General features: G+C 57.9%; 57 protein-coding genes (2 of these 57 running past the window's edge). 29 read left to right on the forward strand and 28 right to left on the reverse strand.

What is annotated here, in order from left to right:
* On the reverse strand, positions 1-483 hold the start of the coding sequence (locus tag AC2FID_RS01600; RefSeq protein WP_496835093.1) for an alpha/beta fold hydrolase. Its footprint begins 495 nt before the window's first position; 483 of the gene's 978 nt are visible here — the first part of the coding sequence; it begins with the start codon at positions 481-483; its stop codon lies beyond the left edge, outside the window.
* Positions 483-773, reverse strand: a complete 291-nt coding sequence (locus AC2FID_RS01605) for an SCP2 sterol-binding domain-containing protein (RefSeq protein ID WP_058273875.1) — start codon at positions 771-773, stop codon at positions 483-485. Before AC2FID_RS01605 ends, AC2FID_RS01600 begins: the two co-directional genes overlap by 1 nt.
* A gap of 69 nt (positions 774-842) precedes the next feature.
* Between AC2FID_RS01605 and AC2FID_RS01610 the strand changes: the two genes are divergently transcribed.
* From AC2FID_RS01610 to AC2FID_RS01635, 6 genes are all read left to right on the forward strand, one after another.
* On the forward strand, positions 843-1,412 hold the full coding sequence (locus AC2FID_RS01610) for a tetratricopeptide repeat protein (RefSeq protein WP_282168524.1): 570 nt from the start codon (positions 843-845) through the stop codon (positions 1,410-1,412).
* 22 nt (positions 1,413-1,434) lie between these two features.
* The gene (locus AC2FID_RS01615) at positions 1,435-4,254 is read left to right on the forward strand and encodes a helicase-related protein (protein WP_496835095.1); all 2,820 of its coding nucleotides are present in this window, start codon (positions 1,435-1,437) and stop codon (positions 4,252-4,254) included.
* A 6-nt stretch (positions 4,255-4,260) separates the two neighbouring features.
* A complete protein-coding gene (locus tag AC2FID_RS01620; RefSeq protein WP_496738733.1) occupies positions 4,261-4,626 on the forward strand; it encodes an RNA-binding S4 domain-containing protein in 366 nt (121 codons plus the stop codon).
* Between the two features lie 66 nt (positions 4,627-4,692).
* Positions 4,693-5,031 carry a ferredoxin FdxA gene (gene fdxA / locus AC2FID_RS01625; RefSeq protein ID WP_058273871.1) on the forward strand — a complete coding sequence of 113 codons (339 nt, stop codon included), beginning with the start codon at positions 4,693-4,695 and terminating at the stop codon, positions 5,029-5,031.
* 285 nt (positions 5,032-5,316) lie between these two features.
* On the forward strand, positions 5,317-5,835 hold the full coding sequence (locus AC2FID_RS01630) for a CarD family transcriptional regulator (protein ID WP_058277666.1): 519 nt from the start codon (positions 5,317-5,319) through the stop codon (positions 5,833-5,835).
* Positions 5,836-5,951: 116 nt separating this feature from the next.
* Positions 5,952-6,719 carry a potassium channel family protein gene (locus AC2FID_RS01635; protein ID WP_058277667.1) on the forward strand — a complete coding sequence of 256 codons (768 nt, stop codon included), beginning with the start codon at positions 5,952-5,954 and terminating at the stop codon, positions 6,717-6,719.
* On the opposite strand, the gene cobS is transcribed toward AC2FID_RS01635, so the two are convergent.
* On the reverse strand, positions 6,716-7,480 hold the full coding sequence (cobS, locus tag AC2FID_RS01640) for an adenosylcobinamide-GDP ribazoletransferase (RefSeq protein WP_496835098.1): 765 nt from the start codon (positions 7,478-7,480) through the stop codon (positions 6,716-6,718). The two genes, AC2FID_RS01635 and cobS, sit on opposite strands and share 4 nt — an antisense overlap.
* Positions 7,481-7,559: 79 nt before the next feature.
* Between cobS and cobT the strand changes: the two genes are divergently transcribed.
* A complete protein-coding gene (gene cobT / locus AC2FID_RS01645; RefSeq protein ID WP_496835100.1) occupies positions 7,560-8,573 on the forward strand; it encodes a nicotinate-nucleotide--dimethylbenzimidazole phosphoribosyltransferase in 1,014 nt (337 codons plus the stop codon).
* A 28-nt stretch (positions 8,574-8,601) separates the two neighbouring features.
* Here cobT and AC2FID_RS01650 read toward each other — a convergent pair whose 3' ends face one another.
* Positions 8,602-10,482, reverse strand: a complete 1,881-nt coding sequence (locus AC2FID_RS01650; RefSeq protein WP_282168519.1) for a monovalent cation:proton antiporter-2 (CPA2) family protein — start codon at positions 10,480-10,482, stop codon at positions 8,602-8,604.
* 19 nt (positions 10,483-10,501) lie between these two features.
* Entirely contained in the window at positions 10,502-10,957 is a 456-nt protein-coding gene (locus AC2FID_RS01655) for an Lrp/AsnC family transcriptional regulator (RefSeq protein ID WP_472723556.1), read from the reverse strand.
* Between the two features lie 146 nt (positions 10,958-11,103).
* Here AC2FID_RS01655 and hppD point away from each other — a divergent pair, with 146 nt between their 5' ends.
* Positions 11,104-12,201: a 4-hydroxyphenylpyruvate dioxygenase gene (gene hppD / locus AC2FID_RS01660; protein ID WP_496835102.1), complete on the forward strand. Its 1,098-nt coding sequence runs from the start codon at positions 11,104-11,106 to the stop codon at positions 12,199-12,201.
* Positions 12,202-12,266: 65 nt separating this feature from the next.
* Here hppD and AC2FID_RS01665 read toward each other — a convergent pair whose 3' ends face one another.
* The gene (locus AC2FID_RS01665) at positions 12,267-14,423 is read right to left on the reverse strand and encodes a hypothetical protein (RefSeq protein WP_496835104.1); all 2,157 of its coding nucleotides are present in this window, start codon (positions 14,421-14,423) and stop codon (positions 12,267-12,269) included.
* Positions 14,424-14,587: 164 nt separating this feature from the next.
* On the opposite strand from AC2FID_RS01665, the gene AC2FID_RS01670 reads away from it, so the two are divergent.
* Positions 14,588-15,283: an SIMPL domain-containing protein gene (locus tag AC2FID_RS01670; protein WP_496704364.1), complete on the forward strand. Its 696-nt coding sequence runs from the start codon at positions 14,588-14,590 to the stop codon at positions 15,281-15,283.
* Positions 15,284-15,285: 2 nt separating this feature from the next.
* Here the strand turns inward: AC2FID_RS01670 and AC2FID_RS01675 are convergent, their stop codons facing one another.
* The 3 genes from AC2FID_RS01675 to AC2FID_RS01685 form a co-directional block, all read right to left on the reverse strand.
* A complete protein-coding gene (locus tag AC2FID_RS01675; RefSeq protein WP_496835105.1) occupies positions 15,286-15,996 on the reverse strand; it encodes a GNAT family N-acetyltransferase in 711 nt (236 codons plus the stop codon).
* Positions 15,997-15,999: 3 nt separating this feature from the next.
* Positions 16,000-17,292 (reverse strand): O-acetylhomoserine aminocarboxypropyltransferase/cysteine synthase family protein, encoded by a 1,293-nt coding sequence (locus AC2FID_RS01680; protein ID WP_496835107.1) that lies wholly within the window; start codon positions 17,290-17,292, stop codon positions 16,000-16,002.
* A gap of 72 nt (positions 17,293-17,364) precedes the next feature.
* Positions 17,365-18,360 carry a GT-B fold glycosyltransferase domain-containing protein gene (locus tag AC2FID_RS01685; protein WP_496835630.1) on the reverse strand — a complete coding sequence of 332 codons (996 nt, stop codon included), beginning with the start codon at positions 18,358-18,360 and terminating at the stop codon, positions 17,365-17,367.
* Positions 18,361-18,527: 167 nt separating this feature from the next.
* On the opposite strand from AC2FID_RS01685, the gene AC2FID_RS01690 reads away from it, so the two are divergent.
* From AC2FID_RS01690 to preA, 4 genes are all read left to right on the forward strand, one after another.
* The gene (locus tag AC2FID_RS01690; RefSeq protein ID WP_282168512.1) at positions 18,528-19,160 is read left to right on the forward strand and encodes a cupin domain-containing protein; all 633 of its coding nucleotides are present in this window, start codon (positions 18,528-18,530) and stop codon (positions 19,158-19,160) included.
* Positions 19,161-19,319: 159 nt separating this feature from the next.
* Positions 19,320-20,654, forward strand: coding sequence for an NAD(P)-dependent oxidoreductase (locus AC2FID_RS01695; protein WP_282168511.1), 1,335 nt, complete (start codon positions 19,320-19,322; stop codon positions 20,652-20,654).
* A 46-nt stretch (positions 20,655-20,700) separates the two neighbouring features.
* The gene (locus AC2FID_RS01700) at positions 20,701-21,537 is read left to right on the forward strand and encodes a methyltransferase domain-containing protein (RefSeq protein WP_496835073.1); all 837 of its coding nucleotides are present in this window, start codon (positions 20,701-20,703) and stop codon (positions 21,535-21,537) included.
* 18 nt (positions 21,538-21,555) lie between these two features.
* Entirely contained in the window at positions 21,556-22,860 is a 1,305-nt protein-coding gene (gene preA / locus AC2FID_RS01705) for an NAD-dependent dihydropyrimidine dehydrogenase subunit PreA (RefSeq protein WP_058277679.1), read from the forward strand.
* A 103-nt stretch (positions 22,861-22,963) separates the two neighbouring features.
* Here the strand turns inward: preA and AC2FID_RS01710 are convergent, their stop codons facing one another.
* The 5 genes from AC2FID_RS01710 to AC2FID_RS01730 form a co-directional block, all read right to left on the reverse strand.
* Entirely contained in the window at positions 22,964-24,223 is a 1,260-nt protein-coding gene (locus tag AC2FID_RS01710; protein ID WP_496835074.1) for a TRAP transporter large permease, read from the reverse strand.
* A complete protein-coding gene (locus tag AC2FID_RS01715; RefSeq protein ID WP_496835110.1) occupies positions 24,220-24,753 on the reverse strand; it encodes a TRAP transporter small permease in 534 nt (177 codons plus the stop codon). Before AC2FID_RS01715 ends, AC2FID_RS01710 begins: the two co-directional genes overlap by 4 nt.
* Positions 24,754-24,816: 63 nt before the next feature.
* The gene (locus tag AC2FID_RS01720; RefSeq protein WP_496766725.1) at positions 24,817-25,791 is read right to left on the reverse strand and encodes a TRAP transporter substrate-binding protein; all 975 of its coding nucleotides are present in this window, start codon (positions 25,789-25,791) and stop codon (positions 24,817-24,819) included.
* 24 nt (positions 25,792-25,815) lie between these two features.
* Positions 25,816-26,358 carry a 3-hydroxyanthranilate 3,4-dioxygenase gene (locus AC2FID_RS01725; protein ID WP_058273852.1) on the reverse strand — a complete coding sequence of 181 codons (543 nt, stop codon included), beginning with the start codon at positions 26,356-26,358 and terminating at the stop codon, positions 25,816-25,818.
* A gap of 95 nt (positions 26,359-26,453) precedes the next feature.
* Positions 26,454-27,407, reverse strand: coding sequence for a dihydrodipicolinate synthase family protein (locus AC2FID_RS01730; protein WP_496835111.1), 954 nt, complete (start codon positions 27,405-27,407; stop codon positions 26,454-26,456).
* A gap of 158 nt (positions 27,408-27,565) precedes the next feature.
* Between AC2FID_RS01730 and AC2FID_RS01735 the strand changes: the two genes are divergently transcribed.
* The 3 genes from AC2FID_RS01735 (at position 27,566) to AC2FID_RS01745 (ending at position 30,820) form a co-directional block, all read left to right on the forward strand.
* Positions 27,566-28,339 (forward strand): aspartate dehydrogenase, encoded by a 774-nt coding sequence (locus AC2FID_RS01735; protein ID WP_496835113.1) that lies wholly within the window; start codon positions 27,566-27,568, stop codon positions 28,337-28,339.
* A gap of 2 nt (positions 28,340-28,341) precedes the next feature.
* On the forward strand, positions 28,342-29,286 hold the full coding sequence (locus AC2FID_RS01740) for a LysR substrate-binding domain-containing protein (RefSeq protein ID WP_496835115.1): 945 nt from the start codon (positions 28,342-28,344) through the stop codon (positions 29,284-29,286).
* 103 nt (positions 29,287-29,389) lie between these two features.
* On the forward strand, positions 29,390-30,820 hold the full coding sequence (locus AC2FID_RS01745) for an NAD-dependent succinate-semialdehyde dehydrogenase (protein ID WP_496835117.1): 1,431 nt from the start codon (positions 29,390-29,392) through the stop codon (positions 30,818-30,820).
* Between the two features lie 30 nt (positions 30,821-30,850).
* Here AC2FID_RS01745 and AC2FID_RS01750 read toward each other — a convergent pair whose 3' ends face one another.
* Entirely contained in the window at positions 30,851-31,459 is a 609-nt protein-coding gene (locus tag AC2FID_RS01750; RefSeq protein WP_282118666.1) for a TetR family transcriptional regulator C-terminal domain-containing protein, read from the reverse strand.
* A gap of 171 nt (positions 31,460-31,630) precedes the next feature.
* On the opposite strand from AC2FID_RS01750, the gene AC2FID_RS01755 reads away from it, so the two are divergent.
* The 9 genes from AC2FID_RS01755 to AC2FID_RS01795 all read left to right on the forward strand — a co-directional run bounded on the left by AC2FID_RS01755 (position 31,631) and on the right by AC2FID_RS01795 (position 40,519).
* On the forward strand, positions 31,631-32,881 hold the full coding sequence (locus tag AC2FID_RS01755) for a Zn-dependent hydrolase (RefSeq protein ID WP_282118665.1): 1,251 nt from the start codon (positions 31,631-31,633) through the stop codon (positions 32,879-32,881).
* Positions 32,882-32,972: 91 nt separating this feature from the next.
* The gene (hydA, locus tag AC2FID_RS01760) at positions 32,973-34,427 is read left to right on the forward strand and encodes a dihydropyrimidinase (protein ID WP_282168502.1); all 1,455 of its coding nucleotides are present in this window, start codon (positions 32,973-32,975) and stop codon (positions 34,425-34,427) included.
* A gap of 55 nt (positions 34,428-34,482) precedes the next feature.
* Positions 34,483-35,280 (forward strand): ABC transporter ATP-binding protein, encoded by a 798-nt coding sequence (locus AC2FID_RS01765; protein WP_496695133.1) that lies wholly within the window; start codon positions 34,483-34,485, stop codon positions 35,278-35,280.
* The gene (locus AC2FID_RS01770; protein ID WP_058277687.1) at positions 35,273-36,202 is read left to right on the forward strand and encodes an ABC transporter permease; all 930 of its coding nucleotides are present in this window, start codon (positions 35,273-35,275) and stop codon (positions 36,200-36,202) included. The genes AC2FID_RS01765 and AC2FID_RS01770 overlap by 8 nt, the downstream gene beginning before the upstream one ends.
* Entirely contained in the window at positions 36,199-37,044 is an 846-nt protein-coding gene (locus tag AC2FID_RS01775; protein ID WP_058277688.1) for an ABC transporter permease, read from the forward strand. Before AC2FID_RS01770 ends, AC2FID_RS01775 begins: the two co-directional genes overlap by 4 nt.
* Before the next feature lie 56 nt (positions 37,045-37,100).
* Positions 37,101-38,090 carry an ABC transporter substrate-binding protein gene (locus AC2FID_RS01780; RefSeq protein ID WP_108859098.1) on the forward strand — a complete coding sequence of 330 codons (990 nt, stop codon included), beginning with the start codon at positions 37,101-37,103 and terminating at the stop codon, positions 38,088-38,090.
* Positions 38,091-38,242: 152 nt separating this feature from the next.
* A complete protein-coding gene (locus AC2FID_RS01785) occupies positions 38,243-38,956 on the forward strand; it encodes an ABC transporter permease (RefSeq protein WP_058273842.1) in 714 nt (237 codons plus the stop codon).
* Positions 38,949-39,683 carry an ATP-binding cassette domain-containing protein gene (locus AC2FID_RS01790; RefSeq protein ID WP_496835120.1) on the forward strand — a complete coding sequence of 245 codons (735 nt, stop codon included), beginning with the start codon at positions 38,949-38,951 and terminating at the stop codon, positions 39,681-39,683. Before AC2FID_RS01785 ends, AC2FID_RS01790 begins: the two co-directional genes overlap by 8 nt.
* A gap of 20 nt (positions 39,684-39,703) precedes the next feature.
* On the forward strand, positions 39,704-40,519 hold the full coding sequence (locus tag AC2FID_RS01795) for an ABC transporter substrate-binding protein (RefSeq protein WP_496835122.1): 816 nt from the start codon (positions 39,704-39,706) through the stop codon (positions 40,517-40,519).
* Between the two features lie 4 nt (positions 40,520-40,523).
* Here the strand turns inward: AC2FID_RS01795 and AC2FID_RS01800 are convergent, their stop codons facing one another.
* The 10 genes from AC2FID_RS01800 to AC2FID_RS01845 form a co-directional block, all read right to left on the reverse strand.
* Positions 40,524-41,396: a substrate-binding domain-containing protein gene (locus tag AC2FID_RS01800; protein WP_282168497.1), complete on the reverse strand. Its 873-nt coding sequence runs from the start codon at positions 41,394-41,396 to the stop codon at positions 40,524-40,526.
* Complete coding sequence (locus AC2FID_RS01805; RefSeq protein WP_496695140.1) at positions 41,397-41,522, reverse strand: hypothetical protein; 126 nt, start codon at positions 41,520-41,522, stop codon at positions 41,397-41,399.
* A 13-nt stretch (positions 41,523-41,535) separates the two neighbouring features.
* Positions 41,536-42,798, reverse strand: a complete 1,263-nt coding sequence (locus AC2FID_RS01810; protein ID WP_496835125.1) for a c-type cytochrome — start codon at positions 42,796-42,798, stop codon at positions 41,536-41,538.
* A complete protein-coding gene (locus tag AC2FID_RS01815; RefSeq protein ID WP_282168495.1) occupies positions 42,799-44,004 on the reverse strand; it encodes a formate dehydrogenase subunit gamma in 1,206 nt (401 codons plus the stop codon).
* Positions 44,005-44,077: 73 nt separating this feature from the next.
* Positions 44,078-44,671 carry a formate dehydrogenase FDH3 subunit beta gene (gene fdh3B / locus AC2FID_RS01820; protein ID WP_058273836.1) on the reverse strand — a complete coding sequence of 198 codons (594 nt, stop codon included), beginning with the start codon at positions 44,669-44,671 and terminating at the stop codon, positions 44,078-44,080.
* 11 nt (positions 44,672-44,682) lie between these two features.
* Entirely contained in the window at positions 44,683-47,577 is a 2,895-nt protein-coding gene (locus tag AC2FID_RS01825) for a formate dehydrogenase subunit alpha (RefSeq protein ID WP_496704357.1), read from the reverse strand.
* Positions 47,578-47,705: 128 nt separating this feature from the next.
* On the reverse strand, positions 47,706-47,894 hold the full coding sequence (locus AC2FID_RS01830) for a ubiquinol-cytochrome c reductase iron-sulfur subunit N-terminal domain-containing protein (protein ID WP_058273834.1): 189 nt from the start codon (positions 47,892-47,894) through the stop codon (positions 47,706-47,708).
* Positions 47,895-47,955: 61 nt separating this feature from the next.
* Entirely contained in the window at positions 47,956-48,567 is a 612-nt protein-coding gene (locus AC2FID_RS01835) for a TorD/DmsD family molecular chaperone (protein WP_058277696.1), read from the reverse strand.
* A gap of 4 nt (positions 48,568-48,571) precedes the next feature.
* Entirely contained in the window at positions 48,572-49,156 is a 585-nt protein-coding gene (locus AC2FID_RS01840; RefSeq protein WP_496835128.1) for a DUF3306 domain-containing protein, read from the reverse strand.
* A complete protein-coding gene (locus AC2FID_RS01845; RefSeq protein ID WP_082637104.1) occupies positions 49,153-49,707 on the reverse strand; it encodes a DUF3305 domain-containing protein in 555 nt (184 codons plus the stop codon). The genes AC2FID_RS01840 and AC2FID_RS01845 overlap by 4 nt, the downstream gene beginning before the upstream one ends.
* A gap of 263 nt (positions 49,708-49,970) precedes the next feature.
* Here AC2FID_RS01845 and AC2FID_RS01850 point away from each other — a divergent pair, with 263 nt between their 5' ends.
* A complete protein-coding gene (locus tag AC2FID_RS01850) occupies positions 49,971-51,923 on the forward strand; it encodes a 4Fe-4S binding protein (protein ID WP_496835129.1) in 1,953 nt (650 codons plus the stop codon).
* Here the strand turns inward: AC2FID_RS01850 and AC2FID_RS01855 are convergent.
* Positions 51,917-52,753 (reverse strand): c-type cytochrome, encoded by an 837-nt coding sequence (locus AC2FID_RS01855; RefSeq protein ID WP_496720042.1) that lies wholly within the window; start codon positions 52,751-52,753, stop codon positions 51,917-51,919. The two genes, AC2FID_RS01850 and AC2FID_RS01855, sit on opposite strands and share 7 nt — an antisense overlap.
* 24 nt (positions 52,754-52,777) lie before the next feature.
* On the opposite strand from AC2FID_RS01855, the gene AC2FID_RS01860 reads away from it, so the two are divergent.
* The 3 genes from AC2FID_RS01860 to AC2FID_RS01870 are packed head-to-tail and all read left to right on the forward strand — an operon-like array spanning position 52,778 to position 55,010.
* Complete coding sequence (locus AC2FID_RS01860; protein ID WP_496835131.1) at positions 52,778-53,839, forward strand: Mrp/NBP35 family ATP-binding protein; 1,062 nt, start codon at positions 52,778-52,780, stop codon at positions 53,837-53,839.
* Positions 53,836-54,531, forward strand: coding sequence for a biotin/lipoate--protein ligase family protein (locus AC2FID_RS01865; protein ID WP_108858843.1), 696 nt, complete (start codon positions 53,836-53,838; stop codon positions 54,529-54,531). Before AC2FID_RS01860 ends, AC2FID_RS01865 begins: the two co-directional genes overlap by 4 nt.
* Positions 54,531-55,010, forward strand: coding sequence for a DUF6505 family protein (locus tag AC2FID_RS01870; protein WP_058278168.1), 480 nt, complete (start codon positions 54,531-54,533; stop codon positions 55,008-55,010). Before AC2FID_RS01865 ends, AC2FID_RS01870 begins: the two co-directional genes overlap by 1 nt.
* Positions 55,011-55,013: 3 nt before the next feature.
* Here the strand turns inward: AC2FID_RS01870 and AC2FID_RS01875 are convergent, their stop codons facing one another.
* On the reverse strand, positions 55,014-55,514 hold the full coding sequence (locus tag AC2FID_RS01875; RefSeq protein ID WP_058278169.1) for a flavin reductase family protein: 501 nt from the start codon (positions 55,512-55,514) through the stop codon (positions 55,014-55,016).
* A gap of 89 nt (positions 55,515-55,603) precedes the next feature.
* Positions 55,604-56,171: the final stretch of a 3'-5' exonuclease gene (locus tag AC2FID_RS01880; RefSeq protein ID WP_496835133.1), read on the reverse strand. Its footprint extends 845 nt past the window's final position; the window shows 568 of its 1,413 coding nt (coding positions 846-1,413); the start codon falls outside the window, past its right edge — the gene reads right to left on this strand; it ends in the stop codon at positions 55,604-55,606.

Below are 56,171 nucleotides of genomic sequence, written 5' to 3' on the forward strand. Positions count from 1 at the left end.
CGGGGTAAAGAAAATGCCCCACATCGGCCCGGTAAAGGCACAGGCGGCAAAGCAGTTCTTTTCCAAAGCCGCGCGCATACCAATAGCCCCGCCCATGGAATGTCCGATCACGAACCAAGGCTTCGGCAGGTTCAGTTCGGTTGCCAGGTCCAGCGTGGCCTGAACGTCCTGTTGATAGTCCGTGAACTGCTCGACATGCCCGACGCGCGGGTCATCCAGTAACCGGTCGGCCAGGCCCTGGCCGCGCCAGTCGACAGCCAGAAACGCAAAGCCGCGATCCGTAAACTCGGCCGCGCAATTGCCGTACTTTTCGATATATTCGGTGCGGCCGGGAAACATCATTACCGTGCCGCAGGTATCGCCTTCGGGCAGCCAGTGGCCCACCCGAATGCGTGTGTTGTCCGCTGTGTTCAGCCAATGAGCCTGACCACCGGCGGGGACGCCGGCCATGTCTGCAAAGAAAGGGGCCGGCGACAGGTCCATCAGGCCAGTGCCGATGCCAGTTGCATGGCAACGCCCATGTCACCGTCCACGGTCAGCTTGCCTGACATGAACGCGCCGGTGGGGTTCAATTCACCGCTGAGTATTTGTTCGAACGTATCCGCATCGGCGTTCATGGTGACGTCTGTTTCTTCGTCACTGACGCGCGCGCCGCTTGCGTCCAGAACGATTGAGCCCAGATCTGCGATGGCAAATTTTGCCGACGCGGTAAAATCGCCGCCAGACAGTTTTTCGTTCAACGCGGCTGCCGCTTTTTCCAGAGTGTCGCTCATGATTCTCCTCACTATGTTTGTGCGCCGGGAATGGACATCCGCGGGCGCAGCGCTACACTGAACGTTGTTATGAGCATTGCAAGCACCAATCTCAAAGGTATCGTCGCGGCAACAGCGCTTCTAGTCACGTTTTCCATTCCTTCTTTCGCCCAAACGGCGGATTTAAAGGATGAAGAACAGCTGTTGCTGCAACTGTCGGAGGCAACCCCCGAACAGGCGATGAACATAGATCGTCAGCTCAAGGCGCTGTGGGCACAGTCTGGCTCGGCCTCGGCGGATCTGTTGCTTGAGCGCGGGCGCGAGGCGCTGGAGGACGGCGACTCGCTGGCCGCGATCCAGCATCTGACTGCGCTGACTGATCACGCGCCGCAATTCGCCGAAGCCTGGCACGTGCGGGCATCGGCCTTTTTCGGGATCGAACGTTTCGGTATGGCTGCGGCTGATCTGGAATACGCCCTGACGCTGAACCCGAACAACTACGAGGCTATCTACGGATTGGGGCTGATTTTTGAGATCGTCGATCGACCCGACAAAGCGCTGGACGCTTATGAGCGTGCTTTAGCTATACATCCCCATCACGAAGAAGTAACCAATGCCGTGAATCGACTGAAGCCCCGGGTCGAGGGCTCGGCCCTCTAACAAGCTGGGGCAGGGGGCAAAGGTGAGCGGGTCATCCCGAATCGTGGCCGTACTGGGCCCGACCAACACAGGCAAAACCCATTACGCGATTGAGCGGATGCTGGGGCACCGGACAGGTGTGATCGGCCTGCCGCTGCGTCTGCTGGCGCGCGAAGTCTATGACAAGATCGTCGCGATCCGCGGACCGTCGGTCGTTGCCCTTGTAACGGGTGAAGAGCGGATCGTTCCGCCGCGTGCTAAGTATTGGGTCTGCACTGTTGAGGCGATGCCGGAAGGCATGGGCGCAGATTTCGTAGCCATCGACGAAATCCAGCTGTGTGCAGATCCCGAGCGTGGACATGTTTTCACCGACCGTCTGCTGCGTTCGCGCGGAACGAGTGAGACGTTGTTTCTGGGCTCTGACACTTTGCGCGGTCCGATTGCGGCGCTGGTGCCCGAAGTGCAGTTCATTCGCCGTGAACGAATGTCTCAGCTGGTTTATTCCGGCTCGAAAAAGATAAGCCGCATGCCCGCACGTAGTGCCATTGTCGGGTTTTCGATCGATAACGTCTACGCCATTGCCGAGCTGCTGCGTCGCCAAAAGGGCGGTGCCGCCGTCGTTATGGGCGCGCTCAGCCCGCGCACACGGAATGCGCAGGTCGAGCTGTATCAGAATGGTGAGGTGGACTACCTCGTTGCAACTGACGCCATTGGGATGGGTTTGAATCTTGATGTGAACCACGTGGCGTTTTCGTCGCTGACCAAATTCGACGGTCGCAGGATGCGCCACCTGGCCCCCAATGAACTGGCCCAGATCGCAGGCCGGGCAGGGCGCGGGATGTCCGATGGTACATTTGGCGTGACGGGTGAGGCCCCTCCGCTGGACGACGGGGTCGCGCAGGCGATCATGGACAGCCGGTTCACGCCGATGAAAAAGCTGAATTGGCGGAATGCTGCTTTGCGGTTTGGCTCGGTTGAGGCGCTCATCGACTCGTTGGAAGTCAGCCCGGACAGCGAACATCTGATCAAGGCCCGACCCGCAGACGACCTGAACGCTCTGAAATCGCTGTCTCAGGAGGCCGAGATTGTGGCCCGTGCTAGCGATGGACCGTCCGTCCGATTGCTGTGGGATGTGTGCCGAATTCCCGATTTTCGCGGTATCAGCCACGCGGAGCACGCCAGCCTGCTTGAGGTGATATATGGTCATCTGCATGAACGCGGCGCTATCCCTGACGAGTTCATGGCGCGGCAAATCCGCCGCATCGACAAAACAGATGGGGATATTGATGCACTGTCCAAAAGGTTGGCATATATTCGCACCTGGACATATGTTGCGCAACGAAACGGATGGGTGCGTGACGAATCACATTGGCGCGCGGAAACGCGCATTGTAGAAGACAGGCTGTCGGACGCTCTGCATGATCGTTTGACTCAGAGATTTGTGGACCGGCGCACGTCAGTGTTGTTGCGCCGGCTCAAACAGAAGGAGGCCCTTTTGGCCGAAGTAAATGACAAGGGTGAAGTGACCGTCGAAGGAGAATTCGTCGGTCGTCTGGAAGGGTTCCGGTTTACCCCGGACAAAAGCGCACAGGGAACCGAGGCGAAAGCTCTCAAATCGGCCTCTCTGCAAGCACTCGCACCGCAATTCCATCTGCGTGCAGACCGCTTCTATAACGCGCCCGATACCGAAATTGATTTTACCGATCAGGGTGGCCTGATGTGGGGCGAGTATGCTGTTGGCAAGTTGGTTGCCGGGGCAGAGTCTCTCAAGCCGATGGTCGAGGTGTTTGTGGATGACGCCGCAGGCCCGGATGTCGAACAGAAAGTGCAGCGCCGTCTGCAACATTTCATCGACCGCAAGGTTGCGGCGTTGTTCGAGCCGCTGCTGAACTTGTCGCGCGATGAAGAGTTGTCAGGTCTGGCCAAAGGGTTCGCCTTCCGCATGGTTGAAGGGCTGGGCGTTCTGCCCCGCGCAGGTGTTGCGCAAGAGGTCAAAGATCTGGATCAGGACGCCCGTGGAGCCCTGCGCAAGCACGGCATCCGGTTTGGTCAGTTCACAATCTTCATGCCGCTTCTGCTGAAACCCGCGCCTACGCGTCTGCGTCTGGTTCTTTGGGCGCTGGCCGGTGGATTGCAGGAATTCCCTGACGCGCCGCCTCCGGGTCTGGTCACTGTTCCGGTCGCCAAAGGTGCGCCTGAGGGCTACGATACCATGTGCGGTTATCGCGATGCCGGCGAGCGTTCGATCCGCATCGACATGCTGGAACGTCTGGCAGACATGCTGCGTGCCGAAGACAGCCGAGGTGGTTTCGAGGCCAAGCCCGATATGTTGTCGATCACCGGCATGACGCTTGAGCAGTTCGCGGATCTGATGCAAGGGCTGGGCTATAAGGCCGAGCGCGGTGAGCGTGAAAAGGTGAAAGCCGCACCGGTCGAAGCCGAAAAGCCCGCGACTGACGTGACGGAACAGCCTGCTGCCGAAGAAACCCCGGCGCCCGAGGCAGAAGCCGAAGAGGTCGTCGCGCCAGCCGAGGCCACCGAAAGCACCGAGGCGGTAGCTGAGGCTCCGGCAACCGAACCCGCCTCAGATGAGACCGATGTTGAGGTGTTCTACACTTTCACCTGGGGTCGTCAGCGTCCAGCAAATCGCGCTCCACGTCGTGAACAGCGGCAAGGGCAGGGGCCGGGCAAAGGCAAACCGCGCGGTAAACCGCAGGATGGTCGCGGCAAGCCGCAAGGTAAGAAGGGTGGCAAACCGCAAGGTGGCAAGACGTTCTCATCCCGTCCGCCCCGGAAGGAAAAGGCGATCGATCCCGATAACCCGTTTGCAGCAGCGCTTATGGGTTTGAAGGACGGCAACTGATCTGCGATGGCCGAGGCCAAGCTGCGGATCGACAAGTGGTTGTGGCAGGCGCGGTTCTTCAAGACCCGCAGCCTGGCTGCCAAACAGGTCAGCGGCGGTCATGTCCGATTGAACGGAAACCGGGTTCTGAAGCCGGCACAGGCCATTGGGCCCGGTGACGTTCTGACCTTCCCCCAAGGCCGTATCGTGCGCGTAGTACGCGTCGAAGCACTGGGAGAAAGGCGTGGCCCGGCGTCCGAGGCACAAACGTTATACTTCGATATGACGGAAAAGAAGGACGTGCCTCCTAAGAATCCGGGATTTGAGGGAAAGGGTCGTCCAACAAAGAAAGATAGGCGCGCGCTTGATCTTTCTCGCCCCCGGGATGGTTGATCCTACCTTGAAGAGAAGGCCAGACTGAATTAGCTAGACGCCCAAACCGAGAATGGGAATCCCACAATGACCTATGTCGTCACCGAAAACTGCATTGGCTGCAAATACACCGACTGCGTCGAAGTGTGTCCGGTGGATTGTTTTTACGAAGGTGAGAACACATTAGTCATTCACCCCGACGAATGCATCGACTGTGGTGTGTGTGAACCCGAATGCCCTGCGGACGCCATTCGTCCCGACACTGAGCCTGGAATGGAACAGTGGGTCGAGTTCAACCGAAAATTCTCGGAACAGTGGCCCGTTATCGTGACCAAGAAAGACCCCTTGCCTGAAGCGGAAGAGCGTGACGGCGAAGAGGGCAAAATGGAGAAGTATTTCTCCGAAGCACCCGGCGAAGGCGGTTAAGCGATTCGGTAACTGAACCGGGTGGTTTGAGTAGCGGTCTTCTGCTGTATCGCTTTGAAAAGTCTGGGGTTTCTTCACCATTGTGGGAGCCGGACTTTCGGGCGTCGCAATTTTGTGATATACTCAGAAACTGAATGATGAATGAGATGGGGATGACTCCGTAAGTATGTACGCTTTGGAGTTCTGATTTTTTGACAAACTTACCGCCTGACTGGGCCAGATGTTGGCACGGTTTGGGGTCTTTTGTTGTCTCTGCCTCTCTCTCGTAACCAAGGATGAACCTGTATGTCTAAGTCGAAAAAGCTTGAGTTCCGCCCGAACGATTATGTTGTCTACCCCGCCCATGGTGTGGGCCAGATCATCTCGATCGAAGAGCAGGAAGTCGCGGGATACTCGCTCGAGCTGTTCGTCATTTCTTTTGAAAAAGACAAGATGACCCTGCGGGTGCCGACCAACAAGGTTACCGAATCCGGCTTGCGGTCCCTCAGCTCACCTGACGTTATCAGCCAGGCGATGAGAACCCTGAAGGGTAAGGCCAAGGTGAAACGTGCGATGTGGTCGCGCCGGGCGCAAGAATATGAACAAAAGATCAATTCCGGTGATCTGATCTCGATCGCCGAGGTTGTCCGCGATCTGCACCGCACTGATGACCAGCGCGAACAGAGCTATTCGGAACGTCAGCTGTACGAAGCCGCGCTGGAACGCCTGACCCGCGAAGTCGCGGCTGTTTCTGGTGCAGGTGAAGTATCGGCGGCCAAGCAGATTGATGAGGTTCTGACCTCGCGCGCGGCCGCGGCTGCCTGATCGCTTCTCCAGTCAATTTTCTGGCCGCTCCCGAAAGGGGGCGGCTTTTTCGCGTTGATGGCTTGGTGAAAGCTCAGTTTACGGCTAATTTTCCAGCAAGAAGAGGCGCGTAGACAGTGAACCTAAAACAGACAGTCAAATATCTATATATCGGCCACGACCCCATTTCCGTCTGGTTTCGCTATGGCTTGATCCTGTTTGATGCGATCACCATCGTTTTCTTTGTGGCTACGGCAAATGGCGAACACGGCACGGGATTCACCGTTGCCAGCCTGATCATTGGGTTCTTCATTGTGCTGGATTTCTCGGCGCGGATGTGGATTTCGAAGGATCGTTGGAAACTACTGCGCCAAGTCTACACGATGGCCGACATTGTTGTGATCGTTTCGCTGTTTCTTGATCTGTTTCTACCTTGGAATCTGGCGTTCCTGCGTATCTTACGAGCGCTACGCCTGATCCATTCCTATCACCTGCTAAGGGATCTGCGACGGGACAGCGATTTTTTCCGGACGCATGAGGACGCAGTGATCGCGGCGATCAATCTGCTGGTGTTCGTGTTCGCCACGTCCACCGCAGTTCTGGTCTTCTTCATCCCGGAAAACAGCCCGCACGCCTATATCGATGCGCTTTACTTCACTATGGCAACCCTGACGACCACCGGGTTCGGGGACATCACGCTGGCGACCCCTGGGGGAAAACTGTTTTCGGTCTTCATAATGATCGTCGGCGTGGCGTTGTTCGTCCGGTTAGCGCAGGCGATTTTCATGCCGCAGAAAGTACGCCACAAATGCTCAAACTGTGGCCTCTACCGTCACGATCCAGACGCGGTTCACTGCAAGCATTGTGGCGAAACCCTAAGGATCGAAACAGGCGGGACGACTTAGATCGTTGCAACCAATGCCAAAAGGAACGCAAGCTCTGCCAGTTGCTGCGAGGCGCCCAGAACATCGCCCGTTTGTCCTTTGATTTTAGTCTTGGCGACGAGTGCCAGGATTCCAACGATCAGCGCGGAAAAAACCGTTGCCATCAGTGTGCTTGGTCCAATCAGCAGCAGCGATAAGATGACTGCAAGGCCAAAGCCTGTCGCCGCAGTCTCGGCCTTTGGGCCGCCGACCGAATGGCTCAACCCGCTGTTTCTGGCGTTGGGTAAAGCTGCCATGAGGATGGGCATGACTGCGCGTGAGACGATGCACGCCGCCAGAATACCCGCAAATGCGTTGGCCGACAGAAGCGCCGCGATCAGCGCGACGCGCAGCAGTTGGGTAAAGATTAGAGTTAGAACTCCGTAAGCACCAATATGGCTGTCCTTCATGATTTCCAGGCGGCGTTCGGTGGCGAACCCGCCCCAAAATCCGTCAACCGTGTCCGCAAGCCCGTCTTCATGCATCGCGCCAGTGGCGATCACCAGCACCGCCACAAGTATTACGGCGCTGGCGAATGCAGGTAGGCCGAATGCACCGGCCGTCCAACCGACGGCACAGGCCAACGCCCCGACGACCAGTCCCACCAAGGGAAAAGCCCAGGCCGCTTTGGCCTGCCGCGCAAACAGGTATTCCGGCAGGCGCGGCAACGGCAGACGCGTCAACAGGACCAGCGACAGCGGAAAATCCCACGCGGAAAACAGTTTGGTGTCGTTTTTGTTCACTCCCGCGCCTTTCGGGGTCTTGTTGGATCGGACGCTTCGGTTAAACACACAGGACCACTCTGATGCAACGAGGCTTTGGATGCTGCCGGAATTAAAAGACCTGAATACCCTTCGCGAGGCCCTGAGTAACGCTCCGGGACCGGATGGCAATGCGCTGCAAGGTGCTGCTGAGCGTAACGGACAACTGACTAAACCTCCCGGCGCATTGGGCCGGCTTGAGGATTTGGCAATTTGGTATGCGAGCTGGCGTGGGGATGCCCGGCCGCAAATCTCTGCCCCTCAGGTCATCGTATTCGCGGGAAATCATGGCGTCACAGCGCAAGGCGTGTCGGCCTTTCCGCCCGAGGTGACTGTTCAGATGGTCATGAACTTTGAACATGGCGGCGCGGCGATCAATCAGCTGGCCAAAGCCGCTGGTGCGACCATGAATGTGCACGCGTTGGATTTGGATCGACCGACCGCGGATTTCACCGCTGGTCCCGCGATGTCCGAAGAAGAATTGCTTGAGGCCCTGCGCGTGGGCTGGACCGCCGTGGACCACAATGCCGATTTGCTTGTGGTTGGAGAGATGGGCATCGGCAACACGACCCCGGCGGCTGCCATCGCATGCGCTTTGTTCGGTGGCGACGCCGCAGACTGGACTGGGCGTGGCACTGGGGTAGACGATGCCGGTTTGGCCAACAAAACGCGCGTCGTGGCCGAAGGCATCGCCTTGCATGGCGGGTCGGGTGACGGGCTGGAAATCCTGCGCCGTCTGGGCGGGCGTGAAATCGCGGCCATGGCCGGGGCCATCGCCGCTGCGCGTGCCTTGCGTATCCCGGTTATTCTTGACGGCTTTATCTGCTCGGCGGCTGCGGCCTGTCTGGCAAACATGTCCGAGGGCGCATTGGATCACACGATTGCAGGCCACCAAAGTGCAGAAGGCGCGCACGCAGCGGTATTGGCCAAGTTAGGCAAAGAGCCATTGTTGAGCCTTGGATTGCGTTTGGGCGAAGGCTCGGGCGGGGCGCTGGCGATCAACATACTTAAAAGCGCGGTCGCGTGCCATTCCGGCATGGCGACATTTGCCGAAGCAGGTGTTTCGGACGGCTGATCAAACCGCCTGATCCGGCAGGGCCGGGTCAGGCTGACTTCTTTGCGTGCTTCTCGGCCAGTTCCAGCAGCTCAGTTTCCAGGTCTTTTTCAAGCTGCCGCGCCCGTTCGATGTATTTCTTGTTGTCACCGGTCGGCATACCGGGGATCCACAATTCTGCCAGATCACGCACAGAGGCGCGGTCGTGGTGATAGAATGTCTGCTCGGCCTGAGCCGCTTCGTATTCGCTCAGACCTACGTTTTCCAGGACATAGCGACCTGCCCGTAGTGATCCGTCGAACATCTCGCGGACAATGTCATTCGCTCCGGCCTGATACAATTGGTAGACATGGGTACGATCACGTGCGCGGGCCACAATGTGCAAATCCGGTCGCTGACGGCGGGCAAAGCCGACCAAACGTGTGACTTGCTTGGGGTCATCCATCGCGGCGACCAGAACAGAAGCTTTTTCAAGCCCGGCGGCACGCAGCAGTTCTGGCCGCGTGGGGTCACCCAAAAACCCCTTGACGCCGAACCGTCGCATCAACTGGATTGTCTCGATATCATGGTCCAGTACGACGGTCTTGAACCCGCTCGCGCGGACCAATCGGTTCACGATCTGACCAAAGCGCCCAATGCCAGCGATGATGACCGGGCCTTTTTCGTCGATTTCATCGGGCTCGGCCTCGGGGACGCCATCACCCATACGGCGCGACAGCAGATCGAAGATGATGAACAGCAGCGGAGTGATCAGCATTGTAAGGGCAATAATCATCAACAGTTTTTGCGACAAATCCGGTGGGATGACGTTTTGCTGTGTTGAAAAGGCCAACAGAACAAAGCCGAATTCGCCGGCCTGCGCCAAACCTAATGTGAACAACCAGTGATCCCGACCGCGCAGCCGGAACGCACGACCGACCAGATACAGGATGATCCCTTTAGCCAGTATGACCAGCAGTGCCAGACCGATCAGGTCCAGTGGGTCATTGAAGAAATAGCCAACGTCAATCCCGGCGCCGACCGTGATAAAGAACAGCCCCAGGAAAAGTCCCTTGAACGGTTCAAGGTCGCTTTCCATTTCGTGCCGGAATTCTGAGCTTGCCAGAACTACACCCGCCAGAAACGCGCCCAGAGCAGGGGAGAGTCCTACTAGTGTCATCAGGAAGGAAATGCCCACGACGATCATCAGCGCCAGCGCCGTGTACATTTCGCGCAGCCTGGTGGCGTGGATGAACCTGAACAGTGGACGCGTTAGGTAGATGCCAGCCAGAATGACGAAGGCAACCGCGCCGATGGTGACCAGCGTAACAGCCCAGCCGGGCAGGCCCTCGACAAGTGACAAGCTATGATGTCCGGCCTCATGGAGCGCATCCGCGCCGCGGTCGATTGAGCCGTCGCTTTCGATATGAGGCATTGCAGGCAACGCCAAAAGAGGCAGCATCGCCAAAATGGGAATGACCGCGATGTCCTGCGTCAGAAGGACCGAAAACGTCGCCCGACCTCCATTTGTCTGCATCAACCCCTTTTCCGACAACGTTTGCAGCACAATCGCTGTGGATGACAGAGATAAGGTTAACCCGACGGCTAGTGCGACCGACCAGGGGTGATTTGCATACATGGCAACTGCAGCGATGACTGCGGTCGACAACAGGACTTGCAGGCCGCCTAGTCCCAGAAGCCTGTCGCGCATGTCCCACAAGGCGCGCGGCTCAAGCTCGAGCCCGATCAGAAACAGCATCATGACCACACCGAATTCGGCCACGTGCTGCAGGCTTTCGGTCTCGGCCCCCACAAGCCCGAAGACAGGGCCAATGACAATGCCAGCGGCCAGATAACCAAGAACTGAACCCAACCCCAGACGTGCCGACAAGGGCACTGCTATCACGGCGGCAGCCAGATAGATTGAAGCCTGGTAAAGGAAATCGTCCATGTTTGTCCTCTCGGTCCGGTCAGGTGGGCAATGGCGCGTCGCGTTTAAGTTGGTCCATCACGATCTGGCTGTGCACCCGTGCCACTGCAGGATGCGGCAGTATCACCTGGTGAAGCAAGCGGTTGAGCGCGGAAAGATCGTCGCAATAGACGTGCAGCAGGTAATCTGCCTCTCCGGTCATCGTCCAGGCGCTGGTGATTTCGGGGCGGGTGTCGACCATGCGGGCAAAACTCGCGGATTGTTCCGGGCCATGTGTGCCCAAATGCACCTGAATGAACCCTTGGACCTGCAGGCCAAGTTTTAGGGGATCCAGCCGTGCCGCATATCCGGTGATATAGCCTTCGGCCTCAAGCCGCTGACGGCGGCGCCCGGCCTGGCTTGGTGACAGGTTCAGCATTTCACCCAATTGATGCGCGGTCAGATGCGCGTCCTTTTGCAGGGCGGACAACAGTCGCGTATCAGCGGAATCCAGCATATGCGGAGTTTCTCCAAATTTATCCGTGTTCATGCGTGATTTACGCATATGTTTATAGTTTACACGAAAACTATGCGCAGAAACAGCGCTTGGTAAGGCGTATTTTGGAATCAGCAAAGAAATTCCTGTTTTTACGGAGACGCGCCATGGGTCCTTTCCCGCACAACGCCCCGAAATCTGTCATCAGCCCTGAAAATCCAGCCGGAACCGATGGGTTTGAATTTGTCGAATTCGCCCACCCCGAGCCGCAGGAACTGCGCGATCTTTTCGCCAAAATGGGGTTCGAGTTGGTCGGACACCACACGGACAAGCCTATGGTTGAACTGTGGCAGCAGGGGGACGTGACCTACATCCTGAATGCTGATCCAGAAAGCTTTGCCGCTAAGTTCGTGGCAGAACACGGCCCCTGTGCCCCTGCGATGGGATGGCGTGTCGTGGACGCGCAGAAAGCCTATGAACACGCGGTGTCAAAAGGCGCTGAACCTTATGACGCGGCGGACAAGACCATGGAGGCCCCAGCGATCAAGGGTATTGGCGGTTCGCTGATCTATTTCATCGATCAGTATTATGAAACATCGCCTTACAATCAGGAATTCACCTGGGACAAACAGTCCAAACCGCGCGGCGATGGGTTCTATTACCTCGATCACCTGACGCACAACGTCTACAAGGGCAACATGGATAAGTGGTTCAAATTCTACGAGAGCCTGTTTAACTTCCGCGAAATCCGCTTTTTTGACATTCAGGGTAAATTCACTGGCCTGTTTAGCCGTGCGCTGACATCGCCCTGTGGTCGTATCCGTATTCCGATCAACGAAGACCGGGGCGAAACCGGGCAGATCGTATCATATCTCAAGAAATACAAGGGTGAAGGTATTCAGCATATCGCGGTGGGTAGCGAAGATATTTACGCCTCGACCGATGCGATTGCGGAAAAGGGCCTGAAGTTCATGCCAGGGCCCAACCAGGCCTATTATGACATGTCCAAGGAACGTGTTGTGGATCATGATGAACCTCTGGACCGGATGATCAAGCACGGCATCCTGATTGACGGCGAGGGTGTGCTGGACGGTGGCGAGACCCGGATCTTGCTGCAAATCTTCTCGAAAACCGTGATCGGCCCGATCTTTTTCGAGTTCATTCAACGCAAAGGCGACGATGGGTTTGGTGAAGGGAACTTTAAGGCTCTGTTCGAATCCATCGAACGGGAGCAGATCGAAAGTGGCGAAATTTCAGCCGCTTAACGGCGTAAGGTAATTCACCAAAGGGCGGTCGGGGATATCCCTCGGCCGCCTTTGTTTTTGAACCGTCAGCTCCGCGGCATTTTCAGCGTCAGGTTTCTTCCGCGCTTTTGGTAGCGCAATTCGCTGTCGCCAATGGCGATAACATTGCCGCCGTCCAGCCTGTCTCCGACTTTCAGTTTTTTGTACCGACCGCTGGGCAGCCGAACCAGCGCGCGCCGGTTGGCCGGGGACCCATAAACCCCAATCAGGTTCAGCTTGCGCAAGTTGAGCGCATTGTCGATGGTCGCCTGCCGTGCCACCGAGGCGGTCGACGGGATCTTCGGTGCCACGGCCTTAGGTTGGAAGGAACCAGCTTCGTCCGAGCTTTGATCGACCGCAGCAGTTGACCCGAGATTGGCGGTGCTTGTGTTTGTGCTGGCCGGGCGGGCAAGTCCGGCTGGTCGCGTTTTGGGGCGCGGAACGCGAACGACTGCCAATGCCGTTGGCGTTTCGTCAATCCGGGGGCTACTTTGCAGGGACTTAGGCCGCAGTTTAGGACGCAGAACCGCCAGTTCTTCGCGTGTGCGTCCACCAAGTTGTTGCCGTTCAAAGCTTTCCAGCAAATTAGCCGGGCGAGGATTCGGGCGTTTCTGCGCCAAGCGGGCTGTAGGATCTTCCTCAATTGGCTCTTGTTCAAACCGAACCGGAACTGCCGGGGGAACCTTGGCGGGCCGGCCAAGGTAAACGATCACCCCGTCGGGATTCAGGGTCCCTTCGGCTGAAGGCGTGACGAGGCCGCGTTCGTCCAGATCAAACTGGACTCCGGCCTGAGCGGGCAGGGCGTTTTGTTCAAACGGCAAGTCAGTTTCAAAGCTACTGACGGGAGGCAGCGCCACTGCGTCCTGCGACAAATCAGTGCTGTCCAGGGATGCCAGATACAGGTCCTCTGGCGACTCCAGGACCGGTTCAGGCAAAGGTTCGGGGGCGAAGATCTCGATGCCTGCTTGTGACGAGATTTCCGCTGGTGCAGGCTCTTGTCCCACCGGTTCGACCTGGGTCGGTGCCACGTTCAGCGCTTCGAGGATTGCAGCATCGGTCGCGCTGAGATCAGCGGCGGTTTCTTCGACAGGTTCGGTTTGCGGCTCTTCCTCTGGCGCGGTTGCGACCGCCTCGGGTTCGAATTCAAGCTCCGGATCGCCGTCAACCTCCTGTGTTTCGGCGATCTGCTCGTCAGATGTGAGGTTTGGCACAGTTTCTTCAATCGAAACCGCCTCGGCCACTGAGGATTCGGTGTCGTCAGATCCAGTCAACGACCACACGGTCAGGGCAATACCGGCAACAAGAGCGGCCGCCGCGGCTGGAACGGCGTAGCGGTTGATCGGGGGGGGGGCTTTCGTTTTGCCAGCAATATTTGCGTGGGGCGCTGAACGAAACTCCGTCGGGGTCTCAGTATCAGCGATCGCGTGAATGGTAGGGCCATCATCTTCTTGGGCAGGTTCTTCACCCTCAGCGGGTTCCACTGCTGCAGTCGCATCGGGCGCGGAAGGAACCTCCGTTTGGTCTTGGGTTTCAGCGATCGTCCGATCGGCAGCAGCTTCATTTTCTTTTGCGGATTCTTCTACTTCAACCGTTTCTACTGCGCGGGTCGTGTCGGGGGCTGAAGGAAACTCTGTCGGGGTCTCGGAATCTGCAATCGTGTCTGCGATTGGGCCTTCATCAGTTTTGGCAGAATCCTCAACCTCGAACGGTTCCGCAGCAATGACCGTGTCTTGGGTATCGATCTCGAACCGAGGTTCAGACGGATATTCCTGACCCTGGATCGGGGTTGAATACTGCACCGGAACAAACCCGTGCTCGGCGGCAAATGTCCGGGCCTCATCCAGGGTTTGCCTGGCGACAGCAGCAATATGGGTTGTCGGACCGATCGTTGCGGTGTCAAAGGCGAGCTCATCCAGCGCATAGGGAGTTGCCTCGGTCAGTTCCGCTCGCACTTTTTCAGCGCTTTCCTCGAGGCTTAGGCCCTCTGTTGATACGGACAAAAACCGCACCTGATCCGCTGGTATCACCAGCTTGCAGTTCAGGTCGTTTTCAAGGGCAAAGCCCTGATCCCGCAATGCGATGATCTGCGTATTCAGGTCGGGCGCATCCAGAGCAACCTCGCCAATGCAGAACCAGTCACCATCCGAATGGTGGTGCAAGGATATTCCGGTCGAAAAAAAAGACAGCGCAAAGGCGGGTTTCATAATCCGGAAAAACCATAGTTGTCAGCATCTGTGCAAACGATCATTCGTCCGCAGAGTGACATTAAAGCAGGATCCCGCCGAGGGAAAGAAAAAGCCGGTCTTTCCCCTTGTTCGGCAGACCCTCGCCACCCCATGTTGGGAGAAAGAAAATTGGAGGGAAGACCTTGAATAAAATCGCTTTTCTAGCTGCAGTTCTGACGATGTCAATTGCGGGCATGACCCATGCGGAAGAACGTCGCATCACCGTTGACGCGGCGGGAACCGTGCAGGCCGCGCCTGATATGGCGACTATTACTCTGGGCGTGACCAATGAAGACGCGCAGGCCTCGAACGCGATGAAGGCCACTTCGGAATCGGTGTCTCAGGTCCTGAGCCGGTTGCAGGAGCTTGGCATCGAAACGCGCGATGTGCAGACCCGCGACGTGTCTTTGTCGCCGGTCTGGAACAATCGTAACAGCGCAAGCGGCGACCGGCCCGAAATTTCGGGATTTGTCGCCTCGAACCGAGTGGTGGTGCGCGTGCGTGACCTGACACAGCTTGGTACAATCATGGACGCAGTCATCCAGGACGGGGCCAATGACTTTGGCGGGCTAAGCTTTGGCGTACAGGATCCGAAACCGCTGCAAGCGCAGGCGCGCGCAAACGCCGTAGCCGAAGCGACCGCCAAGGCCGAGCAGTTGGCACAGGCGGCTAACGTGACACTCGGACCAGTTCAAGAGATCAGCGAACAGGTCGGTGGCGCGCGCCCCGTGGCCATGATGCGGGAATTCAGCGCTGCGGATGCAGGTGGTGTACCGGTCGCAGGTGGCGAGGTGTCCGTTTCGGTCACCGTCACAATGGAATTCGAAATCTCTGAGTAACCTCAGACGCTTGCGCGGGCCTTCAAAGGTTGCCTTTGTTGGCCCGTCTGGTCAAAGTTGCCCGGCGATAGCCAATCCTCAAAGGCGCTGCGGATGCGGGGCCATTCGCTGTCGAGGATGGAATACCACGCCGTATCCCGGTTGCGACCTTTGTAATGGGTGGCCTGTCGAAAAATACCTTCAAAGGTAAAGCCCAAACGCTCGGCCGCGCGACAGGACGGCGCGTTCAGCGCGTCGCACTTCCATTCGTAACGGCGATAGCCCAACTCATCGAACACGCGCTGCATCATCAGGAACATAGTCTCGGTCGATTGCGGGCTACGCTGCAACAAGGGTGAGAAGTGGATGTGTCCCACCTCGATCGCACCCGCCGCCGGGTCAATCCGCAGGAATGAAGCCATACCCACGGGCGTATCGTTGCTGTCGAGTACCGTGTGGAACATCGGATCGGAATCCATGCAGGTCTCACGGGTCCAATCCTCAAACTCGCGCTCGCCGTCGAACGGCCCATAGGGAAGGTACGTCCAGTTGTGGCCATCCGTGTCGTTGGCAAACGCCCGGAATAACCCGGGCGCATGCCTATTCACATCAAGCGGGACAACGGAACAATATCGGCCCTCCATCGGCGTGTAAGGTGGTGTCGGGCGAGGGAAATCGCCCGTTACCGGCAATCCGATGGGTTGGCCCAGATCATTGGTGTTGTGCCCGCTCATGGATTAGGCCGACGCTTTGGCCAGCGCCTGATCAAGATCGGCGATCAGGTCATCTGCGTCTTCGATACCAATGGACACCCGCACAACGCCGGGGCCAGCGCCTGCGGCCTCTTGCTGTTCTGGGGTCAGCTGCCGGTGCGTGGTCGAAGCCGAGTGAATGATCAGTGATCGTGCATCACCCAGGTTGGCTACGTGGCTGAAAATCTCTAGCGCGTTGACCAGTTTGATACAGGCGTCATAGCCACCTTTGACCGCGAAGGTGAACAGGGCACCCGCGCCCTTCTTGTAGTGCGTTTTGACCCTGTCACTGTAGGGCGAAGACGGCAGCCCGGCATAAGTGACGTATTCCACGCGGTCATCTGCCTCGAGCCATGCGGCGATCTTTTGGGCGTTTTCGACGTGACGCTCCATCCGCAGGGACAGGGTCTCGATCCCCATCAGCGTGTAATGCGCCGCCTGCGGGTTCATGGTCATGCCCAGATCACGCAGGCCAATGGCGATGCCGTGGAAGGTGAAGGCCAGCGGCCCAAACGTCTCGTGGAACTTCAGGCCGTGATACGCTTGTTCCGGCTCACTGAGTGACGGGAACTTGTCATTTGCGGACCAGTCGAACTTGCCCGAATCCACGATGCAGCCGCCGGTGACGGTGCCGTTGCCAGTCAGGTATTTGGTAGTCGAGTGCACCACCAGCGTCGCGCCATGCTCGATCGGGCGGCACAGGTAAGGCGTGGCCGAGGTGTTGTCGACGATCAGTGGAATGCCCGCCGCATCGGACACATCCGCCAGCGCGCGGATGTCAGTGACATAGCCGCCGGGGTTGGCAATGGATTCGCAGAACACCGCACGGGTGTTTTCGTCGATAGCGTCTTTGACGGCGTCCAGATCATCGGTGTCGACAAACTTGGCGGACCAGCCAAAGCGTTTGATGGTCTGGCTGAACTGAGTGACCGTACCGCCATACAGACGGGTCGAGGCGACTACGTTGCAACCGGGACCCATTAGCGGGAATAGCGCCATGATCTGTGCCGCGTGACCTGATGAGCAGCACACGGCACCGACGCCGCCTTCCAGCGTGGCAACACGTTCCTGCAGAACGGCCACGGTGGGGTTGGTCAGGCGGGAATAGATGAAACCAACCTCTTGCAGGTTGAACAGGGCAGCCGCGTGATCTGCGTCGCGGAACACATAGGCTGTCGTTTGATAGATCGGTGTCTGACGCGCGCCAGTTGCGGGATCGGGCCGCGCGCCCGCGTGAATTTGAAGCGTATCAAAACCGTAGGTGGGGCCGTCAGACATCTTGGAAATCTCCTGTTGGAAAGTGCGTTGCTGAATCTCTAGGTGATTGGGCGCGCGCAGACAACATTCCTGTCAGCGCATCCAAAGACCATTCTTGCGTATCGTGTTGCGAATAACCTGCTCGCGTTTGGGAAGGTTCTCGCGGTCGAACATATCCCTGATTTTGTGACCCTTGCGCTGCAGCACCAGCTTCTTGATCGGGTCGTACCCCTTGAGGACCTTCTTGACCCGGTTTGGCGCAACCACGGTTTCCAGCACCTCTACAGCGTGATCGCTTTCACGGGCGTAGAGTAGGGGGAACAGGCGGTAATGACAGCTGACCGATCCGTCCAGAAGGCCCGCAGGCAGGGCATCGCGACCGCCGCCGAACGAATGGATAACCAGCGGCAGTGCAGCCTGATCCAGCCAGGGGTCAAAATTCTGTCCAGCCATCTCGGGGATCTCGCCGTCGCGGATCGTGCGGGCATAGTCCAGAAAGCGCTTTCCGAAGGTGTGAGGGCAGGAATGAAAGAAAAACCCGGCATTGAAGTACAGATAGCGCCGCCAGTAATCCACAGGTTGGCTGGTATCCAGCGACCTGTCGAAATCCAGTCCGAACCTTTGATAAAGCGCCTTCCAGATCCCATCCAGTCCAGGACCATACAAGGTTGGTTTGGGCCAGGTTCCTTCGACCCTTAGCGATGCGCCGGGGCGGTTAAAGTCGAAGGGGACGCTGGTCAGATCGCCGGTGATCAGTGTGTCACTGTCGAAAAACACAAAGGGCTCACCCTCGGGCATGGCCAGCAAAGCTTCGATCTTGTTGCCATAAGGGTAGCTGGCGCCGAATATTTTGTTTTCGAACGGCAAGATCTCGGCATCCAGCTGACGGAGTGCTTTCAGCAGATCCTCGTTCTGGATGGTAGGGTCCTGCGGCCAGCGTGGACCGGGTTGTGGAACAGCCACGAACAGTCGACCGGAAAAATCAGGGCTGCTGTGCCGCAGCGAGGCGGCAAACAAAAGGGCTTCGTATTGCAGACGGTTGTTTTGCCCGATGATAACGATGTTGAATTTCGGGGCGCTGGCCTGCATCCGGTGACTTTCAGTACTTGTGGGTGCCGTGGTCCGGCGCTGCTCGGGTTTCTTGTCGGACGTACAGTATGCAGGCGCGCCCGTCAAAACCAGATGCGATGCGTGCAATTTGAAAAATGTCGGCGCAATCCCATGTTAGGGACACGTCCCCGTTCAGGAGTGCCCCCATGAGGATCAACGCAGATTTCACCAAACGTGTTGCAGTTCATTTCGACCAGAATGAATGGATCGCGTCCCCCGCCGCCGGTGTCGAACGCAAGATGCTGGATCGCATCGGCGAGGAGGTTGCCCGCGCAACGACAATCGTACGTTTTGCTCCGGGCAGCGCGTTTTCGGCCCATACCCACGACGGGGGAGAAGAATATCTGGTTTTGGACGGCGTTTTTCAGGACGAAACCGGAGATTTCCCGGTCGGCAGTTATGTGAGAAACCCTCCGACCTCGTCGCACACACCTTCGGCAAAACAGGGGGCGACGATCTTGGTGAAGCTGCATCAGTTTGACCCGGATGATCGGACAGAGGTACGACGCTCGATCAATGGTCAGGGGAATACTCAACTGTTCAAAGACGCGCATGAAGATGTCCGCGTGTTCAATCTTGCGGCGGGCGATGCGTTGGATCTGGACGCGTCGCACGGAATGGAGCTGTTTGTGATCGAAGGCTCGCTGAGGGAATCTGACGAGGATTTCACGACCTGGGACTGGCTGAGGTTGCCTCCGGGCGCGCGATCTACCGCCGTGGCAGGTGCTTCGGGAGCGCGTGTTTGGACGAAAACAGGGCATTTGGCTCAGATGGTCTGATACGTTCGCTGCAAGAAAAACAGGCAGAAACAAAGGAAAACCGGGTCGATTGGTCCGGTTTTTTCCTTTTTTGACCATTTGGCAAATTTTACCATTTGATAAAAAATTACTTTGTGGCAAGCTGAGGCCACAACAAACATATCTACAGGGAGTAGAGTGATGGCACAGGGCCAGATTGCCCCCGGCATTGTCTCCGGGCGGCTGTCCAGCGATGAGCTGACCTCGAATTTCACGGATTTGCATCCGCCACTGGCCCCTCATGAGGCCGCCGTGGCAGCGGATCGGTGCTATTTTTGTTACGACGCACCATGCGTCACAGCCTGTCCGACAGACATCGACATTCCGCTGTTCATGCGCCAGATTCAGGCTGGTCAGCCCGAAGCGGCGGGTGAGACCATTTTGGCGCAGAACATTCTGGGCGGCATGTGCGCCCGCGTTTGCCCGACTGAAACGCTGTGCGAAGAAGTCTGCGTGCGCGAAACCGCCGAAGGTTCACCGGTCGAAATCGGTCGTCTTCAGCGCTATGCAACAGACAGTGTGATGGTTGGCGGAAGTCATCCGTTCCAACGGGCCGCACCAACCGGCAAAACAGTTGCTGTAATCGGGGCAGGACCTGCGGGTCTGGCCTGTGCGCACCGCTTGGCCATGTTTGGGCATGACGTGGTGATCCACGAAAGCCGCCCCAAACCGGGTGGGCTGAACGAATACGGGATCGCAGCGTATAAATCGACCAACGATTTTGCTCAGGCCGAAGTCGACTGGCTGCTGAAAATCGGCGGTATCTCCATCGAAACCGGTTCTGTTCTGGGCGAGGGGATCTCGCTGAAAGGGCTAGCCGAGAACTATGATGCAGTGTTTTTGTCTATTGGTCTTGCCGGGGTGAATGCCTTGCGCGCCGACGGGGTGGAAAAAGATGGTGTTCGCTTCGCAGTGGATTTCATTTCGGACGTGCGTCAGGCCTCTGATCTGGTTGATTTGCCCGTTGGTCGCAACGTGGTCGTCATCGGCGGCGGCATGACTGCAGTGGACGCTGCGGTGAAGTCGAAACTGTTGGGTGCCGAACATGTCACCATTGCCTATCGCCGTGGACGCGACGCAATGGGGGCCAGCCGGTACGAACAGGACCTCGCAGCCTCGCACGGCGTCAAGATCATGACCAATGTGCAACCTGTGGCCATCCATGGAAACGGGGCCGCGGTCGAGATCGAGTTGGAGTATACTGCCAGCCACGATGGGCAACTGACCGGCACCGGGGAAATGATCCGCTTGCCTGCAGATCAGGTACTCAAGGCCATTGGCCAAAAGCTGGACGGCGCGCCGGAAGGACTGAAGCTCGACGGCAACAAGATTGCTGTGTCTGGTGCCGGGCGTACCTCGATGGCGGGTGTCTGGGCTGGGGGCGACTGTGCGGCGGGAGGCGAAGACCTGACCGTGACCGCAGTGGCCGAAGGCCGTGATGCCGCGATGGACATCCACGCAACTCTGGTTTCGTGATAGGGTGGGGTATTCACCCCATTCCTTTCGCTGCTGAGGTATTCCCATGTCCCAGATCGAACAAGCCGTTGCCCAACACTATACCACCGGAGCCTTGACTGACCGCGTTCGCGCGGCGCTTGCGGCCAGTGGGATTGACCCGGACGCGGCCACTGTGGCCGATCTGAAGGCGGGGGATGAGTTCCACACCGGCGGCGTTCTGGCGACAGACAACCTGTTTGCGCAATTGTCACCGACCCACGCGACCCGTGTGCTGGATGTCGGCTGCGGCATCGGTGGGACGTCGCGGTACATCGTGGATCGCTATGACTCGACCGTGACCGGGGTCGACCTGACGCCAGAATTCGTTGAAACAGCTACCGCCCTCAGCGATCTGGTCGGGCATTCCGACAAGGCCAGTTTTCACGTCGGAAGTGCTTTGGACATGCCGGTGCCGGATGCAGGGTTTGATCTTGCCGTCATGTTGCATGTGGGCATGAACATCGAAGATAAGGCCGGGCTGTTCGCAGAAGTTTCGCGCGCGCTGGCCACGGGCGGGACATTTGCCCTGTTCGATGTGATGGGCGGGGATGTGGACGAACCGCTGTCCTTCCCGCTGCCATGGTCAACGGTGTCCGAAACCTCGTTTGTACATGCGCCGCAGGTCTACAAGGACGCCGCGGGTGCCGCCGGTCTGGAACTGGCCGCCGAAACCGACCGCACAGAGTTCGCGCTGAAGTTTTTCGAGGATGTCTTCGCGCGCATTGCCGAAAGCGGCCCGCCGCCCTTGGGCATCCACCTGATGATGGGCGAGACGGCGCCTGAAAAATTCCAAAACTACGTCAAAAACCTCAAGGCCGGGCGCATTCGTCCGACCGAAATGATATTCAAGAAAACCGGCTGAGCCGGGAAGGGAGAAGCCATGGCCGATCTGACAACAAACTTTTTGGGCATTTCCAGCCCCAATCCTTACTGGCTCGCCTCGGCGCCGCCGACAGACAAGGAATACAACGTGCGCCGCGCATTCGAGGCCGGGTGGGGCGGTGTCGTCTGGAAAACACTTGGGTCCGAAGGGCCGCCGGTTGTGAACGTAAACGGGCCGCGCTACGGCGCGATCTATGGTGCGGATCGTCGGTTGCTGGGGCTGAACAACATCGAACTGATCACCGACCGACCGCTTGAAGTGAACCTTGAAGAAATGGCGCGGGTCAAAGCCGACTACCCGGATCGCGCGCTGATCGCCTCGATCATGGTGCCCTGCGAAGAAGAGGCCTGGAAAGCCATCCTGCCGCGTGTCGAAGAAACCGGCGCGGATGGGATCGAACTGAACTTTGGCTGCCCGCACGGGATGAGCGAACGCGGAATGGGCGCAGCCGTAGGGCAGGTGCCGGAATATATCGAGATGGTCACCCGCTGGTGTAAGAAATACTATGACCGGCCCGTGATCGTGAAGCTGACGCCAAACATCACCGATGTTCGGAAGCCTGCTGAGGCGGCAAAAAACGGCGGCGCGGATGCAGTGTCACTGATCAACACGATCAATTCAATCACCAGCGTCGATCTGGACACGTTCAGTCCGGAACCGTCGATTGATGGCAAAGGCAGCCACGGCGGGTATTGTGGCCCGGCGGTCAAGCCAATTGCCCTGTCGATGGTGTCCGAGATCGCGCGCGCCGAAGCCACCCATGGCCTGCCGATTTCCGGCATTGGGGGCGTGACCACATGGCGGGATGCGGCAGAGTTCATTTCGCTGGGCTGTGGTAACGTTCAGGTGTGCACGGCTGCTATGACCTACGGCTTTAAGATCATCGACGAACTGACCGCAGGTCTGTCCAAGTGGATGGATGAAAAAGGGTACACAAACGTGTCCGAGATTGTCGGTCGTGCGGTTCCAAACGTGACCGATTGGCAATACCTGAACCTGAACTACGTGGCCAAGGCCAAGATCGATCAGGACGAGTGCATCAAATGCGGTCGCTGCTATGCCGCGTGCGAAGACACCAGCCACCAGGCGATTTCCATGTCCGATGATCGGGTTTTCGAGGTCATGGATGACGAATGCGTCGCCTGTAATCTGTGCGTGGATGTTTGCCCGGTCGACGGCTGCATCTCAATGGTTCCAATGACGGCCGGAGAGGTCGATCCGCGGACCGGTCTGGAAGTTCAGCGTGATTATGCCAACTGGACGACGCATCCAAACAATCCGATGGCCAAAGCTGCCGAGTAACTCGGGTACTGAAAACATGAAGGGGCCCGAAAGCACGGGCCTCTTAACAGATGCAGACCGGCCAATACGGGGCATTCAAAGCCGCGTGACGGCAACTGTTATGCTAGATCAAGTAGGTCGACAGGCTTGGGACATAGCTTAGCAGGATCAAGACGGCGGCCACCGCAATCAGGAACGGCCAAAGTGATTTCAGAATTGCTCCGGGGGTCGTGCCGCTCATGGATGAGGCGATATAGAGGCCAATGCCGACGGGTGGCGTAAGCAGGCCAAGAACAAGGTTCAGGCATACGACAACTCCGAACTGGTAGGGGCTGATGTCGTAGGACCCAGTGGCAATTGGCAACAAAATGGGCGTGATCAGGATGATGGCGGCGATCCCGTCGATCACCATCCCCACCAAAAGAAGCGCGGCATTTACGATCAGCAGAAACATGAACGGATTGGATGTGATCGACGTGATAAGCCCCGCCAGCTGCTGTGGTATTTCTTCGTAAATGATCACCCACCCAAAAACGCTGGCCGCCGCAATCATGAACAGGATCATCGATGCGTTTGCGGCTGTTCGCTTGAACATCTCGCCCAGATGTTGCGGCTTTAGCTCTCCGTAAATGAGCCACCCGACCAGAAATGCGATCAGCGAAGCGATGGCTGCGGATTCTGTCGGCGTAGCGATGCCAAACAGAATACCACCGATGATCGAAACCGGGATCAGCATCGCAGGAAGGGCGGCGATCAGGGCCTGCAGAGCATCGCGGCGGGACATCCAGACGCCCTTTGGGAATTGCTGAACCCAACCGACAAGCGTGATCACCAAAGCAAAGGCTCCTGCCAGCAGCAAGCCGGGTATGATCCCGGCGATGAACATTTCGCCGATGGGAATCTGCGCCAAAACGCCAAAGATAACGAACATCATTGACGGCGGGATGACCGGTGCCAACAGGCCCCCGGCTGCTGTCGTGGCGGCGGCGAAGCCCTTGCTATAACCCTCTTCCTCCATCGCGGGGACCATGGCACGCGACATCACAGCGATCTGTGCGGTTGCCGAGCCGATGATGGCGGCCATGAACATATTGGCCAGCAGGTTGATATAGGCGAGCCCGCCCCGGAATCCGCCCACGAATACACGCGCCAAAGCGACCAGGCGGCGTGTCATGCCGCCTTCATTCATCAGCTCTCCGGTCAGCATGAACAGCGGGATTGCCAGCAGGCCGTAGTTTTCCAACCCGCCAAACATTTTCTGCGCAAAACTGTCGTACAGAACCGTGTTCCCGCTTTCCCAGATGTACCAAATTGCAGTGATCGCCAACACGATGGCAACGGGCACCGACAACAGCAGGGTAGCTAGAAAGACAATCGGGCTCATACCGGTGACCCTTGTCCGGGACGCGTCAGAAGATGCATCGTTGAATGTAGCGTTGCACCCAAGGCAAACAGCCACATCACGAGCCAAAACAAAAACTTCGGAAGCCCGAGGGTTGAGGTCGGCTCGGCATAGATGAAGTTGAAAGTATTGCCTTGAAAAGCCATGGCATCGAACCCTGTACGAGCGATGTCCAGTGGCAAAAACCACCGCCAGCAGAACCACAGCATCGCGATTGCAAACGCGAAGACAACGATGTCGACTGCTTTTCGGATTATTGCCCGGACATGAGGTGGAACCAGATCGGCAAGGATCGTGATCGAGACCGAATTGCGGTGGTGCAACGCGGCTGACGCGCCAAGGAATGTCATCCAAACCATGGCATAGATTGCCAATTCATCCACCCAGAACAAAGCGTTACCCGCCGTGCGCGTCACGACATTCAACAAGATCAATAGGGTGACGCAAACGGCCAGTGCTGCGGCACACCATAACTCAACCCACGCCCACGCTGCAGACAGCCGGTATAACATAGCCGATCCCCTATGAAAAAGGGCGCAGGATTGACCTGCGCCCTTTCCCTGAAACGTTCAACTTTATTTGGTTTCTGCCGCAGTCTCGCGCAGCGCGTCAAGGGACGAGGTTTTTTCAGACCAGATGCCGTTCCATTCCTCAATCGCATCGCCAAAGAATGAGGCATCGACTTTCTTGTAGGCCTTGCCGGTTCCCTCTATCTGTTCCAGCCACTTCGCTTCGTTGGCAACATAGGCATCGATGGTGCTGTCGACATGCTTGGCCATCAGTTCACCGATCATCGCGCGGTCTTCTTCGGACAGTCCCGCCCAGACTTTGGCCGAGACCAGCCCGACCATCGGGAACATCATGTGGTCGGATTGAACGATCGTGTCGGCGTGATCATAGTATTTCAGCACCCAGATCAGTTCTGCATCCATATCAATGGCATCGACCTGCCCATTGGCCAGCGCGTCATAGACAGCAGGCAGCGGCATTGGTGTTGGTGCAGCTCCGACCGCGTTGTAGAAATCCAAAATCGGCGTGAACGGCGTGATCCGCAGTTTCAGACCAGACAGGTCCTCTGCCGAAGACACATCGCCCCGGCTGACGATCTGGCGCAGCCCGGCCATACCGTAACCTAAGCCTACAACGCCAACCTGACCAGGCAGGGGTTCCAGCATCGATTTTGCGGTATCCGAGCGTAGGATGCGCCCCGCGTGGCCGATATCATCCGCGAGATACGGTGCATAAAACGCACCCAGATCAGGTGCGCGGTTCGACACTTCGGCCACGGTCATGAATGCCATATCCAGCGCGCCAGTCTGCAATTGTTGCAGCATCTCTGCCTCGTTGCCCAACTGACGGGCGGGGAATACAGATACGGTATGGGCACCACCGCTGGCTTCGTTCAGCTCGGCCCCAAAGGACTCGGCCGCCTTGGTCCAGATATGCGGAGGTGGCGTGATCAGGCCCAGACGGAATTCATCTGCATGGGCAGCTAGCGATGTCACAGCAAGCGCTGCAGCCGAAGCGGCGATCTTAGCAAAATGTTTCATGTTCTTCCCTGTTGTTTGTTCATCTCAGAGTGTGACCCAGCCCTCTGGCGGCTCTTTTCCCGGATGCACGGTCTGGCAGTTCGGGCATGTTCTGTCTTCTTCTGATGAATAGAATTTTTCGTAGACCGGCGGCAAGTCCTTGACGATAGACTGCAATTGCATCTCGGCCCGATGAACGCGGGTGCCGCATTCAAAGCAATACCATTCGATCGCGTCCAGCTCGCCTGTCTGCCGTTTGGGTTCGATCACCAATCCGATTGAGCCTTCCTGCGGTCTTTGTGGTGAATGGCGCACATGCGGCGGCAGCAAGAAGATCTCACCTTCGCGGATTGGAACGTCATAGAATTCCTCTCCGTCATACAGCTTCAGCACCATGTCGCCTTCCAGCTGATAGAAGAACTCTTCAACTGGATCGTCGTGATAGTCGGTTCGCTTGTTCGGCCCGCCGACGACGGTGACCATCAGGTCGGCATCCTCCCACACCTGTTGATTGCCGACTGGAGGTTTCAGCAGGTGACGGTGTTCGTCGATCCATTTCTGAAAGTTGAATGCACTTAACTTCGACATGTCCCACTCCTCATTGGTAGAAGTTTGGCCGGTTTTTTCATAACCGCAAAGAAATTATCCGCATCTAGATATCCGATTTGCTTATATCGATGAGGCTATGGCTTCAGGCCGCATTCCGCGAACCCTTTGCGGATGATCTCTTTTTCCGCCTCGGTCAGTTCCAGCATTGGGGCCCGCACACGCCCTCCGACCTGTCCCAGCAGCTCTTGCCAGTATTTTCCAAAAGCGGTGGGTTTGCCTGCAGGTTTGGTTCGCTTCATCGCGTCCCGCACCGGGTTCAGGCTGTCAAACACCTTGCGCGCCTCATCTGCTTTGCCGGCAAACGCCAGCCGCGTGTATTCGTTCATGCGCTGATCATTCTTGGTCTGTAATTGGTAAGGCGGCGACGAACACAGATACAGTTTCCAATCCAGTTCCAGAATATTGTCCAGCCATTCATGTTCAGCCGATGTCGAGACATGAATTTTGTCGCCCACCATATGCGTCAGTTTCACATACATCTCACGCGGGACGGAGTATTTGATGGCCACGATGTTAGGCAAATCAGCAATCCGTGCGCATTCTTCAGGCTGCATCAGGTATCCACTGTCCGGGTGGCTCCACATCGCGATCCCGATATCCAGCTCATCGCAGAACCGTTTGTAGTACTGGTACAAAACCTCTCCACGATCCTGAACAAAGCTTAGAACAGGGGCATGCAAGACGATGTAATCGGCCCCACAATTCTGCGCATGGCGGGCCAGTTCCAGCGCCGTGTCCATGTTCTGATCCGAGACCGAGACAATCACACCAGCTTTGCCCGCGCATTCGTCAACCGCAATCTCAAAGTTGCGCTTGCGCTCATCAAGGCTCATCGAAAAGAACTCGCCCTGCTTGCCTGCCACGAACAGTCCCTGGATATCCAGATCGTCAATCCAGTGCCGGATGTTTGACCGCAGCCCGACCTCATCCAGTGACAAATCATCGTTGAAGGGGTTCAGGGCTGCGGCCCAGATGCCGGTCATGTTCTCGCGCGCATAGGCTTTGGCGTCGCGCTTGGAGTAGTTCATTTTAACGGGCCTTCCGATTAACGGGCAATTCTGGCGTCGCCATCAAAGCCTGATCACACCACGTGATCCAATGCGAAAGCCGGGAACTGGGTATCTGAAATTAGAATACCCAAAGAATACCAATTTAGAATTCTTTGGCGCTGGTTTAGGTTTGCCACATGAAAATAGGATTGATCGGTAAAGGCGCGATTGCGCAGCATGTCATGGGCGCGGTTCAGGCGCGAGGCCATATGGTACATGCGGTTCTGGTGCGACCAGGCAGCATTTCACAAAACCCGAACCTGTTTGTGGGTTCGGTGCCAGAGCTCATCGCAGAGGCGGACCTGGTGATCGAATGCGCCGGCCATCAGGCACTGGCGGCCTATGGCCCTCAGGTTCTGGGGCAGGGTACGGACATGATCACGGTGTCCGTCGGTGCATTGGCGGATCAAACGATTGCAGACGAGATGGAAAGCGCGGCCAGCGTGGGGCAGGCGAAACTGCACCTGGCCAGCGGCGCAATCGGTGCCCTTGATTGCCTGAGCGCTGCGGCGACCGGCAAATTAAACAAGGTTATCTATGTCGGGCGCAAGCCGCCGCTAGGTTGGAAAGGCTCTGCCGCAGAGGACAGGCTGGATCTTGAGGGGCTGACACAGGTTGAAACGCACTTCACAGGGACCGCCCGAGAGGCGGCGTTGGCCTATCCCAAAAACGCAAACGTTGCGGCAGCCGTAGCCTTGGCTGGGATTGGATTTGATGAGACGCAGGTTAAACTCATCGCTGATCCGTCGATTGCGCAAAACATTCATGAGGTTGAGGCCGAAGGGCAATTCGGGCAGTTCCATTTCCGGATAAGCGGCAATTCCCTGCCGGACAATCCACGCAGCTCGGCCTTGGCCGCGATGAGCGTGGTGGCCAAGCTCGAACAGCTGTCAAAGCCAATTGTGATGTGACCATGGTAGGACGTCATTCACGTATCGTCGACCGCGCCCTGACCCGGCTGAAGCTACGCCAACTGCGTTTGCTGGTAGCGGTGGGAGCCCACGGTAACATCCAGAACGCCGCACGCGAGCTGGGCATCTCGCAACCGGCAGCAACCAAGATGATTCAGGATCTGGAACTGGATTTTGAGGTCAAGCTGTTTAGCCGGACCAATCGGGGTGTGATTCCGACCGTGTTCGGAGAAACTTTGATACGTCACGGCAAGCTAATCTTTGTCCAGGTCTCGAACGCTGCGCAGGAACTGGATGACCTGAACGAAGGCAATGCAGGCCGCGTGGTGGTGGGCACTTTGTTGGCGGCCTCAACCAGCCTGCTGCCGGCCGCCATTGAAATCCTTTTGGCTGACCGCCCGAATGTGGCGATCAAGATCAACGAGGGCACGAACGAAGTCCTAATGCCGAGGTTGCTTTCGGGCGAAATCGACATGGTAGTCGGGCGGCTTCCCTCTCATAGGCACCGTGACAAGATCAGGCAGGAAAAGCTGTTTGAAGACCGCATTCTGGCGATCGTCGGCAATCAGCATCCTCTTGCGGGTCGCCCGGATGTTTCCTTCGCTCAGACCAAACCCTTTGGCTGGATCGTCCCGCCGCTGGAAACCACATTGCGGCGTCAGCTGGATCATTTCTTTGTTGGCCAGCAGCAATACGTTCCGCCCGTGACGATCGAATCCGTATCCTACCTGACCAATCGTGCTTTGCTGCAGTCGCGCGATCTGATCGGGCTTATGCCGGCCGAGGTCGTGTCGCAGGACATCGCCCACGGCTACCTGTCGCCATTGGATTGGGATGTCCCATTTGGGCAGGGGCCGATTGGTGTCTCATTCCGGGCGGATGATGATCTTTCCCCCGCTGGCCGGGCCTTTAAATCGGCGCTGCATCAGGCGGTGAAACAGAAATGAGGTCAGGTATTCGTCAAATTGATATCAGTATTCACCCAATTCACTTGAAGTAATGCCGGCCATTGCGTGATTTGAAATAGTCAAAGTCGGAGGCACCGGTTTCATGTATCCTGAGCTTAAGCTGTTCATCGCGGGCAAGTGGCGCACAGCCAACCGGGACATACCGGTCGTGAATCCCGCGACAGAGGGCGAAATCGGGCGGCTTCCCTGCGCGTCGAAGCAGGATCTGGATGACGCCCTGGAGGCTGCGGTCCGAGGGTTTCGCGTATGGAGTCGCACCTCACCGCGTGAACGTTCCGACACAATCCTGCGCGCTGCTGCACTGATGCGGCAACGTCAGGAAGAGATTGCCCATACCATCACCATGGAACACGGCAAGCCGCTGAATCAGGCCAGGCTTGAGGTTATCCGAGGGGCAGAGTTCTTTGAATGGGACGCGGGCGAGGCGATGCGGACCTATGGGCGGGTCATCCCTGCGGCTCCGGGTCACAAGTTTTCCGTTCATCACCAGCCTATCGGTGTCGTCGCAGCCTTTTCACCCTGGAATTTCCCGATGAGCCAACCAGCACGCAAAATCGCCGGCGCGCTGGCTTCGGGCTGCTCGATCATCCTGAAGGCGGCAGAAGAAACACCTGCGGGAGCAATACATATTGCAAAAGCCTTTGAAGATGCCGGTCTTCCTGCAGGCGTCCTGAACCTGGTGTTCGGAGAGCCGGCAGAAATCTCAGGCCACCTCATCCCGCAGGATCCGGTCAGGCTCGTGGCTTTCACCGGCTCAACCGCTGTGGGGCGGCATCTGACCACCTTGGCCTCGGAACACATGACATCGGTGCTGATGGAACTTGGTGGCCACGCGCCAGTAATTGTCTGCGAAGACACAGATGTGAAAGCGGCCGGGATCTCAAGCGCAGTTCGAAAAATGCGCAATGCCGGGCAGGTGTGCACATCGCCTACAAGGTTTTTTGCGCATGAGAGCATCTTTGACGATTACGCCACAACTTTCGTTGAACGCGCTGCGGCAACTATTGTCGGAAACGGAATGGACCAAAATGTGGAAATGGGGCCTCTGGCAAATGACCGGCGGGCGCCTGCACTGACCGAATTGGTGGAAGACGCCCGTGAAAAGGGTGCGACGGTTGCCACGGGTGGCGCCAAACATGGCGACAAAGGGTATTTTTTTCAGCCCACCGTCCTGCTGAACGTGCCCGACAACGCCCGGATCATGCAGGAGGAACCTTTTGGTCCGGTGGCTGTGATCAATCCAGTGTCCTCACTGGATGACGCAATCGGCAAGGCAAACTCGGTGCCCTATGGGCTGGCCGGTTATGCATTTACAAATCGCGCAGACTATATTGATCGATTGATTGACGAGGTCGAGGTCGGCAACCTGTCTATCAACACGCTTGAGGCATCCATGCCTGAAACACCCTTTGGCGGCGTGAAATCCAGCGGATATGGTCGCGAAGGCGGCACCGAGGGGCTGGACAACTACATGATCGTAAAAAACGTATGGCATTCCGCCGACATCACCTGAGCAAAGGCGCGTCAGATAAAGTCGCGCCGATTACGGCGTCAGAAGTTTCCGGTAGAGCGTGTCGATAAACGGCTCGGCCCCTTCAAATGGGTCTTCGTCGCCCAGAATTGCGCGGACCTGAACGTCGAAGTCGGCGTAGTGCTGTGTCAGCGCCCAGATTGAAAATATCAGGTGATAAGGGTGCAGGCGCGCGATTTTGCCCTGATCCATCCACTGCGTCAGTATTGCCGTTTTCTCATCCACCAGAGATTTGAGGTCATGCGACAGAGATTCGTGGATACGCGGAGCGCCCTGAACCAGCTCGTTCGCAAACAAACGGCTTTCGCGCGGCAGGTCTCGGCTCATTTCCAGCTTGCGGCGGATATAGGCGAGGATTTCTTCCATCGGGTCGCCATCCGCGTCCAGATCATGCAGAGGGGCCAGCCAGATCTCTAACAGACCGGACAGCAAGGCGGTGTGGATCGCCTCTTTGGACGGGAAATAATACAACAGGTTCGGCTTGCTCAGCCCAGCCTCGGTCGCGATCTGATCGACCGTCGCTCCTCGAAAACCATGCGCCGAAAACACGTTCAGTGCGGCTTCGAGAATCGCGGCGCGGTTCTTTTTCTGAATTCGTGTCGGGGCGCGGTCTTTGGGCATGTTTCCTGACTGTCTCTTTTTCCGCCAAGCGGGCACCAAATATGCCGAATTTTCCGGCGGCACCATGCAATTTCTTGACTGATGTCGAACCCGTGATAGCGTGAGTTTGACCAGATGGTCAAATCAAGACACCAAAAGCGAGCCAAATCGCAAGCAACAGGGAAGAACAAGATGGCAGCTCCGGCGCAAAACCTCAGGATCAATGGCGACAGACTTTGGGACAGCCTGATGGAGATGGCCAAGATCGGCCCCGGTGTTGCGGGCGGCAACAACCGCCAAACTCTGACGGATGAAGACGCAGAAGGGCGCGCTTTGTTTCAAAAGTGGTGCGAAGACGCCGGTTGCACCATGGGTTTGGATCAGATGGGCAATATGTTTGCCCGTCGCGAAGGGACTGATCCGGAAGCGTTGCCGGTCTATGTCGGCTCGCATCTGGACACCCAACCAACCGGCGGCAAGTATGACGGCGTGTTGGGCGTATTGGGTGGGCTGGAGATTATCCGAACGCTCAATGATTTGGGCATCAAGACCAAACATCCGATCGTCGCGACCAACTGGACCAACGAAGAGGGCACGCGCTATGCGCCGGCGATGCTGTCTTCGGGCGTGTTTGCCGGGATGCACACGCAAGACTGGGCCTATGACCGCGAGGATGCCGAGGGCAAGACGTTCGGCGATGAGCTAAAGCGCATTGGCTGGCGGGGAGACGAAGAGGTCGGTGCCCGCAAAATGCATGCCTTCTTTGAATTGCACATCGAACAGGGGCCGATCCTTGAGGCCGAGGGCAAGGATATCGGCGTTGTGACGCACGGGCAGGGGCTGAGCTGGACGCAGATCACCGTGACAGGCAAAGACGCACATACTGGATCTACTCCAATGCCGATGCGCAAAAACGCGGGTCTGGCGATGGGGCGTATCCTTGAGAAAGTGGATGAGATCGCGTGGTCTCATGCGCCCCATGCCGTCGGCGCTGTAGGGCATATTGACGTGTTCCCGAATTCTCGCAACGTGATTCCTGGCAAGGCGGTGTTCACGGTCGATTTCCGCTCGCCGGATTTGGCGGTCATCACAGATATGGAAAACCGTTTGCGCATTGCGGCCGAAGATATCGTGGAAGAGATGGGCCTGCAGATTGAGTTCGAGAAAGTTGGTGGGTTTGATCCAGTGAAGTTCGATGACAGCTGTGTCGCGGCTGTACGGGACGCAGCAGAGCGGCTGGGATATTCGCACACCGATATCATCTCAGGGGCGGGGCACGATGCCTGTTGGATCAACCGGGTGGCCCCGACGGCCATGGTCATGTGCCCTTGCGTTGACGGGTTGAGCCACAACGAGGCGGAAGAGATCAGCAAGGATTGGGCCGCAGCCGGGGCGGATGTTCTGTTTCATGCGGTCGTCGAAACGGCCGAGATTGTGGAATAAGGGGCGCTGCCCCCGTCGCCTGATGGGCGACTCCCACGGGATATATTGGCCAGATCAAGCAAGCGGCGCAGACCGCGTCAGGGAGATTAGAATGAGCACTGTTATCAAGAACGGAACCGTTGTGACCGCCGACTTGTCTTACAAGGCGGATGTCATGGTCGAAGATGGCGTCATCACAGAGATCGGGATGGATCTGAAGGGTGACAAGGAATTGGACGCCACGGGATGTTACGTCATGCCGGGTGGGATTGATCCGCATACCCATCTGGAGATGCCGTTTATGGGCACTTATTCCAGCGATGATTTCGAAAGCGGTACGCGGGCTGCGCTGGCAGGCGGCACCACCATGGTGGTTGATTTTGCGCTGCCAAACCCCGGGGAAAGCCTTTTGGATGCGTTGAAACGCTGGGACAACAAATCCACCCGTGCGAATTGCGATTACTCGTTCCACATGGCCGTGACCTGGTGGGGCGAGCAGGTGTTCGATGACATCAAAACGGTGATTGAAACGCGGGGGATTAACACGTTCAAGCATTTCATGGCCTACAAGGGCGCTCTGATGGTGAATGATGACGAACTGTTCGCCTCGTTCAAGCGCCTGTCCGAACTGGGCGGTATTGCGATGGTGCATGCCGAGAATGGCGATGTGGTGGCTGAACTCAGTGCTAAGCTGCTGGCCGAGGGGAACAATGGCCCCGAGGCGCACGCCTATTCCCGCCCGCCGCAGGTTGAGGGCGAGGCGACAAACCGCGCCATCATGATAGCTGACATGGCGGGCGTGCCGCTTTATGTGGTGCATACGTCCTGCGAGGATGCGCATGAGGCGATCCGGCGGGCCAAATTGCAGGGCAAGCGGGTCTGGGGCGAACCCCTTATCCAACACCTGACGTTGGATGAGAGCGAGTATTTCAACCAAGATTGGGATCATGCGGCACGTCGGGTTATGAGCCCTCCGTTCCGGAACAAGCAGCATCAGGACAGCTTGTGGAACGGTCTGCAATCGGGATCGTTGAGCGTTGTGGCAACAGACCATTGTGCCTTTACCACCGAACAAAAGCGCTATGGTGTGGGCGACTTTACCAAGATCCCCAATGGCACCGGCGGGCTTGAAGATCGGATGCCGATGCTGTGGACTCATGGGGTAAACACCGGGCGTTTGACGCCGAACGAGTTCGTCGCGGTGACTTCAACGAATATCGCCAAGATATTGAATTGTTACCCGAAAAAAGGAGCCGTTCTGGTTGGCGCTGATGCGGATCTGGTGGTTTGGGATCCTGAAAAGTCCAAGACGATCAGTGCCGATGCGCAGCAATCCTCGATCGACTACAATGTATTCGAGGGCAAAGAGGTTAAAGGCCTGCCGCGCTTTACCCTTACTCGTGGGCACGTGGCTGTGCATGATGGGGAAATCCGCACGCAGGAAGGCCACGGCGATTTTGTTGCACGTGAGGCCAATACCACTGTGAACAAAGCGCTAAGCACCTGGAAAGAGCTGACCGCGCCTCGGCCGGTTGAACGGACGGGTATCCCGGCGACGGGTGTATGATGCGTGCGGGCCGCAATTCATGCGGCCCAAAATCAAATCTTTTCAAGGCTATGGAATGAATACTGAAAGCACTACCCAGCCCGTTATCGAGGCAAGGCAGCTGGATCTGACCTTCCAAACCAATGACGGACCAATCCACGCGTTGAAAGACGTGAACCTGACGATCGACAAGGGTGAATTTGTCAGTTTCATCGGTCCCTCAGGCTGCGGGAAAACCACCTTTTTGCGATGTATTGCTGCGCTCGAAACACCAACCGGGGGAACCCTGACGGTCAATGGCATGACCCCGGATGAGGCGCGGCGGAACCGGGCCTATGGCTATGTGTTTCAGGCGGCGGGGCTTTATCCCTGGCGCACCATTGCCAAGAACATCAAGCTGCCGCTGGAGATCATGGGATATTCGCCTGCCGAGCAGGATGAACGTGTGAGAAGCGTTCTGGAACTTGTTGATCTTGAAGGGTTTGGCGGCAAATTTCCGTGGCAACTGTCCGGGGGCATGCAGCAGCGCGCCAGTATTGCGCGGGCGCTGGCATTTGACGCTGATATACTATTGATGGACGAACCCTTTGGGGCGTTGGATGAGATCGTGCGCGATCACTTGAACGAACAGCTTTTGGCGCTTTGGGCGCGCACAGAAAAAACTATCGGATTCGTCACGCACTCGATCCCCGAGGCGGTGTATCTGAGCACCAAGATCGTGGTGATGAGCCCGCGGCCGGGGCGGATAACGGATGTGATCGACAGCCCGTTGCCGAAGGAACGTCCATTGGACATCCGCGACACGCCTGAGTTCATCGAAGTGGCTCATCGTGTGCGCGAGGGTCTGCGGGCGGGGCATGCGGACGATGAATGATGGGTTCAAAGCTTTTTGGGCAGTTCTGACCGTTCTCGCGGTGATCGTCGTCTTTTGGTATGCGGCCTGCATTCCAATGAACATCAAAGGTGTTTTGACGGAACAGGAGCGTGCAGGGGCCGAAGTTCAGCCACCTTCGGCTAAAGATCGTCGGGATATGTCCGAATTCGGACTGGTGTTGAATAACAGCTTTGCCATCCCCGCCACGTGGGAGCAGGACCGGCCCCGCCTGCCGGCGCCGCATCAGGTCGCCGTCGAGATGTGGGAGACCACTGTACAGAAAAAAATCACGTCGAAGCGATCACTTATCTATCATGGCTGGGTCACGCTGAGCGCAACGATGCTGGGCTTTGTGATCGGTACTGGATTGGGCATTCTGCTGGCTGTCGGGATCGTGCACAGCCGCGTCATGGACCTGTCGGTGATGCCATGGGCCATCGTCAGCCAGACGATTCCCATCATCGCTTTGGCGCCAATGATTATCGTGGTGCTGTACTCGGTGGGCATTCAGGGGATCATCCCCAAGGCGGTAATCTCGGCCTATTTGAGTTTCTTCCCTGTGGTTGTCGGTATGGTCAAAGGGCTTCGCAGCCCGGATGCAATGCAACTGGACCTGCTGCGCACTTACAGCGCCAGCCGGTCTCAGGGGTTCTGGAAGCTGCGCTTGCCTGCATCGATGCCATATCTGTTTACGTCGCTGAAGATCGGCATTGCGGCTTCGCTGGTCGGTGCCATCGTTGGTGAATTGCCCACAGGGGCGGTGGCCGGTTTGGGCGCGCGTCTACTGGCAGGCAGCTACTATGGACAAACCGTGCAAATCTGGTCGGCCTTGTTTGCAGCGGCCATTCTGGCGGCTTGCCTGGTCGGGTTGCTGGGGCTTGTAGAACGGAAGGTCCTGAAAAGAATGGGGATGGCGCAATGATTCTAGTGCTGTTTGCAATCGTCGTTTGGGTCCTGGGTTGGTGGCTGAATAGTCGTCTGGCCAGCGGGCCTTATGCGGACACGCGCATGGTGCGATTTCTGGCTCCGTTCATATTTGGCGTAACGATCATTGTCATTTGGGAGCTGCTGGTCAGAGGGCTAGACGTGTCTTTGGTCATACTGCCGGCGCCATCCGTAATTGCGGTGCGCTTTGCCAATAGCCTGCCGATCCTGTGGGAGGACTTCGTTCAGACCATCATCAAAGGCGCGTTCAGCGGGTACATCATTGGGTGCTTCGCGGCATTCCTGATGGCAATTGCGGTGGATCGCTGGGATTTCCTCCGACTTGGGTTGCTGCCCGTTGGGAACTTTGTCGCAGCGCTGCCAATCGTCGGGACCGCACCCATCCTGGTGATGTGGTTCGGGTTCGACTGGCACTCCAAAGCTGCCGTTGTCGTGGTGATGGTGTTCTTCCCAATGCTGGTCAACACCGTGGCTGGTCTGCGTGAGGCCACGGCCATGCAGCGCGACCTGATGGAGACCTATGCGGCCACCTATTGGCAGAGCTTCCTGAAGCTGCGATTGCCCGCTGCGATGCCCTTTATCTTCAACGGCTTAAAGATTTCTACCACCCTGGCGTTGATCGGCGCTATCGTGGCAGAGTTCTTTGGCTCGCCCACGCTAGGCATGGGCTTTCGGATATCCACCAGCGTGGGGCAATTGTCGCTGGACATGGTCTGGGCCGAGATTGTGGTGGCCGCTTTGGCCGGAACCGCGTTTTATGGTCTTGTCGCAATGATCGAAAAGGCGGTGACCTTCTGGCACCCGTCGCAACGTGGATAAAACAATGATTCAACAGACCCCAAAAGGGGCACCAACAGCAACTAGGAGATATGAAGATGAATAAGCTACTCAGCGGGGCGATAGCCGCCTTTAGTCTGGCCGCCAGTTCGGCTTTCGCTGCGGATGAGGTGACATTGCAACTGAAGTGGGTCACGCAGGCTCAGTTCGCGGGCTACTATGTTGCCAAGGACAAGGGGTTCTACGAGGAAGAGGGACTGGACGTCACTATTCTGCCCGGCGGACCAGACATTGCACCGACGCAGGTGATCGCAGGTGGCGGCGCTGACGTGACCGTCGAATGGATGCCCGCCGCGCTGGCCGCACGCGAAAAGGGTTTGCCTTTGGTCAATATCGCGCAGCCGTTCAAAAGCTCGGGTATGATGCTGACCTGCTGGAAAGATGCCGGGATCGAGGCACCCGAAGACCTTAAGAACCGCACGCTGGGCGTTTGGTTTTTTGGCAACGAATTCCCATTCATGAGCTGGATGAGCCAACTGGGTATCGACACGGGTGGCAAAAGCGAAAGCGGTGTGGAAGTTCTGAAGCAAGGCTTCAACGTCGACCCGCTGCTGCAGCGTCAGGCCGATTGCATCAGCACCATGACCTATAACGAATATTGGCAGGTCATCGATTCCGGCGTCAACCCGGATGAGCTGGTGACCTTCAAGTACGAAGATCAGGGTGTCGCGACATTGGAGGACGGCCTGTATGTTCTGGAAGAGAACCTTGGGGACGCAGCGTTTGTCGACAAGATGGAACGCTTCGTTCGCGCCTCGATGAAGGGTTGGAAATACGCCGAAGAACACCCGGATGAGGCAGCCGATATCGTGCTGGAAAACGATGAGACCGGTGCCCAGACCGAAGAGCATCAGAAACGCATGATGGGCGAGATCGCGAAGCTGACCTCAGGTTCGAACGGTTCGCTGGACCCTGCCGATTTTGAGCGTACCGTTGCCACCCTGTTGGCGGGCGGTTCCGATCCTGTGATCACCAAGCAGCCAGACGGCGCTTGGACGCACCAGATCACGGATGCGGCTCTGAACTGATCCGCTTCGCACTGACTGAAAAGGCGCGGTCCCAAACGGGCCGCGTTTCCTGTTTCTTATGTCGGAAATGTGTCTGTACTTGAGATCGAAATGGCGTAGAATTCTATGAATAACAGCGCATTTCATACGAAATTGGCGATAGTCCGAAAAAAATGCAGAGATTTGCAGCAGAATTCAATACGGCGTTCACTCTGATCCTGAATGGGGATCCAGAGCTTTGGGCGATTGTGTTGCTTTCCCTGAAAGTTTCCATTTTTGCCGTCCTGATTTCTGCACTTATTGGCATGCCTGTTGGCGCTGCGCTGGCTGTTGCACGCTTTCCGGGGCGGCGGGTTTTGATCATTCTTATGAACGCGCTGATGGGGTTCCCGCCGGTGGTCGTAGGTTTGCTGGTTTATCTGATGTTGTCACGATCCGGGCCTTTAGGTGTGCTTGAACTGCTCTACACACCGACCGCGATGATCATCGCGCAGGTTGTTTTGGTGACGCCCATCGTCGCTGCGTTGACGCGGCAGGTGGTCGAGATGCTGGCCGAGGAATACTCGGAACAGCTCCGATCCTTGGGCGTGTCGCGGCTGGCGTCTGTGCCAGTACTTCTGTGGGATGCGCGTTTGGCGCTGGTCACGGCCTTGCTGGCCGGATTTGGCCGGGCCATTGCCGAGGTTGGGGCGGTCATAATCGTTGGCGGAAACATCAATCACGTGACGCGGGTGATGACGACGACCATCGCGCTGGAAACGTCCAAGGGAAATCTTGCGCTGGCCCTGGCGCTCGGCGCGATCCTGATCGGTATTGCCATAGCGGTGAACGCCATGGTCAGCACGCTTAGCCTGCGGGCTGAGAGAGAAGGGTTGCGCCATGCGTGATCTGGTCTCGGAAATGGCGCGGCGTATCACCGTTAACGGATTGCAGATTGCGCGTAATGGCACCGCATTGCTGGACGTTCCGCACCTGACATTGAACGGGCCGGGGCCGTCCTTGATCCTTGGACCGAACGGCGCGGGCAAAAGCCTGTTGCTGCGGTGCCTGCATGGGCTGATTGCGCCGGACAAAGGGTACGTGGAGCAAGATGGAGTTCCTTTGAATGCTGATCACAAGGCCCGGCAGGCGATGGTGTTTCAGCAACCCGTCTTGCTGCGCCGGTCCGTCGCAGCCAATCTGGATTTTGTCCTCAAACGGCAGGGCCTGCAGCGCGTTGCTCGCAAGACGCGTATTGCTGATTTGCTGACCCAAGGCGGGCTCGAAGGCAAAGCACGGCAAGCGGCCAGATCGCTGTCGGGAGGTGAGGCGCAGCGGCTGGCCATCCTGCGCGCGCTGGCGCTGGACCCGGATACCTTGTTTCTGGACGAACCGACCAGCGCGCTGGACCCCGGCGCCACTCAGGTGATTGAGCGGATGATCCTGCGCGCATCAGAAGGGGGGGTGCGCATTGTCATGGTGACCCATGACATCGGTCAGGCGCGCCGGCTGGCATCGGATGTCGTCATGATGCAGGGCGGTCATGTGGTTGAACATGGCGATGCGCGTCAGGTATTGGACGATCCCAAAAGTGATGCCTCGCGCAGGTATCTTGCAGGCGGATTGGTGACATAACAAAAAATCTGGAGTTTAGAATGATCCGGAATTTCATTCGGGCAGCATTGGTTTCACTTGGCTTGTTTACAGGTCCGGCCTTAGCCGAAGAACCATTTATCGTGGTGCAGTCAACGACCTCGACCCAAAATTCGGGACTGTTGGATTACATCCTTCCTTGGTTCGAGGCGGAAACCGGGATCGACGTGCGCGTTGTTGCTGTGGGCACCGGGCAGGCGATCCGTAACGCAATCAATGGGGATGGTGACGTTCTGTTGGTCCATGCAAAGGCGGACGAAGAGCAGTTTGTCGAAGACGGCTGGGGCGTTGAACGATTTGACGTGATGTATAATGACTTCGTTCTTGTCGGTCCGAAATCAGACCCGGCCAAGGTGAAGGGCGGATCGGATATCGTGGCCGCTTTGACCGCGGTATCTGAGGCCGAAGTTCCCTTTGCATCACGCGGGGACGACAGCGGAACGCATAAGGCCGAAATGCGCCACTGGAACGACGCCGAAGTAGATCCGGCTGCGGAATCGGGTACGTGGTACCGGGAAACCGGTTCAGGCATGGGCGCGACGTTGAACGTGGCCAGTGGCATGGATGCCTATACCCTGACGGATCGTGCGACGTGGGAATCCTTCGGCAACCGTGGAAACCTTGAAGTGTTGGTCGAAGGTGATTCGCGCTTGTTCAACCAATACGGCGTTATTCTGGTGAACCCCGAAAAACATGCGGGTGTAAGGGCGGCGGCAGGGCAGCGGTTTGTTGATTGGCTGATCGGCCCGGACGGGCAGGCAGCCATCGAGGCCTTTGAGTTGAATGGTCAGCAGCTGTTCTTTCCGAACGCGAAATAGGGGATCACCCGCTGGCGCCATTGTGGTGGATCGTTCCCAGACCGGACAGGTCATACCCACCAAACTCATCGGCGCGGGTCAGGAACCGGTCGGACTGCACAAAGCTGAGCAATTTCAGCATCGGGTCATCGAAATAGGCTCGACGCCAAATCGCCAGGTCCAGGCGTTCGGTATGCGTGGGAACAAACCCCAGATCGTACAGCCCAGCCAATGCGCCTAGTCCGAACCCGACCTCGGCCTTGTTGTCATGCAGGGCAATGGCCAACTCTTCTTCTGTGCGGGCGCAGGTGGGCAGGGTTTCCAGATCGTTGCGGGTTATTTCGTGGGCCTCAAGCTGTGCGTCGAACAACCGTTGGCTGGCCGCGCTGTCCTGACGCAGGATGACACGTCGGCCTTTTAGCTGCGCAAAACCCTGAATTTCCGATGCGCCCGGTGCCAGCAGCAAACCACGCTGGCGCTGCGCGACTTCGAACAGAACGACTGGAGCCTCACCCAAAGCGTCTTTCAGGGTCTGGGTGTTGAACCCGCCATCCTCATGAATGTGCAGCGCTGCCGCCTGCGCGTTGCGGTCTTTCAGGCGGGTCAGCCCATCGAATGAGCCATCATAATAGGTCGCCAACCCCGAACCACTTTCGCGCAGCGCCCAGTCCAGCAGCGGATCGTGACTGCCAGCGACAATCGGGGGCAGGGGCGGTTCGGCCACTTCCGGGCCGGATCGTGATGCGTTGAGCCAGGCGATCACCTCGGCCCGCGGGAACAGCAGTTTGCCCATGGCACGCACGCAAGGCACCTCACCCGATGAGGCTAGATCATAGGCCTTCCGCTCGCCAATGCGCAGCAGATCGGCCAGTTCCTTGGTGGTCAGATATTCGGACATTCAGTCGAGACGCACAGCCGAGCTGGTGCCGGAATCCGCAGCACTGAAACCGATCTGTTGCAGTGCAAAGGGCGCAGCGACTGTGATCACCACCATGGCAGCGACAGCGGCAAGAAAGGCTTTCATAGTCTCCTCCAGCTCAGTTTTCCGGTGCCGTGGCGCGGCGTAGAAAGGCGATAAGGTCGTCCCTGTCCCTGGGTTCGGTGATCCGCTGCATCGGCATCTTCGACCCCGGAATGTAGTGGTCCGGCCCTTCGTCAAACAGAGCGTTTATCGTTTCTTCATTCCAAATGATATCAGAGTCTTGCAGCGTGTCCGAATAAAAATATCCCGCAAGCGTACCGGCCTTACGCCCGAACACACCATGCAGCGACGGACCCGCGCGGCGTTGATCATCCGGTGTAAGGCTGTGGCAGATCGAGCATTTGCGGGCAAACTGGCGTTCTCCGTTCTCCATTTCCTCAGGGTTTCTGAGAAAGCTGGGTTCTGTCGCGGCCATCTGTTCCTGATCCCCAAGCGAGGCGACTGGCCAGCTATACATGGCTTCGTCAATGCCGCCCGCGTGTAGGTTCTGCCCATCAGGCGAAAAGGCCAGCGCCCAGACCGGGCCGCGTAAGGTGGCCCTGAAATCCTGCGCGATGCGCCATTCGAGCGTGTCGATCACCATGATATAGCCTTCACCATCTCCGACGGCCAGCATGCTGCGATCCGGGCTAAGCGCCAATGCAAGGATCGGTCGACGTTCCAAAGTGAAATCACGCTCGTCGCCGGTTGTCAGGTCGAGGATGCGGGTGACGCCATCAACCGCGCCGTAAGCAATCCAGTTGTCCTGTTCGTTCAGTGCCAGCTCATTGATGCCAAATCCGTGTTCCACGAACCGGTTCGTTTCCTGTCCGCTGGCAACGTCCCATATGCGCAGTGAACCATCGATACCTGCGGAATACAGTTCCGATCCGTCTGCAGAGAATTCGACGGCGTTTATACCACTGCCAGTAGGGCCGAGGATCGACGGCGCCGAACCGTCAACTGGCCATAGGCCGATAGTTCCGTCCCAACTGGCCGTTGCCACGTGGGTTTTGGATGCGGCCACGCCCACGATCTTGCCTTTGTGCTGACCCACAACCTGACCTTCGGGCCACCGGCGCAATGTAAAGTCATCTCCTGCCGAATAGATCGCGGTGCCGTTGAAAACAACTGAATTGACAGCCGCTTCGTGGCCTTCCAACCATTTTGGGGATTGATCCGTCCAAACACCGACCGAGTTGTCAAAACTTGCTGTTGCGATCCGACCGTCTGGCGCTGTGGCGATCCCCATGATGGGTCCGCCATGGCCCTTGAGCGTAAAGAACTCGGCCATTGCGGGTAGGGGCATCAGAGCCAGAGCCAGAACCAGCTTGCGCATTTATTCGGCGGGCGAGGCCGCCCCTTCGCTGGCCTCTTTTGCCTGCACCTCTTCCAGCCACAGCGAGTGATGCTCGCGCGCCCATTGCTCTTCAACCTCTCCGGTTCCCATGGCGTCAAAGGCACCTTCCATGCCGACCGAGCCCAGATAGATGTGGGCCAGGATGATCGCGATGAACGCATAGGCGACCATGACATGCCAGATCTGGGCGTATTGCATCTCTTCCTGCGGGGACATCTGCACGGGCAGGTTCAAGCCCAGCATCTGCGGAATACCGGTCGAATTCGCGATCGAGAAAGTCTTGGCAAACAGTGGCATTTCGAATGGGAACAGCAACGACAGACCGGACAGGCTGATTGAGACGCCCAGCAGAATGCAAAGCCAGAATATGATCTTTTGCCCGGCGTTGAATTTCTTGGCGGGGGGATGGCTGCCTTTGGTGAACAATCCGCCACCGGCAGCCAGCCATTTCAGGTCGGTGCGGTTCGGGATGTTGTGAGAAATCCAGTTCACGGTCACGATAATCAGCCCAAGCATAAAGGCCCAAGCCAGGTTGTTGTGCAACCATTTGCAACCCTGAGCGATCGTCGCGAACCCCTCTTTGCCGAAAACGGGGATCAGGAAATCACGACCGTACAAAGTTAACAGGCCGGTGACGCCTAGTATCAGGAAGGACCCGGCAAACAACCAATGCCCAAATCGCTCAATCCCGTTGAAACGCAGAATCTTCCGCCCGGTCTTTTCACCATCAATCCTGATCTTTCCGCGGATCAGGAAAAACAGCAGCAACAGAACAAGCATACCGCCGATGATGTAAGATCCGTATTCACGCAAAGGACCGGTGCGAAAATTCAGCCACCACATGCCGCCGTCCTGGATCAGTACCGTTGCGGCCGGTCCATGAGATGAGACGGTCACATCCGCCGAGCCGTAGCGAAGTGCGCGATAGACATCGCTGTCCGAGGCAATTCCGCGCGTGCCCAACTGGCCAAGCAGGCCTTCGGCGTTACTTTGGCCGGTATTATCCGAGCGATAGCTGTCATCCACCTTTTCGCCGCGCTGGCGCGCCATGATATCCTCAAGCGTAGTCGCACCACCAGTCGCCGTCCTGTCGGCTGGTGCGGCGGCTTCGGTTTCACTTGATTGGGCGATGGCGGTTTGGGCCATCGAAAATGTCAGCAGCAATATGGCGAGTAAGCGGAACATCTGAACCTCGGTCAAAATCCCTGTTCAGACGACCCACGGATGCGGGTCGTCTGTTTGGTTCATGAAGGCGGGTTTACCCGTCCTTCTGGTCGTAGGCGGTGCCCCAACCCCATGCGCCCGATCCAAATCCGCGCGCCACGACGCGTTCACGGTAGATGGCCGAGACCACATCGCCGTCACCGGCGAGCAGGGCCTTGGTGGAACACATCTCGGCGCAGATGGGCAGTTTGCCCTCAGCGATCCGGTTGCGACCATATTTTGCGAACTCTGCGGTCGAGTTGTTTTCTTCGGGACCACCGGCGCAGAAGGTACATTTGTCCATCTTGCCACGTGATCCGAAGTTGCCCGCCTGCGGGTATTGCGGCGCACCGAAGGGGCACGCATAAAAGCAATAGCCGCAGCCAATGCACAGGTCCTTGGAGTGTAGGACGACGCCTTCTTCGTTCTGATAGAAGCAGTCGACCGGGCACACCGCCATGCAAGGCGCGTCTGAGCAATGCATACAGGCCACCGAGATCGAGCGTTCGCCCGGGTTGCCGTCATTGATCGTCACCACCCTGCGGCGGTTGATGCCCCAAGGCACTTCGTGCTCGTTCTTACACGCGGTTACGCAGGCGTTGCACTCGATGCAGCGTTCAGCGTCGCAGAGAAACTTTGCTCTAGCCATTATCGTTCTCCTTACGCTGCCGAGATCTTGCAGAGAGTACATTTGGTCTCCTGCATCTGGGTCACTGAATCATAGCCATAGGTCTGGGCGGTGTTGGAACTTTCACCCAAGACATAGGGGTCGGCACCAGCAGGGTATTTATTCCGCTGGTCTTCGCCCTGAAAATGGCCGCCAAAGTGGAACGGCATGAAGGCCACGCCGGCACCGACCCTGTTGGTCAGCATCGCCATCACCTTGACCTTGCCGCCCTCGGGACCTTCGACCCAGACCTGTGCCCCGTCACGAATGCCCAGATTGTTGGCATCGCGCGGATTGATCTCGACGAACATGTCTTGCTGCAGCTCGGCCAGCCACGGGTTCGACCGTGACTCATCGCCGCCGCCCTCATACTCGACCAGACGACCAGACGTTAGGATTATCGGATAATCCTTTGAAAAGTCGTTCTTTTGAATCGATGCATAGAGCGTGGGTAGGCGATAGGCCTGACGGTCCTCGTAGGTCGGATAGTCCTCTACCAGATCGCGACGCGGAGTATACAACGGCTCGCGATGGATTGGGATCGGATCCGGGAAGGTCCAGACAACCGCGCGGGCCTTGGCGTTCCCGAAGGGCGCACAGCCATGCTCGATCGCGACCCGCTGGATGCCGCCGGAAAGGTCGGTCTTCCAGTTGGTCTCTGGTCCCGCGACGGCGTCGATGGCCGCGCGTTCCTCGGCCGTCAGATCGCCATCCCAGCCAAGGTCCATCAGCATCTGCATCGTGAATTCAGGGTATCCATCCTGAATTTCCGACCCAACGCTATAGACCCCTTCGGCCAGCAGGTTGTCACCATCGCGTTCCACGCCGAAACGGGCGCGGAAGGTCAGGCCGCCTTCGGCCACCGGTTTGGACATGTCATAGAGGTTTGGTGTCCCCGTATGACCCATCTCAGCCGTTCCCCAGCAAGGCCAGGGTAGACCGTAATACTCGCCGTCGTTGGGTCCACCAATGGCCTGCAGAGTGGTTCTGTCGAACGTGTGCTGGTTGGCCATGTGACTTTTCAGACGTTCCGGTGACTGACCGGTGTAACCGATGGTCCAGAGGCCCGAGTTGAACTCACGTGTGATGCTTTCAACATTCGGTGTTTCCGGGTCGTCCATTTCGATGTTTCGGAACAGACGGTCCGCCCAGCCGAACTTGTTGGCGAACTTGGCCATGATGACCTCGTCCGGCAGACTTTCGAACAGCGGTTCCACCACCTTGTCACGCCACTGCAGCGAGCGGTTCGATGCCGTGACCGAGCCGCGGGTTTCGAATTGCGTACAGGCGGGCAACAGGTAGACACCATCGGTACGGTCATGCAAAACGGCGGAAACTGTAGGATACGGGTCGATCACGACCAGCATGTCCAGCTTCTCCATCGCCGTCTTCATTTCCGTCATCCGGGTCTGCGAGTTGGGCGCGTGGCCCCACAGTACCATGGCACGGACGTTGTTGTCCTGATCCATGTTTGCCGGGTCTTCCAGAACACCATCGATCCAGCGGGAGACCGGGATGCCGCGCTCGTTCTGAAGCGGTTTGTCCTTGCCTTCCTTGTCCTTGATCGTGGCGAACTGACCAGCGAGCCATTCCGGTTCCTCACCCCAGACACGGGCCCAGTGGCCCCATGCACCTTTTGACAGGCCGTAGTAGCCGGGCAGGGTATGGGACAGGACACCAAGGTCCGTTGCGCCCTGAACGTTGTCATGGCCGCGGAAGATATTGGTGCCGCCACCCGAGGTGCCCATGTTGCCAAGCGCAAGCTGTAGTACGCAGTAAGCGCGGGTGTTGTTGTTGCCGTTGGTATGCTGCGTGCCACCCATACACCAGATCACCGTACCGGGACGGTTGTTGGCCATGGTGCGTGCAACACGCTTTAGCTGCGAACCGGGGGTGCCGGTGACGCGCTCAACCTCTTCCGGGTTCCACTTGGCAACCTCTTCACGGATCTGATCCATGCCCCAGACACGGGTGCGGATGAACTCTTTGTCTTCCCATCCGTTGTCGAAGATGTGCCACAGAATACCCCAGACCAAAGCAACGTCTGTGCCGGGGCGAAAGCGGACATACTCATCGGCATGGGCCGCGGTGCGCGTAAAGCGCGGGTCGCAGACAATCAGTGGCGCGTTGTTCTGCTCTTTCGCGCGCAGAACATGCAACAGCGAGACAGGGTGCGCCTCGGCCGGGTTGCCGCCGATGATGAAGATGGCCCGAGAGTTATGGATGTCGTTGTACGAATTGGTCATGGCGCCGTAGCCCCATGTGTTCGCAACACCCGCAACCGTGGTTGAGTGGCAGATACGCGCCTGATGGTCCACGTTGTTCGTGCCCCAATAGGCGGCGAACTTGCGGAACAGGTAGGCCTGTTCGTTGTTATGCTTGGCCGAGCCTAGCCAGTACACGCTGTCCGGTCCGGATTCTTCGCGGATGCTCATCATGCCGTCGCCGATCTCGTTGATCGCCTCTTCCCAGCTGATGCGCTTCCACTCGCCGCCTTCCTTTTTCATCGGATACTTGAGGCGACGCTCGCCATGGGCGTGCTCGCGAACTGCGGCCCCCTTGGCGCAATGTCCGCCCAGATTGAACGGGCTATCCCAACCGGGCTCTTGCCCGATCCAGACGCCGTTCTGCACTTCGGCGACGACGGTACAGCCGACCGAGCAGTGGGTGCATATGGATTTGATATTTTCGACGGCCTGATTGGCCGCTGTCTGGGCACTGGCTGGCGTCACGGTTCCACCCGTGGCGCTGATCGCGGCAAGGCCGCCGATCGTCAGGCCCGAGCCACGCAGGAATGCGCGGCGATCGACGGTTTTCTCGCCGACCTGGGACAGGATACTTGTCCGCTGGGGGCGTCTCGCAACCCCGTTGGTCTTTTTCCTAAGCATTTGTTTCCTCCCTTGCGCGCCGTGTGAGCCACGGCTGGCTTGGTACTGCTGGTGCCGACGTCAGGGCCAATCGCAACCGTCAGTCGGGTGTGACCTCGTCCGGGTTAGAGCCGGGCGCTGTCGTCGCGCTAGAAGCGTGCGCTTTTCAAGTATGCGCGCGTGTGCGCGGTATCCTGAATGCGGTTCTCATCCGTAGGCAGCTCGGCTGCCTCGGCTTTTCCGCTCAGGCTGGCGGCGGCAACGGCAGCGGGCGCTGCAGTTCCAGCCAATTTGAGGAAGTCGCGGCGCGTTGCGCCTTCTTCCTTGGTCTTGCTCATGGGTTTCTCCTCTCCCATTTGCGAGTTAGCACCCCTTGGGGCGCTGGTGAGTGACAGCGCTTCACGCTGCCGTCATTCGGAAGGCTTCGCGCTCGATCTCCATGAAGACCCGACCGGCTGTGCCGATCGAGGCATAGAGAACCGAGTTTTCGGCGCCTTCCAAATCCGAATAAAAATGCATGGCCCAAGGGCCGATATGTTTGTTCCAGAATGCCCTCTGGTCTTCCAAAGATGCAGCTGCGCCGAAGCGACCAACGATCATGCCCGCCATCATCTCCATCAATGAAGCGATGTTGTCTTCCGGTTCAAAGACATTCCGGGCTCGGGTAATGCCACGCATTGCCATGTCGTTGCGAAGCTGCGCCAGCGGTTTCTCATTCAGGAATCCAGTAAGGTAGAAGCTGGCGTAGGGCAGCAGCTCGCCACGTCCCAACCCGATGAACAGCGCGTTGAATTCGCGTTCTGCTGCGGCGGGCTTGGTCACTTTGGCGACGCGGGCCATGGACTGAATGGCCTGTCCAAGATCGGTCTCATCGCCAGTCAGACCGGATACTTGATCCAGCAGCATCTGATCGGGCGGCGCAGACAGAAGCAGCCCCAGAAAGTTGTAGAAATCCGCGCGCATGCGATCCTCTGCCGAGACATTCATCTGTTGCGCTTCACTTGCGGTCATCAGGTTATCCTTCGAATTCAAATTTCATGCGGCGTGGGGCAGGGGTGACCTCAGCCTCCTCAGACAGGTCCGGCGCTATGTCCACCTCGGCCATCAAAACGGGCTCTGGTGTCGCGGTTTCGGGTGACGCAGGTTCGTCCTGCGGTTCATCCGGTTCAATTGTTTCGTCCGTCTCGCTGTCTTCGGCCTCAGCCGCCAGCGCCTCGACATGTGCAAGCATACCTTTGCCAACCTGATATGCGGTCTGAATATTTTCGATCACGCAGGCGGCGTCGGTATAATCCTCGCCGTAGTCCACAAGGCCATCGACATTGGCCAGAACCGGGTTCAGCCGCCACAGCCGTCGCAAGGCACGACGGCGCAGACGGTCAGGCACCGCCTTGGCCATAAAGCCCGAGACGTCATCGCCCGCCTGCAATTCGTCAGGGTCGGGCAAGTTGAGTTCATTTAGAATCTCCGCATCGGATTTTTCTTCCAGTTCGGCGTGTTGGGCGGCAATGGCCTGTTCTTCAATCGCGATGACTTCGGCTTCGGCTTCGGCCTGTACTGCCTCTTTGCGGCGGGACCAGAAATCGCGGACTTGGGTCACTGCACGATCCTCCGCGGGGCGCGGTACACGTCTGACTCTTGCCGGATGCGTGCATCGCCCTTGCCGTCCTCGACCAAATCGATCCGTTTTTTGTCCCGACGGCGTTTCACGAAGACTTCGTCGTTATGATGTTCCAGAGCGAAGTCGCGCACCCAGGCGATCAACCCATCGGTCATCGGGATTTTCTCAACGATCTCTTCACCAGTATCCGCATAGTCCTGGCCTTCGAAAGGCGACGCAGTGACCAGCACCGCATCCATCGGCCTTTCGCCATCCAGCGCATCACGCAGGACAAGGTAGATCGACGGCTGGCCGTCCGAAAGGTTCACCATGTAGGCTTCGGTTTCGTCCGCCCAAAGCGTCAGGGGCAGGGTCGCTGCGTGGTACTCAATGGCCTCGCCTTCACGCCGCATTTCGTGCCAGTCCGCGGGCCCGGCACCGGGCAGCACGGCGATGGCGCGCCAATTCCATTTCGCCCAGCGAGTTACACCGGGTGTCTTGCGCACGACGACGCCGATTGGCATTTCAATCTGGCTTGCGGCCTTGGCCACTGGCTCCTCCCCGGAAGGCTCTCCCATGCCTTCCCATAGGTCCACTATGGTACACAAAGCGCTCAGGTGCCAAGCCCGCGTCGTACGACCTTAGTCGTAATGGCCGGTAGCAAAATAGTGATCCCCGCAAACGGACGCCTTTGTTTATTGTAAAGAAAGGGGTTTCCGTGGCCAAATGGCCCGCTGTCCCAAAGGGTTTACATTCCAGCAACGGGGATACAGCCTGCGATGCGAAGAGGTGGAGAAGTATCCGGGGGAGGATCATGGGCACCAAACTACTTTTATGCGACTGCGCCGGGTCTCAACCTCTGAATTCCGACAAGATCGGTTCGGCCTGCGAGATGGAATGTTCCAAGGTATTCACAGCGCTTTGCACGCGAGAGTTGGAAGCGGCGGCCGCGGAGATACAACAGGGGGACACCATCATTGCCTGCGGACAAGAGCAGGAGGTGTTTCAGGCCCTGGCCGAAGAACTGAATGTGGACGCCCCGGGCTTTGTTGATCTTCGTGACAGGGCCGGGTGGTCTGATGAGGGCGCGGATGCGGCCCCCAAGATGGCCGCCCTGGCCGCCGAGGCCTTGTTGCCGCAGCCGGTAACGCCCAGCGTAGACGTCTATAGCGAAGGCACATGCCTGATCATCGGTCCCGGCGATGTCGCATTTGCACTTGCTGAAAAACTGGCCGTCACACTCGCGGTTTCAGTACTGGTCACGGATGAGGCTGAGCCTATGTCGCGCGCGTTCGACGTCGTGCGCGGTCGCATCAAATCGCTGAACGGTGCATTGGGTGGGTTTACCCTGCAGCTTGACGCGTTTCAGCAGCTTGAGCCCGGCGGTCGCGGAGCTTTTAAGTGGACAGAGGCACGTGACAGGGCACAATCGGGCTGTGACATCGTTCTGGACCTGGCCGGCGACACACCCTTGGTTCAGGCCCCGGCCAAGCGCGAAGGCTATCTGCGGGCTGATCCCAAAGATCCATTGTCCGTCGAACGGCTGGCATTTGAGGCGGCCCAATTGGTCGGCACCTTCGAAAAGCCACTTTATGTACGGATGGAAGAAACGCTGTGTGCCCATTCACGGGCTGAACAGGTTGCTTGCACGAACTGTCTGGATATCTGTCCGACAGGGGCGATCACACCTGCGGGCGAGCATGTTGAAATCGATCCAATGATCTGCGCCGGGTGTGGAGAATGCGCGGCGGTTTGTCCGTCAACTGCGATCACCTACGAAGATCCGCCGGTTTCGGCGTTGCTGTCGCGGATGCACATCCTGGCGCGCACCTATCGGCGGGCCGGTGGAACCGCGCCACGCTTGCTGGTGCATAATGCCCACGGGGCCGAGATGATCCGACTGGCCGCCCGTTTTGGACGTGGTTTGCCTGCCGATGTGATCCCACTGGAGCTAAGTGTGATTTCAGGATTTGGCCATGCCGAGATGCTGGCTGCTTTCGCGCATGGTTTCGCGCGAGTGGACGTCTTGCTATCCCCAACGACCGAGCGCGATGCGTTGGACCGTGAACTGGCCTTGGCGCAGGCAATAGCGGGGGCGAATGCCCTGGGGTTGTTGGATGAGGCCGACCCGGATGCGCTGTCTGATGTCCTTTATGCCCAAGATGTCCCTCAGCCATTGGCCGACCCGGTGCTGCCATTGGGCAACCGCCGCCAGATCGCCCGTTTGGCTGCGCAGGCACTGAACCACAAAGCTGAAGAGCCGCTGCCCTTGCCGGAAAACGCGCCCTATGGGGCGATCGCTGTCAACACGGATGCCTGTACCTTGTGCCTCAGCTGTGTGTCGCTGTGCCCGTCGGGTGCTTTGATCGATAACCCGGACAAGCCGCAATTGAACTTCCAGCAGGATGCTTGTCTGCAATGCGGGTTGTGCAAAGGCATCTGCCCGGAGGATGCGATTGCTCTTGTCCCGCAGCTTGACCTGAGCGATGCAGCCCTGTCTCAGCAGGTGTTGAATGAAGAGGAGCCGTTCGCTTGTGTAGAATGCGGGGCACTGTTTGGAGTTAAGTCCACCGTGGAACGGATCATGGAAAAGCTTGCGGGTACACATCCGATGTTTGCCTCCTCAGACAAGGCGCGGATGATCCAGATGTGTGACAATTGCCGCGTAAACGCACAGTTCCAGCAAGAGGACAACCCGTTCCAGTCTAACCCGAAGCCTCGTGTCGTTACGACCGAGGATTATTTCTCAAAACGAAAGGATCACTGAAGCTGTAAGGGCGCACCCAAGTCCGCTGCAGTTATGACCGAGACAAAGGCAAGGATGGCTTCCAGGTCATCCAGCGTCATCTCGACGGGATAGATGGGCGATGGACGCTGTGGATCAAACGGAGGTGTCAGCCCGTCGATTTGTGTGAAGGAGGGGTGCGGGTTGAGGGCGAAGAACGCCTCGAACCGTTCTGACCAGTCCGGCATGGCGCGCAGCACCGCGAAAGAGGGGGTCGAACCCAGACCATTCATCCGGTTCTTGGGCCCGATCACATGGCACCGGCCGCAATGGGTCATCGACAATTCCTCGCCGCGCAGCGTATCGCCGTCGATCACTGTTTCGGTTTTCACGGCCGCGATATCGAAGCTGGCCGAGAAAGGCGGGCCTTGCTCTGGCGCATAGCTTTCTACCGTCCGTTTTCCGATATCGGACAGCAGCCAGTCGCGGAATCGCTCATGTTTGGCGTCCTCTTCGATCCGAAGGTGATAGATCACACCGTCGCGCGCGAACACAGGATCACCCGGAGGGGCGGTTTCCAGCACCAAAACGCCGGCATCATCTGCAATAACCCGGATCCCGGTCTTGAGAGAAAAGCGAGGAAGGATATGTTGCAGCAGACCAGAGCTAGCAACCTCGTCCGGCGCGGCAAGACCAATCGCCTCTTGCGACCAAGAGGGGGTGGCAGAGAGCGTCAGGCTCAGGCACAAGAGGACAAAGCGCATGCCACAGCCTAACGGCACGGCACCAAATGCGTCAAATGAACTGAATGAGACGGAGACACGTGCAATGAACGGCAACCACAGCTTGTCGATACGCAGAGCCCTGGCCACCGGGTTCCAAAAGGAGAATGACGCATGAGTGTTCGTGACGCAGTTCTTACAAACCTGAGAAAGATCACCGACCCCGTCTCTGGACAGGACATCGTCAGCGCTGGAGTTGTTCGCGCGCTGAACGTCGAAGGGGACACTGTGCGCTTTGTGCTTGAGATCGACCCCAAGCAGGCCGAGCAGATGGAACCCGTCCGTGCCGCAGCCGAACAGGCCGCAAAGTTGGTCGACGGTGTTTCCACGGTCTCGGCCATGCTGACCGCACATTCCGAAAAGGCACCGCCAGATCTGAAGCCGAAACCGAAACCCTCGCAGACTGGTCCGCAAGCCGTGCCGGGTGTGGACAGAATTATCGCTGTGGCTTCGGGCAAGGGCGGCGTTGGCAAGTCCACGGTTTCTGCCAACCTGGCTTGTGCCTTGGCGGCCGAAGGGCGACGCGTGGGGCTGTTGGACGCAGATGTCTATGGACCGTCGCAACCGCGGATGCTGGGTGTTTCGGGCCGTCCGGCCAGTCCTGACGGCAAAACGATCCTGCCATTGCGCAACCACGGCGTCACCATGATGTCGATGGGTCTGATGACCAATGAAGGTCAGGCCGTTGTCTGGCGTGGCCCGATGCTGATGGGCGCGCTGCAACAGATGATGGGTCAGGTGCAATGGGGCGCGCTGGATGTTCTAATCGTCGACCTGCCGCCCGGCACAGGTGACGTGCAGCTGACGTTGAGCCAGAAGTTCAACGTGGACGGCGCCATTGTTGTCTCGACTCCTCAGGACGTGGCTCTGATCGATGCCCGCAAGGGGATCGACATGTTCAACCAGCTCAAGACGCCCATCCTTGGGATGATTGAGAATATGTCGACGCATATCTGTTCGAACTGCGGGCATGAAGAACACTTGTTCGGCCATGGCGGCGTAAAGTCCGAGGCCGAGGCGCTGGGCGTTCCTTTGCTGGGTGAAATCCCGCTGCATCTGGATATCCGGGTTGCCGCTGATGGCGGTGCACCGATCGTGGTCAGCAAGCCCGACAGTCCGCAAGCCGAAGCGTTTCGCCAAATTGCGCGCGGTATGATTGCCAAGGGCAACGCATGAACGAGCCGGTCTTTCCCCCTTTGCTGACGGGCCACCCGGTGCAGGGTGGGGAAGACCCGTTCGAGCGCGCGCAGGCCATGGCTGCGCTGGGCTGTGATGGCGGTACCGTGGTTTATAACATTCAGGCCGATCGTCTGCGTGTGGCCATCGTTTTTGCCCCCGAGGTTGTCTTGCGCGATGCGATGGCAATGGTGCCGCTTTGCGCTGTTGGGTTCCAGAACGCGCTGGGCGCGCTAGCTCCGCCTGAGGTCGCGGTTCATCTGGGGTGGGACGGGCTGATATGTGTGAATGGGGCCAAATGCGGAATGTTCCGTGCGGCAGCTTCGGATGCAGATCCAGAAGCAGAACCGGATTGGCTGATCGTCGGTTGGGATTTGGCGCTGCTGCAAACCAGTCAGGCACCGGGCGAAAACCCGGATGTCACCGCACTTTACGATGAGGGCTGCGCGGATGTCTCGGCAACGCAGCTTGTCGAAAGCTGGTCGCGGCACATGATGACATGGCTGAACCGCTGGCAAGAGGACGGCAACGCGCCTGTGCACGGAGAATGGATAGGCCTGCTGCGCGGAGTAGGAGAGCCCTTCGGTGAAGCGGGCGTGTTTCTGGGAACGGATGAACGGTTCGGCATGCTGATCCGGCAAGGTTCAGATACACAGCTTCACCCGCTGACGGAATTGTTGGAGAACGGATGATGAAACTAGCGCGCGCAATCCATTTCGACGAAAGCGACATGAATGTGTTCCACTCCCCGGCGCGAACCGGGGAATGGTGCATTTCGGGCGGATTCGAGTTCTCAAATTGGGGCGAAGGCGATCTTGAAGGCAAAGCGCGTCAGGCTTTTGCGAATGGCTGGTTAGGCGTGGAAACCTTTGGGCGGGTGACATTCGTCGCGGTCACGCAGGTGGAACAGGCCGAGCTGGATCAGATCGCGCAGAGCCTTGCTGAACACTTTGTGCAGCTTTACGGGGCACCGTCGGTCGAGGCCGCCATGGACGTCGCACGGGCCGAGATCGCCCACATGTCCGAGCTGTGTGATGAGCATAACCCAAACACGCTGCTGACCGTCTCGCGTGAGCTGTCAGACGCCGGAGTGCGTGAGGCTTTCCGTGTGATCACGCCGCAAGAGACTCAGCTAGAGGCTCTGGCCGTACATGGGTCATTGGACGAATAACCGTCAGATCAGATCCGCAAAGCCGCCAAATTGACCGCGCTTAAAGATCAAACCTTTGCCGGTGCGGTACATGACCTTTTGAACCTCACCAACAATGATCAGGTGATCCCCCGCATCGTGTTGGGCGTGCACCTGACAATCGAACCGCGCCAGACAACCGGATAATTGGGGCCGGCGCGCCGGGTCGTGGGCCCATTCCGCGTGCGAAAAATCCTTGCCGTCGCGAGCAAAGCGCAGGGCCTGTTCCTGTTGATCCTGTCCCATCACGTGGATCGAATAATGTCGGCTGGTGTTGAAATCGTCGAACCGGTTAGAGTCTTTGGCCAAGCACCACAAAACAAGTGGCGGGTCCAGCGATACCGACGCGAACGAGTTGACCGTAATGGCTCGAGGGCCCTGATCGGTGTTCGTGGTGATCACCGTCACACCGGTTCCGAAACACCCCAACGCTTCGCGAAAAGCGGTGCTTTGATCCGGGGTTGGAGTGAATTGTTTTTCCGTCATTGCGCGCTAATCCCGTGGCCGTGCCTCAGGTGCCACGACGCGCGGGGTTTGTCCATGAAAAGCTGCGTCCGGTATGCGTGTTTTCTGAACTAGTTCAGGTCTTCCAACAGACGGCCATGTTGGCGCGTTGCCTCAACGACTAGGCCAAAGGTTGTCATGCCGCGCGCCTGCAGCATCGGTAGCATTCTGACCAGCGCTTCGGCGGTAGCAACCGCATCACCCAGGGCGGTATGGCGCAGTTGTTCGGGGATGGTGATTTCCAACCGTTCGCACAGAGCATCCAGCGTGTGTTTATCACTTGCCCCGAACAGCACGGCAGACAATAGAACCGTATCCAGAATGGGGTGATCCCAATCGACATCCATGCGTTTTGCATGTCGCCGCAAAAAGGCCATGTCGAATGGCGCGTTATGGGCCACGATCACTGCATTGCGGGCGAATTGATGCAGCGCGCGCCCGGCCTCTGCAATGTCAGGCGCACCCTGAACCATGCGATCGCTGATCTTGTGCACCTTGGTCGAGGCCGGAGGGATCGGGATGCCAGGATCAACCAGCATGTCCAGCTGCTCTCCGTCCACGATGCGCCCGTTGACAACCCGCACAGCTCCGATTTGAACGATTTCGTCCTTGTGTGGCAGTAGTCCGGTGGTTTCGGTG

It is taken from the genome of Ruegeria sp. CDSC068 (genome assembly GCF_059610545.1).

Coding starts and splice junctions, on each gene's coding strand:
- AC2FID_RS01815 (WP_282168495.1), bottom strand. CDS start 44,004: ATGTTCCGCTTACTCGCCATATTGCTGCTGACATTTTCGATGGCCCAA.
- AC2FID_RS01860 (WP_496835131.1), top strand. CDS start 52,778: ATGAGTGTTCGTGACGCAGTTCTTACAAACCTGAGAAAGATCACCGAC.
- AC2FID_RS01665 (WP_496835104.1), bottom strand. CDS start 14,423: ATGAAACCCGCCTTTGCGCTGTCTTTTTTTTCGACCGGAATATCCTTG.
- preA (WP_058277679.1), top strand. CDS start 21,556: ATGGCCGATCTGACAACAAACTTTTTGGGCATTTCCAGCCCCAATCCT.
- AC2FID_RS01765 (WP_496695133.1), top strand. CDS start 34,483: ATGAATACTGAAAGCACTACCCAGCCCGTTATCGAGGCAAGGCAGCTG.
- AC2FID_RS01745 (WP_496835117.1), top strand. CDS start 29,390: ATGTATCCTGAGCTTAAGCTGTTCATCGCGGGCAAGTGGCGCACAGCC.
- AC2FID_RS01875 (WP_058278169.1), bottom strand. CDS start 55,514: ATGACGGAAAAACAATTCACTCCAACCCCGGATCAAAGCACCGCTTTT.
- AC2FID_RS01755 (WP_282118665.1), top strand. CDS start 31,631: ATGGCAGCTCCGGCGCAAAACCTCAGGATCAATGGCGACAGACTTTGG.
- AC2FID_RS01680 (WP_496835107.1), bottom strand. CDS start 17,292: ATGTCTGACGGCCCCACCTACGGTTTTGATACGCTTCAAATTCACGCG.
- AC2FID_RS01605 (WP_058273875.1), bottom strand. CDS start 773: ATGAGCGACACTCTGGAAAAAGCGGCAGCCGCGTTGAACGAAAAACTG.
- fdxA (WP_058273871.1), top strand. CDS start 4,693: ATGACCTATGTCGTCACCGAAAACTGCATTGGCTGCAAATACACCGAC.
- AC2FID_RS01720 (WP_496766725.1), bottom strand. CDS start 25,791: ATGAAACATTTTGCTAAGATCGCCGCTTCGGCTGCAGCGCTTGCTGTG.
- AC2FID_RS01775 (WP_058277688.1), top strand. CDS start 36,199: ATGATTCTAGTGCTGTTTGCAATCGTCGTTTGGGTCCTGGGTTGGTGG.
- AC2FID_RS01655 (WP_472723556.1), bottom strand. CDS start 10,957: ATGCTGGATTCCGCTGATACGCGACTGTTGTCCGCCCTGCAAAAGGAC.
- AC2FID_RS01700 (WP_496835073.1), top strand. CDS start 20,701: ATGTCCCAGATCGAACAAGCCGTTGCCCAACACTATACCACCGGAGCC.
- AC2FID_RS01750 (WP_282118666.1), bottom strand. CDS start 31,459: ATGCCCAAAGACCGCGCCCCGACACGAATTCAGAAAAAGAACCGCGCC.
- AC2FID_RS01865 (WP_108858843.1), top strand. CDS start 53,836: ATGAACGAGCCGGTCTTTCCCCCTTTGCTGACGGGCCACCCGGTGCAG.
- AC2FID_RS01825 (WP_496704357.1), bottom strand. CDS start 47,577: ATGCTTAGGAAAAAGACCAACGGGGTTGCGAGACGCCCCCAGCGGACA.
- AC2FID_RS01805 (WP_496695140.1), bottom strand. CDS start 41,522: ATGAAAGCCTTTCTTGCCGCTGTCGCTGCCATGGTGGTGATCACAGTC.
- AC2FID_RS01725 (WP_058273852.1), bottom strand. CDS start 26,358: ATGTCGAAGTTAAGTGCATTCAACTTTCAGAAATGGATCGACGAACAC.
- AC2FID_RS01800 (WP_282168497.1), bottom strand. CDS start 41,396: ATGTCCGAATATCTGACCACCAAGGAACTGGCCGATCTGCTGCGCATT.
- AC2FID_RS01685 (WP_496835630.1), bottom strand. CDS start 18,360: ATGCAGGCCAGCGCCCCGAAATTCAACATCGTTATCATCGGGCAAAAC.
- AC2FID_RS01740 (WP_496835115.1), top strand. CDS start 28,342: ATGGTAGGACGTCATTCACGTATCGTCGACCGCGCCCTGACCCGGCTG.
- AC2FID_RS01795 (WP_496835122.1), top strand. CDS start 39,704: ATGATCCGGAATTTCATTCGGGCAGCATTGGTTTCACTTGGCTTGTTT.
- AC2FID_RS01850 (WP_496835129.1), top strand. CDS start 49,971: ATGGGCACCAAACTACTTTTATGCGACTGCGCCGGGTCTCAACCTCTG.
- AC2FID_RS01830 (WP_058273834.1), bottom strand. CDS start 47,894: ATGAGCAAGACCAAGGAAGAAGGCGCAACGCGCCGCGACTTCCTCAAA.
- fdh3B (WP_058273836.1), bottom strand. CDS start 44,671: ATGGCTAGAGCAAAGTTTCTCTGCGACGCTGAACGCTGCATCGAGTGC.
- AC2FID_RS01620 (WP_496738733.1), top strand. CDS start 4,261: ATGGCCGAGGCCAAGCTGCGGATCGACAAGTGGTTGTGGCAGGCGCGG.
- AC2FID_RS01810 (WP_496835125.1), bottom strand. CDS start 42,798: ATGCGCAAGCTGGTTCTGGCTCTGGCTCTGATGCCCCTACCCGCAATG.
- AC2FID_RS01785 (WP_058273842.1), top strand. CDS start 38,243: ATGCAGAGATTTGCAGCAGAATTCAATACGGCGTTCACTCTGATCCTG.
- AC2FID_RS01675 (WP_496835105.1), bottom strand. CDS start 15,996: ATGAGCGGGCACAACACCAATGATCTGGGCCAACCCATCGGATTGCCG.
- AC2FID_RS01835 (WP_058277696.1), bottom strand. CDS start 48,567: ATGACCGCAAGTGAAGCGCAACAGATGAATGTCTCGGCAGAGGATCGC.
- cobT (WP_496835100.1), top strand. CDS start 7,560: ATGCTGCCGGAATTAAAAGACCTGAATACCCTTCGCGAGGCCCTGAGT.
- hppD (WP_496835102.1), top strand. CDS start 11,104: ATGGGTCCTTTCCCGCACAACGCCCCGAAATCTGTCATCAGCCCTGAA.
- AC2FID_RS01710 (WP_496835074.1), bottom strand. CDS start 24,223: ATGAGCCCGATTGTCTTTCTAGCTACCCTGCTGTTGTCGGTGCCCGTT.
- AC2FID_RS01690 (WP_282168512.1), top strand. CDS start 18,528: ATGAGGATCAACGCAGATTTCACCAAACGTGTTGCAGTTCATTTCGAC.
- AC2FID_RS01695 (WP_282168511.1), top strand. CDS start 19,320: ATGGCACAGGGCCAGATTGCCCCCGGCATTGTCTCCGGGCGGCTGTCC.
- AC2FID_RS01715 (WP_496835110.1), bottom strand. CDS start 24,753: ATGTTATACCGGCTGTCTGCAGCGTGGGCGTGGGTTGAGTTATGGTGT.
- AC2FID_RS01610 (WP_282168524.1), top strand. CDS start 843: ATGAGCATTGCAAGCACCAATCTCAAAGGTATCGTCGCGGCAACAGCG.
- AC2FID_RS01870 (WP_058278168.1), top strand. CDS start 54,531: ATGAAACTAGCGCGCGCAATCCATTTCGACGAAAGCGACATGAATGTG.
- AC2FID_RS01650 (WP_282168519.1), bottom strand. CDS start 10,482: ATGGACGATTTCCTTTACCAGGCTTCAATCTATCTGGCTGCCGCCGTG.
- AC2FID_RS01735 (WP_496835113.1), top strand. CDS start 27,566: ATGAAAATAGGATTGATCGGTAAAGGCGCGATTGCGCAGCATGTCATG.
- AC2FID_RS01780 (WP_108859098.1), top strand. CDS start 37,101: ATGAATAAGCTACTCAGCGGGGCGATAGCCGCCTTTAGTCTGGCCGCC.
- AC2FID_RS01630 (WP_058277666.1), top strand. CDS start 5,317: ATGTCTAAGTCGAAAAAGCTTGAGTTCCGCCCGAACGATTATGTTGTC.
- AC2FID_RS01770 (WP_058277687.1), top strand. CDS start 35,273: ATGAATGATGGGTTCAAAGCTTTTTGGGCAGTTCTGACCGTTCTCGCG.
- AC2FID_RS01790 (WP_496835120.1), top strand. CDS start 38,949: ATGCGTGATCTGGTCTCGGAAATGGCGCGGCGTATCACCGTTAACGGA.
- hydA (WP_282168502.1), top strand. CDS start 32,973: ATGAGCACTGTTATCAAGAACGGAACCGTTGTGACCGCCGACTTGTCT.
- AC2FID_RS01730 (WP_496835111.1), bottom strand. CDS start 27,407: ATGAACTACTCCAAGCGCGACGCCAAAGCCTATGCGCGCGAGAACATG.